The sequence below is a fragment of the Pseudomonas protegens genome (assembly GCF_003363755.1).
Lineage (GTDB): Bacteria > Pseudomonadota > Gammaproteobacteria > Pseudomonadales > Pseudomonadaceae > Aquipseudomonas > Aquipseudomonas danubii.
Genome location: NZ_CP031396.1, coordinates 6537554 through 6593991, shown reverse-complemented (window position 1 = coordinate 6593991; position 56438 = coordinate 6537554). Strand labels below are relative to the sequence as shown.

Genomic DNA, 56438 nt, shown 5'->3' with positions numbered 1-56438 from the left:
AGTTTGTACTCAGGACAAACCCGGATCAGGCGCCCCGCTGCCACTTCGGGCTCCGCCATCCAATCCGCCAAGCGGGCGATCCCGACGCCCGCCAGGGCTGCCTGGAATACCGCCAGACCGGAGCTGAAACGAAATTTGGGATGAACCCGAAAGCTGATGGCCTGCTCCTCACTGCGAAAATTCCACTCCTTGAGAATCCGTGGCGCCGTATGCAGGATCAGCGAATGCGCCTCCAGTGCCTCGATGGACTCGGGCATGCCGTTGCGCTCCAGGTAGCCGGGGCTGGCGTACAGATAACGTGAGTAACTCCAGAGCGCAAAGCCGATCAGGTCGCTGGATTGTGGAAACGCGCCGCGAATCGAGAAGTCCAGCTTGCTCTTGGCCGGATCGATGATCTCATCGGTGAAAATCACATCGATATTAACGTCTGGATAACGCTCGCAGTATTGCGCGATCAGCCGGGGCAATACCCCTTGTCCGAGAAACTCGGGGGCGGAAAAACGGATCCAGCCGGAGGCCAGGCCGCTGAGACCGGACAGGTCTTCATCCACCTCACGTTGCAGGTCGAGCATTTTGTACGCGTGGGGCAACAGGCATTCACCCGCTTCGGTCAAGCTCACGGCATTGGACGAGCGATTGAACAACTTGAGCCCCACACTTTCCTCCAGGGCTTGAACGGCACGGGTCAGCGCGCTGGGGGAGCGCCCCAGCGTCCGTGCCGCGGCGACGAAGCTGCGCTTGCGAGCCACGGTCGCGAAGGCTTCAAGTTCCCCCAACATATTCAATGCCACTGTCCACCTCATTGCATTTTTCACAACGCGGCATTGCAACACAAAAAAAGGCCCTTCCGTTAACCTTCCCGCTCAACCCACAAGGATGGGGCAAACAGGAGCGCAAGGACGTGTCAAAGCTGGATGAAGTAATCGGTAAAGCCGCAGCTTGTGTTGATGAAGTCACTCATGAATGGCTGGCAGAAAAATCAGTGACTTCGATCCGACGGGAGATACCGCAAATTCATCTGTCGCTCGAAGAACAACGCACACTTCAGGCCGGTCTGGCAGCGCTGGACGTGACCGATAGCGCCTCGGGTATCCGCCACATGCCGGCCCTGGGGCGGCTGCTGGAAAGTGCCCTGTGCCCGGAGAAAATCCAGCAGCTACGCAATTTTCCACAGGCCCGTGACGTGGCGATGATCGTGAGGGGGCTGCCGCTGGACCCGCAACTGCCGGCCACGCCCTATGACCTGGAGCCGGGTATCGAGAACCTATCGACGCTGGCCGGGGCTATCTTGTCCGTGCTGCAAACCCTGCAAACCCGCCCAGTGGCCTACGAGGGTGAAAGCGACGACACCGTGTTCCGTCACGTTTCGCCCAAGCACAAGCGAGAGACCGAAAAGAGTTCCTATGGCTCGCGCGCTGACCTGGGCATGCACGTTGACAACCCTCACCTGCCTTTGACCTGCGAACCCGTCTCGCAGTTGTCGGCCTGTCCGGAGTACCTGTCCCTGACCGGCCTGCGCTGCGAGCTTGATGTGCCGACGCGCATCGTCGCAATTGACGAGGTGCTGGCCATTCTGCCGGCCTGTGTCGAAGAGGAATTGTTACGACCGAACTTCACTGTTCGCCGACCGGCCTCCTTCGGCAAACAGGGGAATGTGCTGGAAAACGTCCCCTTGCTGTACAGAAGCGCAACCGATGGCCTGTATTGCCGCTACAACAAAGCGAGTGTCGAAGCGACCTGCGCCAATGCGCAGTTTGCCCTCCAACTGTTCGCTGCCGCCGCCAATCATCCCGATGTCGTGCACCACATACTGCTGCAACCAGGGGACATGCTGATCTTCAAGAACCAGCAAACCCTGCATGCCCGAGATGGTTTTACCCCCCGTTACGACGGCCGTGATCGCTGGATGTTGCGGGTCTTCGGGGTCAATGATCCGGCACGCGTAGTGCCGCTGGCCCCTCATCAACCCTACATAGGCAGAGCCTGATTTCATGGTCGATATTGTCATCCTTTGCGTGTTCGCCTTCGCCGCCGGCCTGATCGATGCGGCGGTGGGCGGTGGCGGACTGATCCAGATTCCCGCGCTATTCAACGTGCTTCCCACCGCTCAACCGGCGGCGCTGCTGGGCACCAACAAGGTCGCGGCCGCCTGCGGCACTGCCTTCGCGGCCCGATCCTTCGTGCGCAAGGTGGTGATCAACTGGGGGCTTGTGATCCCCGCCGCCTGCGCGGCCTTTGTCATGGCTTTCTTCGGAGCCGCCACGGTGTCGTTCGTACCTCAGTCGATGATCCGGCCGGCGGTGCTGGTGTTGATTGTACTGATGGCGATCTACACCTTCTGGAAGAAAGATTTCGGCGCCCTGCACAAACCCATGCGCATCGGTACCAAGGAAAAACTGCTGGCGATCGTCATCGGCGGCGCCATCGGTTTCTATGATGGCCTGTTCGGTCCCGGCACTGGCAGCTTCCTGATCTTCCTGTTTATCCGCTGCTTCGCCTTCGACTTTCTGCATGCCTCGGCATCGGCCAAGCTGGTGAACATCGCGACCAATGTAGCGGCACTCATGTTCTTCATCCCAACGGGTAACGTGCTCTACCTGATCGCCATCCCCATGGCGGCATTCAACATCCTGGGCGCGCTCACTGGCACCTGGCTGGCCGTTCATAAGGGCGTGCCCTTTGTCCGGGCGCTATTCCTGGTGTTGCTGGTGATTCTGATCAGCAAACTGTCCTACGACATGCTCCTGTAAACCAGAGGAAAACTACATGCATCCGATGTTCGATCGCCTCGTGGCACTACTCGATGCCCGCTCAGCCTCCTACCGGGTGTTGATGCACGATGCCGAGGGCCAGTCGGCGCGCGTCGCCGAAATCCGTGGCACCGAGCCCGGCCAAGGCGCGAAGGCCATGCTTTGCTCCCTCAAGGGGCAGCCCGGACCCTATGCCCTGGTGATACTGCCGGGCGACCAGAAGCTGGACATGAAGAAAGTCGGAGCGGCCCTGGGCGGGAAAAAAGCCGAGCTGGTGAAGGCCGAAACCGCCATGGAACTGACCGGGTGCCGGATCGGCGCCATCCCTCCTTTTGTTTTCGATGAGCGGATTCAATTGATCGTCGATCCGGCCTTGACCACAGGCTATGCAGAAATAGCCTTCAACGCGGGGCGGCTGGATGCATCGATGGTGCTTGATACGCAGGATTATCTGGCGATTGCCATGCCTCGATTGCTGGACATCAGCCAGGCCTGAGCAAACCTTCCCCTTGCGCCCTCCCCTATGACATGCAGCAGACCTTGTCGATCGCAAGGTCGGCAAGCCATGCCGGCTTGGGCGCAAATCGTGTGGGGAACTCAGTGGCTACGGGGCAACCTAGATATCGCGCTGGACATGCCAGGTGGCTAGCCAGCGCAGGCGTAACGCTAGCCGATCAGCCGTGGCTCTTGTGATCCAGGGCGGCGTAGAAGTTGGCGCTTTGTTGCAGGTACTTCTGGGTGTAGGTGTTGGTGGAGGATGTCTTGCGGCTGATTTCCACGTTGGCGCTGGCTGGCAGGGCCACGCTGGCGGAAATGGCGGAGGCTGCAATCACGGAGAAGAGATTGAAATTCATCGGTATAACCCTCGGATTCAGTTGGCTTGCTTGCCCGTGTGGGCTGTAGAGCAAACTTACTCCCGAGGGTTGGCGGGAAAAAATGCTTTGCGGCAGTAGCTATTATCAGCGTGATTGATAGAAGCAGTCAGGCCCCGCAACACGGGGCCTGCGGCTTATTGACGCACCAGGAACTTGATGTCGCTGGGGGCTTCGAAGGGCAGTTTCTGCACCGTCTTGCCGAGGAAACCGGTCTTGGCGTCACGTTCGATCACCACGATTTCATTGCTTTTCTGGTTGCCGATCAGCACGTAGCGATTGCTCGGATCGAGGCTGAACTCCCGCGGGTGATCGCCTTCCACGGAACGTCGCTGGATCTCCTTGAGCTGGCCATTGCTCGGGTCGATGGCGAACACCAGCAACTGGTTGGCCGTGCCACGGTTACTGACATACAGGTACTGGCCGTCCTTGGAGGCATGCAGGGCCGCCGCGGCCTTTTTCTCCTTGGAGCCATTGGCCGCCAGATCCAGCAACTGACGCTGGGTCAGCTTGCCGTCCTGATAGTCAAAGACCGCCACCTGGGCGCTCATCTCCAGGGTCAGGTAGGCACGCTTGCCATCGGCACTGAACAGCAAGTGGCGCGGGCCGCTGCCTGGGGGCAACTGGACAAAGGCCGGTTCGGCGGGCGTCAGCGGGTGCTCCGGATTGGCCTTGGGGTCGTAGCGGTAGACAAAGATCTTGTCTGCCCCCAGGTCGTTGGCGAACACGAACCGGCCGTCCGGGGACGACACCGACGAATGCACGTGGGCCGACTGCTGGCGCTCGGGATCGACCCGGCTGCCCGGATGGCTGGTGAGCTGCACCACCGGCGACAGATGACCGTCATCGCTGACCGGCACCACCGCCAGGCTGCCGCCCGGGTCCACGTCCACCGAATAGTTGCTGACGAACAGGTAGTTGCCGTCGGCGCTCAGGCTGGAGTGAGTGGGCTCGTTGCCCTGGCTCTGCACCTGGTTGATCAGGTTCAGTTGATGGGTCTTGGGCGCCAGACTGTAGCTGCTGACACGACCGATGGGGTCAACCTGCCCCGGGCTGTTTTCATTCACCACAAAGACGAATTTCTGGTCCTTGGACAGGGTCAGCCAGGACGGGTTGGAGCTCTTCACCACCTGCAACGGCTTGGCATCGATCCGCCCGGTCCCCTCGTTGAAACGCAGGCGATACAGGCCCTGGCTCTGCCCTTGGGTGTAGGAACCCACCAGCAGTTCCTGGGTCTGTGCCGGCGCGGCCTGGACCGCCATGGCACCAACGCTGCCGGCCATCAACAGCGGCCAGAAATTACGCATCTTCATGCTCACTCTCCTCTTCGTCGCGGGCACTGAACGCGCTCATGCACACCAGGCGGTGCTCGCCGGAATCAGCGACCAGGGTCCAGCTCTGCAGCGCCTGATCAAAAGTCGCGGCCTGCACCTGGGCCAGGGTAAAGCTCCAGCGCTTGGCGGCACGGCCATCCATGCACTCGATCAGCAGGCGCTGCTCGTCGAGGGTGAAGTCGAAGGCGTGCAGGCCGTCGATTTCCAGCATGTCGCAGGCTTCAAGGGCGGTGAGCAAGGTGTCGGTAGCAGCGGTCATAGCAATCAATCATCAATTGGAAAGGCGCAATCATAGCTGATCGGCGCCCAAGGATCGGGCCCGTATTGCGCCCCGTCATCACTCGCCGCCGGTGTGGCCTGCGGCCACTGTCGAAGGGGTCTGGCCATGCCCTGCGGCGCCAGCCTGTTCATGCCCTGGAAGCAGGCATGAAAAAGCCGCACCCGAGGGCGCGGCTTGGTGTTCAAAACGCCTGGATCAGTGAGCGAACAGCGAGTTGCCCTTCTGCCCCGCCAGCTTCTCCGGCTTGATCAGGAACCGCGCCAGGGCCGGCAGCAGCCACAGGGCACCGAACATGTTCCACAGCAGCATGAAGGTCAGCATCAGGCCCATGTCGGCCTGGAACTTGATCGCCGAGAAGATCCAGGTGCACACGCCGATGGCCAGGCACAGGCCGGTGAACAGCACCGCCTTGCCGGTGGAACGCAGGGTCTGGTAGTAGGCCTCCTGCAACGGCAGTCCGGCACGCAGGAAGCTTTCCAGACGGCTGTAGATATAGATGCCGTAGTCGACCCCGATGCCCACCCCCAGCGCCACCACCGGCAAGGTCGCGACCTTGACGCCGATGCCCATGAAGGCCATCAACGCGTTGCCCAGCACCGAGGTCAGCACCAGCGGCAGGACGATGCACAGGGTCGCCGCCCAGGAGCGGAAGGTGATCATGCACATGCCGGCCACACAGATGTACACCAGGATCAGGATGGTCAGCTCGGATTCCTTGATCACCTCGTTGGTGGCCGCCTCGATCCCGGCGTTGCCAGCGGCGAGGATGAACTCCAGGCCATCCTTGTTGTGCTGCGCGGCGAATTCCTGCACCGCATGCACCGCGCGGTCCAGGGTCGCGGCCTTGTGGTCATTGAGGAACACCAGCACCGGCGCCAGGGAGCAATTGTTGTTGTACAGGCCGTCGGCCCGGGCAATGGAGTTGTTGAGCACATCGGGGTTGCGCGACAGGGTTTCCCATTTCAGGTTGCCCTCGTTCATGCCCTTGATCATCTGCTTGGACACGGTCACCAGGGAGATCGCCGACTGCACGCCCTCGGTGTTCTGCATCTTCCACATCAACTCATCGATGGGGGCCATGGCTTCATAGCGCGAACAGCCTTCGGCCGCGGTCTTGACCATCACCACCAGCACGTCGGAGCTGGTGGAGTAGTTGCTGATGATGAAGTTGTTGTCCTTGTTGTAGCGCGAGTCGGGACGCAGCTCCGGCGCGCCCTGGTCGAGGTCGCCGATCTTCAGGTTCTGGCTGTACCAGAGGCCGCCGCCAAAGGCCACCAGGGCCAGGGCAATGGAGACCGGCGCCACTTTGGGGCTGGCAAAATTCGACAGCAGGCGCCAGAACGGATGCTCGCGGGAGGCATCCTTCTTGCTGCGTTCGATGGCGCGCTTGCTGATGCCGACGTAGGAAATCGCCACTGGCAGCAGGATCAGGTTGGTGAACACGATCACCGCCACACCGATGGAGGCACCGATGGCCAGCTCGCGGATCACCCCGATATCGATGATCAGCAAGGTGATGAAGCCCACGGCGTCGGCGAGAATGGCGATCATCCCCGGCAGGAACAGTTGGCGGAAGGTCCGCCGCGCCGCGGTCAGGGCGTTGTCGGCGTCACTGGACTGCAGGGCGATACCGTTGATCTTCTGCACCCCGTGGGAGATGCCGATGGCGAAGATCAGGAACGGCACCAGCATCGAGTACGGGTCCAGGCCAAAGCCGAAGGCATGCATCAGCCCCAACTGCCAGACCACCGCCACCAGAGTAGTGATCAGCACCGCGATGGTGCTGCGGATGCACCAGGTGAACCAGTACAGCAGCACCAAGGTGATGATGAAGGCCACGCCGAAGAACATCACCACCATGATCAGGCCATCGATCAGGTCGCCGACCTTCTTGGCGAAGCCGACAATGTGGATCTTCACATTGGGGTTCTGCGCTTCGAACTTGTCGCGGATCTTTTCTTCCAGCTGATGGGAGAACTTCTGGTAGTCCAGGGCCAGCAGCTTGCCCTGGTCCTGAGGGTCCGGGTAGGACTCCAGCAACGGGATGTCGACGATGCTGGATTTGAAATCGTTGGCCACCAGGCGCCCGACCTGGCCGGACTTGAGGACGTTGTTGCGCAACTGGTCGAGGCTTTCGGGCGAGCCGTTATAGCTCTGGGGAATCACCTCGCCACCGGCGAAACCCTCTTCGGTCACCTCGGTCCAGCGCACGCTGGGGCTCCACAGCGACTTGAGCCCGGAGCGGTCGACGCCAGAGATGTAGAACACCTCGTCGTTGATCTGCCGCAGGGTCTCCATGTACTCCTGGGTGAAGATGTCGCCGTCGCGGGCTGCCACCGAGATACGCACGGTGTTGCCCAGGTTGGCCAGGTCGTTGCGGTGCTCCATCATCCGCTCGATGAACGGGTGCTTGAGCGGGATCATCTTTTCGAAACTGGTGGAAGGCCGAATCAGGGTCGCCTGCCAGAACAGAAAAGCGCTGACCAAGAGGCAAATGAAGATCACTGCCGGGCGGTTGTTGAAAATCAGGCGTTCGAGAAAGTTCGCCTTGTCCTGGTGATGACTGCTCATGGAATTCCCCACCTTCTTATTATGTGCCCGGCTTATTTGCCGACGTCAGCGCCGGTTGCCGCAGAGATCCGCACCCCGCCCTGCCCGGCCAGGATCAGCTTGCCATTGCCGGCAGCGGTCACCGCCGACAGCGAGAGGCGGTCCGCACGGTTGAATACGCTGAAGGTCTGGCCGTGGTCGGTACTGCGGATCACGCTGCCGCCGTTGCCGACGATCACCAGCGAGCCGTCGTCCAGCAAGGTAGCACCCGACAGGCCGAACTCCAGGGCGCCACGGGCAGCGTTCAACTCCACCTGCTCCCAGGTGTTGCCGAAATCCGTGGAACGATAGAGATTGCCCCGCAGGCCGAACACCAGCAGGGTCGCCGGCTGGCCGGTAGCGATCACGCCGAACAGCGAGCCTTCATAGGGACCTTCGAGGCGTTCCCAGGTCTGCCCGTCATCGGCGGAGCGGAACAGGCTGCCCTGCTCGCCGACGATGAACAGTCCGGAATCCTTGACCTGGGCAATGGCGTTGAGGTGGAACTGGTCTTCGTTGTCCAAGCGATCGCTGACGTCTTCCCAGTGCTGGCCACCGTCGGTGGTTTCCAGCAAGGCGCCATAGGCACCGACGGCGTAGCCGTTGCGGGTGTCCTTGAACCAGACATCGAGCAAGGGCGCTTCACGCTTGAGGTCCTGGAACTGCCGACTCCAGGTGACACCGCCATCGGTGCTGGCCAGGACCTGGGCATCGTGGCCCACCGCCCAGCCGTGCTGGTCATCGACAAAATACACCGCGGTCAGCAGTTGCCGGGTGGGCACCTTGGCCTGCACCCAGGACGCTCCCTGATCGTCGGAATAGAGAATGTGCCCGCGGTCGCCCACGGCCACCAGGCGCTTGCCGGCGTGGACCACATCGAGCATCAGGCTTTTCGCCGCCTTGGGCGATTCGATGGAATAGACAGTATCCGCTGCGGTGGCAGCGGCCAGGACCGGTGTCGACAGCGTCACGACACCCAACAGCGAGAGCGCTGTAGCCAGCAATGCGAACGTGCGCAGCGCCGGCGGGCGGCCAACAACTACACCCATGACAGGCTCACTCATAGACCATTCCCCCATTATTATTGTCAGGTCATTTGACCTCTCAGGGCGCCTTCAGGGGTTTTCGATGCCTGGACCGACCGTGAAGATCGTCCTGAAACCTGCACTCTAGAGCCCCTTCAGCTGCGGGCTATCCTATCGGGCTTTGGAAAGGTCTGACAATCAACGCCACGTTATCTTTTGTTAATCACCGCGTCTGGCCAGGCCCCTGAATGCTCGGGCATTCGCTGGGCTGATCGATGCTCCTCTGCAGCAGGCGAGGAAGCGTTGATACCGGTACGAAAAGCTTGTCAATCTAGCTGAGGTTTGCGCGACCTGTCGGCGTGTAGCGCCGGTACACGACCAAAGGCTGATCCAGGGCATAAGCCGCTGCTACCCAGTGTTGACTATGATGAGCTGCGTGGGTGGCGAGCCCGATGACCTTCAGGAGTGACGCATGATTGCCATACGCGAGGCGTGGAAGGCTGGCTTGCTCGGTCCCCGGCACTGGGCCCGCAACCTGGTGGCCGGGGTGATTGTCGGCGTGGTGGCGCTGCCCCTGGCCATGGCGTTTGCCATCGCCTCCGGGGTCAAGCCGGAACAGGGCATCTACACCGCCATCGTCGGTGGCCTGCTGGTGTCGCTGTTCGGCGGCAGTCGCTTGCAGATCGCCGGCCCCACCGGGGCCTTTATCGTGATTCTCGCCGGGGTCACCGCCAAATACGGGGTCGACGGCCTGCAACTGGCGACCATGATGGCCGGGATCATCCTGTTCCTGCTGGGCATCAGCCGCCTGGGCGCCCTGATCAAATTCATCCCCGACCCGGTGATTCTCGGCTTCACCGCCGGGATCGGGGTGATCATCTGGGTCAGCCAGTGGAAAGACTTTTTCGGCCTGCCCGCCGTCCAGGGCGAACACTTCCACCAGAAGCTCTGGCACCTGCTGCAAGCCCTGCCCGAACTGCATCTGGCCACCACCCTGCTGGCCTTGCTCAGCCTGACGCTGCTGTTGTGGGTACCCAAGATCCCCGCGCTCAAGCGCCTGCCGGCGCCGCTGGTGGCCATGGTCCTGGCCACCGCCTTGCAGTCACTGTTCCAGTTCCAGGGCGTGGCCACCATCGGCAGTGCCTTTGGCGGCATTCCCCAGGGCTTGCCGACCCTGCAACTGCCCGAGATCAGCCTGCCACGGATACTCGACCTGATAGGACCGGCCTTCGCCATCGCCATGCTCGGAGCCATCGAATCGCTGTTGTCGGCGGTGGTGGCCGACGGCATGGCTGGCACCCGCCACAACTCCAACCAGGAGCTGATCGGCCAGGGCATCGCCAACCTGGCCACGCCGCTGTTTGGCGGGTTCGCCGCCACCGGTGCCATTGCTCGCACCGCCACCAACATCCGCAACGGCGGCAGCAGCCCGCTGGCCGGCATCACCCACGCCGTGGTGCTGGTGCTGATCATCCTGTTTCTCGCGCCGCTGGCGGCCAATATCCCGTTGTGCGCCCTGGCGGCGATCCTGTTCGTGGTGGCCTACAACATGAGTGAGCTGCACCACTTCAAGCGCATGGTGCAGCGCGCGCCCCGGGCGGATGTGGCAATCCTGCTGTGCACCTTTGTGTTGACGGTGTTCAGTGATCTGGTGATTGCGGTGAACATCGGGGTGATCCTGGCGATGCTGCATTTTCTGCGGCGCATGGCCTCCTCGGTGGAGGTGCAGCAGGTGGTGGGGGAGGATCTGGAGAACGAATTGCGCGGCAAAGGACGCGGGCACCTGCCTGCCGGGGTGCTGATCTATACCATCGAAGGCCCCCTGTTCTTTGGCGCTGCCGAAACCTTTGAACGGGCCCTGGCCCAGACCCATAGCGATCCCAGGCTGCTGATCATCCGCCTCAAGCATGTGCCGTTCATGGATATCACTGGGCTGCAGACCCTGGAGGAAGTGATAGGTCAGCTGCACAAGCGCGGGATCGTGGTGAAACTGTGCGAAGCCAACCTGAAGGTGCATGCCAAGCTTGAGCGCGTGGGCATCCTGCACGCCATTGGCGCGCAGAACTATCACCGCGACTTGAGCAGCGCACTGCCCCCCCTGTAGCCGCTGCCGCAGACTGCGAACGGTCTGGGCGGCACTGCGTCGCAGGGACGCATCGGTCTCAAGACCGACAGAGGTATGACAGCGATAGCCAAGCAAGGTCCTGCGGACCTTGGCGCAGCTTCGCAGGCTCAGCAGCGGCTACAGGTGTAGCCGCTGCCGCCGTCAGGCGAGGCTTTTGCTGACCACTTCGAACACGTCGCTGGACAGCTCGCCGGAGGCACGGATGCGCTCCAGTTCGCCCTTCATCAGCGCCTGGCGGGCGCTGTCGTATTTGCGCCAGCGAGTCAGTGGTGCCAGTTGCCGCGAGGCAATCTGCGGGTTGAAGCCGTTGAGCTGGATCACCAGATCCGCCAGGAAGCGATAACCCGAACCATCCGCCGCATGGAAGTTGATCAGGTTCTGCCCGGCAAACGCCCCCACCAACGCCCGCACCTTGTTCGGGTTCTTGAGGTTGAACGCCGGGTGCTGCATCAGCGCCTTGACCCGCTCCAGGCCACCCGACAACGGGCTGCCGGCCTGGACGCTGAACCACTGGTCCATGACCAGGGCGTTGTCCTTGAAGTTCTCGGCGAACACTGCCAGAGCCTGGGCCTTCTCGGCCTCGAACGGCGAGTTGACCAGCACCGCCAGGGCGGTGAGGCGCTCGGTCATGTTGTCGGCGCTGTCGAACTGCTCGATGGCCGCCGCCAGCACTTCGGGCTTGTGGGTGAGCATCAGGTATGACAGGGCAATGTTCTGCAGTGCGCGACGGGCGAAATGCTCGGACTCGGCCACGTAGGCCGTGGCCTTGGACACTGACCGGTTGGTCTGGTAACGCTTCCACAACGCATCGAACAGGCTGTCAGCCAGTTGCTGGCGAGCAAACTCGCGCGCTGCATGGATCGCCTCGACATCCGCCACTTCGCTGATCTCGGTCAGATAGGCCTCGCCCGGCAGGGACAGCATTTCCGCGACCATGGCCTGGTCCAGGCTGTCATCCGCCAGCACGGTGCCCAGGGCGGTCACCAGACGCTCGTCCATCACCAGCGCCTGCCCCTGCTGATGCTGGGCAATCAGTTCTTGCAGCACTTGCACGGCCAACTGCTGGCCGGCGTCCCAACGGTTGAAACCGTCGCTGTCGTGCTGCATGAGGAACATCAGCTGGTCGCGGTTGTAGGGGAAGCTCAGCTTCACCGGCGCCGAGAAGCCCCGCAGCAGCGAAGGCAGCGGCTGTTCGGTGATGTCGACGAAGGTGAAGGTCTGCTCGGCCTCGGTCACCGAGATCACCCGGGAAGTTCCCTGGGCGGCGTTTTCGCCGGACAGGCGCAGGGCCATGCCCGCCCCTTTCGAGTCCAGCAGGCCCAGCTCCACCGGGATCACGAACGGCAGTTTCTCCACCTTGTCCGGGGTCTGCGGGCAGCTCTGGCGGAAGGTCAGGCTGTAGGTCTTGGCGGCGGCGTCGTAGGACTCGCTGACCGCCAGCCGTGGCGTACCAGCCTGGCTGTACCAGCGTTTGAACTGGGTCAGATCGACGCCATTGGCATCTTCCATGGCCTTGACGAAGTCGTCACAGGTCACGGCCTGACCGTCATGGCGCTCGAAGTACAGGTCACTGCCCTTACGGAAACCTTCAGCCCCGAGCAAGGTGTGGATCATGCCCACCACTTCCGAACCCTTTTCGTACACGGTCAGGGTGTAGAAGTTGGAAATCTCGATAAAGCTTTCCGGGCGCACGGCATGGGCCATGGGGCCGGCGTCTTCGGCGAACTGGTGGGTGCGCAGGTAGGCCACGTCCTGAATGCGCTTGACGGTGCGCGAGTTCATGTCCGAGGAGAAACCGGCATCGCGGAACACCGTGAAGCCTTCCTTGAGCGAGAGCTGGAACCAGTCGCGGCAGGTCACGCGGTTGCCCGACCAGTTGTGGAAGTATTCGTGGGCAACGATGGCCTCGACCCGCTGGTGGGCGGCGTCGGTGGCGGTTTCGGCACGGGCCAGCACGGCGCTGGAGTTGAAGATGTTCAGGCCCTTGTTTTCCATGGCGCCCATGTTGAAGTCGTTGACCGCAACGATCATGAAGATGTCCAGGTCGTATTCACGGCCGTAGGTCTCTTCGTCCCAGCGCATGGACTTTTTCAGGCTGTTCATGGCGTGCTGGCACTTGTCGATGTTTTCCGGCTCGACATAGATGCGCAGCGCCACATCGCGGCCGCTCTGGGTGCGGAAGCTGTCTTCCACGCACCACAGGTCGCCGGCCACCAGGGCGAACAGGTAGGCGGGTTTCATGAACGGGTCTTCCCAGGTCGCCCAGTGCCGGCCGTCTTCACCGGGGCCGCTGGCAATCGGGTTACCGTTGGACAGCAGCACCGGGTAGCGGTGCTGCTCGGCCACCACGGTGGTGGTGAACTTGCTCATCACATCCGGGCGGTCGAGGTAATAGGTGATCTTGCGAAAGCCCTCGGCTTCGCACTGGGTGCAGAACATGCCACTGGACTTGTACAGGCCTTCCAGGGCGGTATTGCTTTCCGGGTGGATCTTCACGCTGGTGTCCAGGGTGAAGCTGGCGCTGGTGGGGTGCAGGGTCAGGTGGCTGTCGTCCAGCTGGTAGTCGTCAGCACTCAGCGGCTGATCGGCGAGGCTCACCGATAGCAGCTCCAGCTGCTGGCCATCCAGCACCAGCGGCGGCAGCCCGGCGCCTCGGGCCGGATTGCGACGCATCACCAGCTGCGCATGGACCAGGCTGTGGTCCTCGAACAACTCGAAGGTCAGGTGGGTCTCGTCGATCAGGTACTCGGGGGCCTGATAGTCCTTCAGGTAGATCATCTTCGGTTGATCGGTGCGCATGGCGAATTCCTTCTACTGATGCACGGCGAGCTGGTAGGCCGTGTACTTACGAATGTTGATCACGCCGGTGTCGAAGATCAGGTACTGGCCCTTGATCCCCAGCAGCGTGCCTTCGGCAATCGGGTTCTTGTCCAGGTTGAAGCTGACGATCTTGGCCGGGTACTGCTCGACCGGATAACGGATCTCCAGGGGCTCGATATCGGTCACCGTCTGAATCGCCTGCAGGCCGAAACGCTCCTGCAGGGCCAACAGGCCCTCGGCGCAGGATTCAAACAGTTGCTCGCGCACCGCCACCAGGTCCACCGCCTGGGCATCGCCCTTGAGCAAGGCACGCCAGTTGGTCTTGTCCGCCACCTGGGAGCGCAACAGATCCTCGACGAAGCCCGATTGCTGGCGGGTCGCCACGCGCATGATCGGCAGCGCCTGGCTGGCGCCCTGGTCGAGCCAGCGGGTCGGCAACTGGGTGGCGCGGGTGATGCCGACCTTGATCCCCGATGAGTTGGCCAAATAGACCACGTGATCGGTCATGCAGAACTGCTCGCCCCAGGACGGCTCGCGGCAGGTGCCGGCGTCGTAGTGGCAACGTTCCGGACTCATGATGCAGATATCGCACTGGGCCAACTTGGTCATGCACGGATAGCAGTAACCCTGGCTGAAACTGGTCTTGGTCTTGCGCCCGCAGTGGGTGCAGTGGATCGCCCCCAGGTATTCCAGGCGCACCCGGGTACCGATCAGGGGGTTGACTGGCACCTCGCTGTCACCCAGGCGAAAAGCGTACTGAACATTCGGCCCGTCCAGGCGTGCCGACATTTTGCTGATGGAACCGCGGCCAATCTCGATCAATGGATGGCATCCGACTTGAACAGGATGTTCGGCACCGGCGCCGACTTCGAGGCGCATTCCTGCGGGCCCATGTAGCCGGTGCGCTGGTCCTCGGGCAGGTTCTGCATTTCCCAGGCGATCATCGCCTGCAGCGACAGCTCGCGCTGCTCGGCGGTGAGCTTGCGGCCATCGGACCATTTACCGATCTCTACCGCCAGCTTCAGGCTCTGGTAGATCTCGGGGGTGATGTTTTCGATCATTTCGACAAAGGACGACATACAAGACTCCAGCGTTCAAAGGGCCAGTTTACGGCGACTGTACAAGCCGCCCAACAAACCAGTAAGGCAACCGACGAGCAGCCCGCCGACGTGGGCGGCGTTGGCGATTTCGCCGAAACCGATCATCGACACCAGCCCGGACAGGCACAGCAGCAACCACACCAGCATCATCACCAGCACGCCCCGGGGCAGGCGGTAGATGGGGTTGGGGGACAGCAATTGGTAGATCCAGCAATGCCCGAGCAGACCGTAGAGCACCCCGGACAGGCCGCCGAACAGGGTCGGGCCACTGAAATAGTATTGGGCGTAGTTGGACACCAGGCTGAACAGCAGGGTCAAGCCCAGCAGGTTGATGCTGCCCTGGCGCAACTCGATACGCCGCCCCAGCTCCCAGTACCACATGCCGTTCATGGCGATGTGCAGGATGCCGAAGTGGATCAGCATCGGCGTTACCAGGCGCCACCACTGCCCCGCCGCCAGGCTGTCGGCCAGGGAACTGAACTGGATGTAGTCGCCGACCACGCGGAACTCGAGGAAGGTAAACCAGCCGAGGGTTTGCAGGTTGTCCCCCAGCAGGGTGATGCCGCACACCGCCAGGCTCAGCAGCAGGATAAGCGCGGTCATCGGGCTGCGGCGCAACTGCTCCCCCAGGCCGACGCGGGCCGGGGTGGCCGCCTGCGGAATATCCAGTTGCTGCTCGGGATCGCCCTGGGGAAAACGCTGGTACAGGCCCCGCACATCCTCACTGATGGATTCCGGCACCCAGAGCACCTGCTCGCCGGCCTCCTCACTGACCCGGTGCGGCACCTGCATGCGCTGCAGCAGCTTGACAAAGCCACTCAGATCCGTCGCCAGGGGCAGACGCAAAACCGCTACCGCGCTCATCGCAACACCTCGGGCCGCTCGACGTCGACCCAGACAAATTTATTCGGGTCCAGGCGGGTTTCCTGGTCCAGCCGATACGCGGCGAGCTTGCCGTAGAGCACCGCGCTGTAATCCAGGCACGCCAGGTTGGGCCGGATCGGCGCCGGCTTGCCGCTGCGCCAGTAGTGGCCGACGAACAGCATCGGTTCGTCGGCGCCGTAGCGCAGCAGGCTGTTTTTTTCGGCCGGGGACAACGGCGTGCGCGCCACCGGATCGGGCAAGGCATCGGGCTGGAAGACGATGTCGCCGTAGGTCTGCGGGTCCTCTTCCCAGAACTTGGTGCGGAAGAACGCCCGGGTCAGGCCGTCGCCACTGGTCATGGTCAGGCCGTGGGGCAGGCGCATGTCGGTGCCGCGCAGCAGGCGATCGAAGGCGGTGCTGGCAAAACTGTCGGGCAGCGCCGAGGCCTGGAGGAACTCGCGGTCGATGCAGCCGTTGGGGTACTGCTGGCGCAGCGGGGCGATCAGGCCCGCATCCCAGCAGGCGTGCACCACGCGAAAGCGCCCGGCGTCGACGAACAGCGGCAGTTCATAGAACCACTCGAGGAAGTCGTGCCAGTCGCCCGGGTGGTGTTCGAACTGGGTCAGGGTCTCGTGGATCAGCCGGGCATGGCGCGGCGTGTGTTCACGCACGAACTGCTTGCCACTGCCGGCCGCCGCCGGAGTGCTCCAGCCCAGGGCGTTGAACTCATGGTTGCCCATGATGCACAGCGCCTGACCAGCTTCGACCATGTCGTGGACGATATGCAGGGATTCACGGATTCGCGGGCCGCGGTCGATGATGTCACCGAGGAACACCGCCATGCGCGACGGATGCCGCCAGACGCCGCCCTGCTTGTGGTACCCGAGCCGATCCAGCAAGTGCTCCAGGGTCAGGGCGCAACCGTGCACGTCACCGATCAGGTCGTAGCTACGCGCGGGATCGAGCATCAGTCGCCTCCACCGCCCAGTCGGCTGCCCCAGCCGAGTTTGGTCCGACAGACCTCGTAGTAGTTGTGGTCCAGCGGATGGATCAGGCGCAGCTTCTGCGCCTTCTTGCTGACCGTGATGGTGTCGCCCGGGGCACAGGTGAAGTGGTTCTGCCCGTCACAGGAGACTTGCGGATAGATCTGCATATCTTTGGACACGACGATTTTCAGCTCACTGTTGCCATCGACCACGATCGGCCTTCCAGACAAGGTATGGGGGTACATCGGCACAATCACAATGGCATCCAGCTTGGGGTGCATGATCGGACCGCCGGCGGACAGCGCGTAAGCCGTGGAACCGGTAGGAGTGGCGACGATCAGGCCGTCGGCCTTCTGGCTGCAGACGAACTGGCCGTCGATGTAGATCTCGAACTCGATCATCCGCGTCGACTTGCCCGGGTGCAGCACCACGTCGTTGAGCGCATCGCCCTGACCGATGGCCTCGGCATGGCGACGGACTTCAGCCTGCAGCAGGAAGCGGTTTTCCACCAGGTAGTGGCCGTCGAGCACCTCGGCGACCTTGACTTCCAGCTCATCGGGGCGGATGTCGGTGAGAAAGCCCAGGCTGCCGCGGTTGATCCCCAGCACCGGAATATTGTGCCGGGCCAGGGCCCGGGCGGCGCCCAGCAGGCTGCCGTCGCCGCCGACCACAATGACCATGTCGCAGACCTCGCCCAACAGCTTGCGCGAGGAGGTCTGCAGACCGTGGCCCGGCAGCACTTCGGCGATGGTGTCTTCAAGGATCACGTGCAGGTGGCGCGCCAGCAGAAACTTCTTCAGTCGGCGAACTGTGTCCAGCACCTGGGAACTGCCCAGGCGACCGATAATGCCGATATTGCGAAACTGCTCCATGGGGCTCCTGCGGAATTCGGGTACGGGCGAAACGGAGGATTATGGGCGAAACCCGGCGTTAGACAAAATCCTTTCAGCCACTGGCGCTTAGGAGCGGGCGATGCAACTGCGAGTGGCACGCATTTATCGCGAACGGCAGAGGTTTGCGTCTATGCTCGCAAGATGCTCCTGTTCCCGGATTTGCTCAGCCTCCCCCGCCAGTTGCGTCAACCTGAAGTCCGCGACCTCGCCTGGGTCATCCTCGCGCCGCCGATGCTCAGCCATACGCCCTGGCCACAGCGCCACCCCCTGGCCGGCAGCGACTGGGTGCTGGCGCCACAACTGCTGGCCCACTGGCTGCGATGCCAGGATCTGGACAGCCGCGCCTTGCGCCATTGGCTGAATCAGGGGCGGACCCGGCGCCTGGGCCTGTACTACGAACGCCTCTGGCAATTTGCCGTGCAGCATGCGCCGGGGGTGGAACTGCTGGCGGCCAACCTGCCGATCCGCCGTGAGGGGCACACCCTCGGTGAACTGGACATGCTGCTGCGCGACCGCGAAGGCGTGCATCACCTGGAGCTGGCGATCAAGCTGTACCTGGGCCCGCAGCACGGCAACGGCCGCGACAGCGCGCAATGGCTTGGCCCGGGCTGCCACGACCGCCTGGACCGCAAACTGGCGCACCTGGACGAGCACCAACTGCCGATTTCCGCCCGCGCCGAAAGCCGAGAAGCCTTGGCGGCGCTGGACATCCAGCAGTTCAGCGCCCACCTGTGGCTGGGGGGCTACCTGCTCTATCCCTGGCCGGGCCACGCCGAACCGCCTCAAGACGCTCACCCGCAGCACCTGCGAGGGCGCTGGCTGCACCAGCGGGACTGGCCCGCCTTCATCGCCCAGAGCGCACCCGGGCGTTGGCAGCCCCTGCCCCGCCACGCCTGGCTGGCTCCGGCTCACTATCCGGCCGAACAGGCCTGGACCGCCGGGCAACTGCAGCAATGGCTTGCAGAACTGGACGCCCAGGCCCCGGCGCAACTGCTGGTACGGCTGGTGGAAACAGCCGAAGGTGGCTGGGAAGAAGCCGAACGCCTGTTCCTGGTGGCCGACCTCTGGCCCAACGTCCCCGCAACCCAGCCCCTTGCGCCCAGAGCCCAACCTGCGTAGGCGCTGGCGTGCCAGCGAAAGTCCTCCCCCGCCGGGCACACATCTCCCGCCCCCTTCGCCGGCAAGCCGGCTCGGTGGGGTTTCGCTATGCCAGGGAAAGCCGCAACGCCAGGGCCGCCAGGGTCACCAGCAGCACCGGCAGTGTCAGCACGATGCCGACCCGGAAGTAATAACCCCAGCCAATATGGATGCCCTTGCGTTCAAGCACATGCAGCCAAAGCAATGTGGCCAGGCTGCCGATGGGGGTGATTTTCGGCCCCAGGTCGCTGCCAATGACATTGGCGTAGATCATCGCTTCCTTGACCACTCCGGTGGCCTGACTGGCATCGATGGACAAGGCAGCGATCAGCACCGTGGGCAAATTGTTCATCACCGATGACAGCCCCGCCGTCAGCAATCCGGTGCCCAGCGCCGCCCCCCAGACGCCACCAGCGGCAAAGCCGTCGAGCCAGCCCGCCAGGTACCCGGTCAGCCCGGCATTGCGCAAGCCATAAACCACCAGATACATGCCCAAGGAGAAAATCACGATCTGCCATGGCGCTTCCTTGAGCACTTTGCGGGTGGAAATCTTGTGCCCACGCGCCGCGATCACCAGCAGCAAGGTGGCGCAGACCGCGGAAATGGCGCTGATGGGAATCCCCAGCGGCTCCAGGGCAAAACAGCCCAGCAGCAGGATCAGCAGCACCCACCAGCCGGCGATGAAGGTCGCCCGGTCATGGATGGCGCTGCTGGGTTCGGCCAACTGGCGCGGATCGTATTCTTCGGGGATGTCCCGGCGGAAAAACCACAACAGCACCGCCAGGGTCGCCGCGACGCTCACCAGATTGACCGGCAGCATCACCGCCGCATAACGGTTGAAACCTATCTCGAAGAAGTCCGCCGAGACGATGTTCACCAGGTTCGACACCACCAGCGGCAAGCTTGCGGTGTCGGCGATGAAGCCGGCCCCCATGACGAAAGCCAGGGTCGTGGCGGCAGAAAAGCGCAAGGCCAGCAGCATGGAAATGACGATGGGCGTGAGGATCAGCGCCGCGCCGTCGTTGGCAAACAGTGCCGACACCAGGGCTCCCAACAGCACCATGAAGGCGAACAGCCGGCGCCCCCTGCCCCGCCCCCAGCGCGCCACATGCAGGGCCGCCCAGGCGAAGAACCCGGCCTCGTCCAGCAACAGGCTGATGATGATCAGCGCAACGAAGGTGCCGGTGGCGTTCCAGATGATCTGCCACACCACCGGGATGTCGGCCAGTTGCACCACGCCGCACAACAGGGCCAGGAGCGCGCCGAACACCGCGCTCCAACCGACGCCCAGGCCTTTGGGCTGCCAGATCACCAGGGTAATGGTCAGCAAGAAAATCGATACTGCAATCAACATGACTAAGACATCTTGAATAAAGAGGGGGCTAGCGCAGGAGCTGGCTTGCCAGCGACCGTGCACCTGAGGCTGATACAAGCCCCAGGAGCCCGCTCGCCGGCAAGCCGGCGCCTACCACAGCAGGAGAATGTGGGTGACAGACAGCACTCAAGCCTTCTTGTGCTGCTCGACCCATTGGCCGTAGGCGGTGATGAAGTTCTGCAGGAACGGCCGGGTCGCTTCCGACAGCTTGCCCGCTTCATCGAACGCCGAGCCGGCGCCGCCCAGGTAGGCTTCGGGCTGCTGCATGCACGGCACATTGAGGAATACCAGGGATTGGCGCAGGTGGTGGTTGGCACCGAAGCCGCCGATGGCCCCGGGGGAAACGCTGATCACCGCTCCGGGCTTGCCGCTCCAGGCACTTTTGCCATAGGGACGCGAACCGACGTCGATGGCGTTCTTCAGGGCTGCCGGTACCGAGCGGTTGTACTCCGGGGTGACGAACAGTACCGCATCGGCAGCGCCGATCTGTTCGCGAAAGCGGGTGTAGGCCGCGGGAGGCGTCACGTCGATGTCTTCGTTGTACAGCGCCAGATCGCCAATCTCGACGATGCTCAACTGCAGGTTCGCCGGCGCCAGCTCGGCCAGCGCCAGGGCTACCTTGCGATTCAGGGATTGTTTTCTCAGACTGCCGACCAGCACTGCGACTTTGTAGACATTGCTCATTGCATTCCAACCCTTGGCTTGAAGAAGGTGTTAGTTATAGATGAGCCTGGGGGTCGCCTGCTACCCCACACAAACCATTTCCCTGCATAAGTTCCAAGACCTGGGAGGCCGTGCGCTGCGACGGCGGATTATTTTTTCCGGCCGGCAAAACTTACCTTGCACACGTCGGGTCTACAGCACCGAATTTGCGTGTTTTATCTCCAGAGGCTCTAAAGATGGCAGCAGTACTTGTCGGACAATTCCATGCAAGAGATGCCGAGGGACGGGTGTATTCAGTGCACGAGTTCCAGGAATCCATGCCCGCAGAGGGCGACCAGGCCAGCTCGGAGCCCGTTACCACCTACCGCCTGGCCATTGGCGACCGGGTCAAGAAGCTCGATGACAATCAATTCCTGCTGGTGCAATCGGACGTCACCATCGTGCGGGAGCCGGAAACCTATGTCAGTGAGTGATCATGCCCGCCGGCCCGGACTTGGGGTAGGATTCAACGCCTGACTCCCTAACCGGCTGGACATGGACTTCAAGCATGCGTTTACGTCATATCGAAGTGATTCAGGCGCTCCTGCAAACCGCCCACCTGGGCACCGCCGCCGAGCTGCTGCAACTCTCGGTGGCTGAAGTCGAAGCCCTGCTACGCGATGCCGAAAGCCAATTGGGGTTCATGCTGTTCGCCAGCGTGCGCGGGCGCTTGCAGGCCACTCGCGAAGCCCGGGAATTGCAACCGGCAATCAACCGGGTGTACGACGCTTTCGAACCGGTACAACGCCTGGCTGACAGCCTGAGGTTTCATCAGGCACCGCCTTTGCGCATCGTCGGCACGCCCCCTCTGGTCCAGCAACTGCTGCCTCAATGCATCGCGGCCCTGCGCCGGCGCTTCGCCGATACGCCCTGCAGCCTCCTCAGCCAGAGCACCCGCGACATGGTCCACAGCCTGCTGCTGCACGACTGTGACCTGGGCCTGAGCCTGCATGACCCCGAACACCCGGACATCCACAGCCAGGCCCTGGCTCAGGGCAAGCTGTTTTTGCTGGCGCCCCATGGCTGGCTGCAACCCAAACAGAAATACGTGGCCCTGCAGGAGCTGGCGGGCCAGGCCATGGTGGGCCTGGAGGGCCAGGACCCGCTGAGCGTGATACTCACCAGCAAGCTGCAGAATCTGCGGCCAAGCCCGGTAATCCAGACCCGGGTACAGACCTACCAGATGATGCGCAGCCTGGTGGAGGCCGGTGAGGGCCTGGCCATCGTCGACCCGTTCACCGCCGTGGGTGCCCGTGGCGCCGGGCTCGATGCCTGCCCCTTGTCACCCCCCATCAGTGTCACGCTGTACGCCTTGCGCCGCAGTTCCGGCGAGGACTCGCCCCTGCTCGGCGCCCTGCTGGAACTGCTGACCGAGCAGGCCGAAACGCTGCTGGCCGGCTAGGACCGTTACGCCTGAGGCTCATCGGCAAACAGCCGGTACCAGAAAATCGCCACCTCGCTGGTATTCGGATCGATGCCGCGATAACGCAGGTGATCCACCCCGCCCACCACGTAGCCGCAACGCTCATACAGGCGACAGGCGCCGAGGTTGTTGTTCTGGGTTTCCAGCATCACCCCCGGCAACTGCTTCTTGCGACTCCAGAACTGCGCCACCTCCAGCAGCCCCTTGGCGACGCCGTGCCGTCGGGCCGGCGCATGCACCGCCAACTCGTCGATATGTCCGTAACCGTTCCAATTGGTGCTGACCACCACGTGCCCCACGGGCTGATCGTCCAGGTAGGCCATGAAGATCTCGCTGTCCGCGGCGTTGCGGTAACTGCTGAATTCCTCGGGATCGATGCCATAGCACTTGCGGTAAGGCACGATCCTGCGCAGCGGCCAGTCCGCCACCGGCATGCCCCGCTCAGCCTCGGCGTAGGCACTGACTTCGAAGCTGAAGTCGCTGCCCCAGACGTAGGCGGCGAAGCCCTCGTCGGCCACACGGATCGCCAGTCCCGGATACTTGGGATTCACCACAGGTTGCATAGCAGGAAAACTCCTCATGCTTTGACGCAATCGACGGTGTACTGCCGGCCATGGCCCTGGTCGTCATGCTGCAGGCCATGCACATCGGCGACGAACCCCGGGAAACTGCTGTCGAAAGCTCGGGCAAAGGCCAGGTAGTCGATGATCGAGCGGGTCGCTTCGGTAAATCGCTCACCGGGCATGATCAGCGGAATACCCGGCGGGTATGGCACCAGCATCACCGCGGCGATACGCCCCTGCAACTGATCGATGGACACCGCCTCGACTTCGCCGCGCACCAGTTGGTCGTAGGCATCGGCAGGCTTCATCGCCACCTCCGGCAGCACGGTGTACATGCGCTTGAGGTGCTTGGCCGTGGCGTTGCTGCGGTAGCAGGCATGCAACTGGTCGCACAGATCCTGCAAGCCCATGCCCTGATAGCGCTGCGGGTCCTGCCCGGCCACGCTGGGCAGGCAACTGGCCAGGCTGACATTGGCGTCGTAGTTGCGCTTGAACTCCAGCAGCTCGGTGAGCAGCGTGCTCCACTTGCCCTTGGTGATGCCCATGGAGAACAGCACCAGGAACGAATAGAGCCCGGTCTTTTCCACCACCAGCCCGCGCTCCCAAAGGAACTTGCTGACCACCGCCGCGGGAATTCCGTGCTCGCTCAAGGCCCCGCCAGCGGTAAGCCCAGGCATCACCAGGGTCACCTTGATCGGATCGAGCAGCACATAGTCGTCGGTGACGCCGGCAAAACCGTGCCACTCGCCTTCGGGCTCCAGCAACCAGTCGCCGGTGCGCACCTGATCGATGCCTTCGACCCGTTCCGGCTGCCAGATCGAGAACCACCAGTCATCGGCGGCGATATTCTGCCGCAGATTGGCCAGGGCCCGGCGGAAGCTCAGGGCTTCATCGAACATTTCCTGCAGCAGCGAGCGCCCCGCCGGCCCTTCCATCATCGCCGAGGCCACATCCAGCGAGGCAATGATGCTGTACTGCGGCGACGTCGAGATGTGCATCATGAAGGCTTCGTTGAAGCGGTCCCGATCCAGTTGTCGGGCGCCGCCATCCTGCACATGGATCATCGACGCCTGACTGAAAGCCGCCAGCAGCTTGTGGGTGGAATGGGTGGTGAACACCAGGGGACTGTCAGCGGAGCGCGAGGTGCCCATGCCGTAACGCCCGGCGAAGAATTCGTGGAAGGCCGCGTAGGCATACCAGGCCTCGTCGAAATGCAGCACCTCGACACTGTTGCCCAGGCTTTGCTTGATCAGCTCGGCGTTGTAGCACAGGCCGTCATAGGTGGAGTTGGTGACCACCGCCAGCTTGACCTTGGGCGACCGGCCACGGGTCAGCGGACTGGCGTCAATCTTGGCCTGGATCGACTCGGGGCTGAACTCGCTCAAGGGAATCGGCCCGATGATCCCCAACTCATTACGTTCAGGACACAGGTACAGGGGGATGGCCCCGGTCATGATGATCGAGTGCAACACCGATTTATGGCAGTTGCGATCCACCAGCACCAAATCATCGCGCCCCACCATGGAATGCCAGACGATCTTGTTGGCGGTGGAGGTGCCATTGATCACGAAGAAGGTGTGGTCGGCACCGAAATTGCGCGCTGCCCGCGCCTCGGCTTCCGCCAGGGGCCCGGTGTGGTCCAGCAGCGAGCCCAGCTCCGGCACTGACACCGACAGGTCCGAACGCAGGGTGTTCTCCCCGAAGAATTGGTGAAACGCCTGGCCCACCGGGCTCTTGCGATAGGCCACGCCACCGCCGTGCCCCGGGGTGTGCCAGGAATAGTTGGAATCGGCGGTGTGCTGCACCAGGGCCTTGAAGAACGGCGGCAGCAGGCCGTCGAGATAATTGCGCGCGGCCCGGGCCACTTGCCGGGCCAGGAACGGCACCGTGTCCTCGAACAAGTAGAGAATGCCCCGCAGTTGGTTGAGCTCGCTCATGGCATCGGCGGGGGCGTTTTCCAGGGTCATCTGCTCCCCGAGGGCGAAGATCGGCAACAAGGGTGCGCGTACCCGGGCCAGGCGGATCAGCTCCACCATGTTTTGCAGAAGATGGGTGTTTTCCCCGGCGCCCTCGGCAGCGATCAACATGCAGGCCAGGCCGTGATGGGTAGAAGCCACCAGTCGCCCTTCGGCGTAGTTGACCGCGGAAAAGATGCTGAACCCGTCCTTCTCCAGCTCCCGGGCGATGCCCCGCACCCGGTCTCCCGCCACCGTGTCGGACTTGATATCGCGGTGCACGATCAGGATCGGAAACTGCAGGTCTTTATACATGGGGCAGGCTGTCCTGAGGCGGCGGGTAGGTCCCGCCAATGGACTCAGGGTAGAAGCTCCTGGCGTCGCCTGTCACCCCGAGCACAGACTGGATGTAACAAAAGGTCGCACAGGCACAATTGCCGGCCCACGCCCCACACACCTGTAGCCGCTGCTGAGCCCTGGCGAAGCTGCGTGAAGGCCCACAGGGCCTTGCTTGGCGATCTCCCAACAAACCTCTGTCGCCTTCGGAGCCGTTCGCAGCCTGCGGCAGCGGCTACAGGGCCACGGACGACAAAGGCTTAGTGCTGGTTTTCGAGCAACTGGGTCCACAGGGCCGGGGCGCCGGCAGACTTGGCGATGATCTCCAGGCGCGTCTGGTGCTCGGCCAACTCGGCTTCGCTGGCGCGGATGATCCGCCCCCGCGGCCGCTCGGCCGGCAAGCGGCGGATCTCCGAGGCCCGGCCCGCACCTTCGCCAGAGCCGTTGCCATCCGAGGCATTGCCCGCCAGGGACAGGCTGGTCTGGCCACCGGTCATGGTCAGGTAGACGTCGGCCAGGATCTCCGAGTCGAGCAAGGCGCCGTGCAATTCACGGCCGGAGTTGTCGACACCGTAGCGCTTGCACAGGGCGTCGAGGCTGTTGCGCTGCCCCGGGTGCCGCTCACGGGCCATCATCAGGGTGTCGAGGATGGTGCAGTGCTGGGTGATGTCCGCCCGCTCGTGCTGCCCCATCAAGGCGAATTCGTTGTTGATGAAACCAACGTCGAACGCCGCGTTGTGGATGATCAGCTGCGCGCCCTTGATAAAGTCGAAGAACTCATCGGCGACTTCGGCGAAACGCGGCTTGCCCACCAGGAACTCGTTGGTGATGCCGTGAACGCCGATGGCGCCCTCATCACTCTCGCGATCCGGTTGCAGGTAAACGTGGAAATGCCGCCCGGTCAGGCGCCGACCGATCAACTCGACGCAACCGATTTCAATGATCCGGTGACCGTCGGTCACCGGCATACCGGTGGTTTCGGTATCGAGTACAACAGATCTGTTGGCCATCAGTGGTCCGTTCTCAATCTGGCAAAGGGCGGGATTTTAGCATGCCCAGCCCATGGACTGTGCGCGCCCCGGTCACGCCGCTGCCGCGCACTTTTTAACAGTTATTAGCAAAGCTGCTGAGGTGGGCCGAAGGCTCGCCTGCTAGGGTGCCGCCGATCTTCCCCACGGACTTCCCCAGCCATGACGACACTCCGGCGCTACCTGCCAATCCTGCTGCTGGCCGGTCTGTTCAACAACCCCGGCCAGGCCACCAGCCTGGTGATCAGCACCGACTTGAGCATGAGCGGGCTGCTGACCAGCAGCGAAGGCACCGCCGGGATCAGCAGCTCGTTCAAGGACGACAAGATCGTCCTGCAAGCCCGCAGCGATGCCGCGGCCTTTATCGCCAGCAACGGGGCGATTCGCGGCGTACAGCTGGAGTCGGCGCTGCAGAGGATTCGCCAGGTGCTGCACAACCCGCCCTACAGCGATACCCAACTGGCTGCGGCGATCCTCACCCTGTAACGCCATCAGCCCTTGTAGCCGCGAACCTCGTCTACACCCCGGTTGGCCAACTGGTCGGCACGCTCGTTACCGTGATGGCCAGTGTGGCCACGCACCCATTTCCAGGTGACGTTGTGGCGGTTGACCTGTTCATCCAATTGCTGCCACAGGTCGGCGTTCTTCACCGGCTCCTTGGCTGCGGTCTTCCAGCCGCGCTTCTTCCAGTTGGCCATCCATTCGTTGATGCCCTTCATCACGTACTGCGAGTCGGTGACCAGCAACACGTCGCACTGGCGCTTGAGCTCTTCCAGGCCGCGAATCGCCGCCATCAGTTCCATGCGGTTATTGGTGGTGTTGGCTTCGCCGCCCCAGAGTTCCTTCTCGACCCCCTTGCACACCAACAAAGCGCCCCAGCCACCAGGGCCGGGATTGCCCTTGCAGGCACCGTCGGTAAAGATTTCTACGCTATCGCTCATCCACGCCTTCCATCAGAAAATTGCCAGTGGCCTGCCGATTGCGGTCGACAGCGCCCAGGGCCGAGGTCACTCGGCCGGTCCATATAAAAAGAAGGTTGCTGCAGGTCGTCAGGGTTCGCTGTTACGGCGATTGACCTTGGCCATGGGCAGTGGCAACAGCTTGCCCATGGGTTCGCGTCGCACCTGGCGCACCGGGCGCAGGCCGACGGCGATCTTGCGCGCCACCAGCAGGTAAAAGCCGCCGCCGGCCAGTTGCCACTGCCCGGCCTTGCGCTCCCAGCCCGCCAATCGTGCCTGCCATGCCTGCGAGGCAAGCGGCGGACGATAGCACCCGAAGCGGCGTTTCTCCAGCGCGAACCCCAGCAGGTTGAGCCAATCGCCCACCCGCGACGACGAGATGCAGCGGGCCTGGCGCAAGGCGTCATGGGCGAAGACGTGGCGCAGGCCCCAGGTGCTCCAGGGGTTGATACCGATAATCAGCAAGTGGCCACCGGGCCTTACGCTGCTCGCCGCCTCGCGCAGCAGGCCGTGGGGCGACAGGCAGAAATCCAGACCGTGTTGCAGCACCACCACATCGGCGGCATGTTCGCTCAAGGGCCAGGCCTGCTCCTCACAGACGATCTCGACCCCGGGCAACGGCGCGCCCAGGCGTACGTTGCGTTGCACCTGGGGCGCCGCCGGCGGGGTCTGCGCCGAGGGCCCGTAATGCACCAGGTAACCGCCGAAGAAACGCCCCAGCTCTTCTTCAAGCATGCGTCGCTCTTCATCCAGCAGAAACTGCCCCAGAGGACCGGACAACCAGTCCCGGGCCGCACTGATCAGGGCCAGCCAGTCGGGATCTGCCTGAGCGAAGGCTTTATCGGTCATTGCATTCTCCAACACGCCAAGAAGTTCTAAGATGCGCCATTGTTTTCCGCTTGGCGAATCCAAAGATGATACAGATCAGTGCCCTGCCCGCCTTCACCGACAACTACATCTGGTTGTTACAAGATCATCGCAGCCAGCGCTGCGCCGTCGTCGATCCCGGGGATGCGGCGCCGGTACTGGCCTGGCTGGAACAGCACCCGGACTGGAGCCTGAGCGACATCCTGGTGACCCACCATCACCACGATCATGTCGGCGGTGTCGAGCACCTGAAACAGCACAGTGGCGCCACGGTCTACGGCCCGGCACAAGAAAAGATCCCCGGACGCGACGTGGCCCTGAACGACAACGACCACGCCAACATCCTCGGCTGGGACTTCGAGGTGTTTGCCGTACCGGGCCATACCCTGGGGCATATTGCCTACTACCATCACGGCCTGCTGTTCTGTGGCGACACCCTGTTCGCCGCCGGTTGCGGGCGCCTGTTCGAAGGCACCCCAGAGCAGATGCACCATTCCCTCAGCCGCCTCGCCGCGCTGCCGGACGACACCCTGATCTACTGCACCCACGAATACACCCTGAGCAACCTGCGCTTCGCCCAGGCAGTGGAACCCACTAACCCGGACATTGCCCAGCGCCTGGAAAAGGTCGCGCAGATGCGCGAGCAAGGGCGCATGACCCTGCCATCAACCCTGGCCCTGGAAAAACTGACCAACCCGTTTTTACGTACCGGTGAAACATCCGTTAAACAAAAAGCGGACGAACGGAATGGCCAGGATAACCCGTCCCAGAGTGCGGTCTTTGCGGCCCTGAGGGCCTGGAAAGATAAGTTCTAAGCCGGCCAACTGTTGGCACAAAAATTCTGAATGGTTGACCGCACCCCGGGTGCTTTCTAGAATCGCCCGACATTTTTGCCCGGAACTTACTTCCAGCCAATGTCGTCATCTATTCGTTATTCCATCAGTTCAGACGCATTGACGCGCTTGGCCCAGGCCATCGCGGTAGCTGTGTCAGCGACTCTTGCGGGCTGCCAAAGCACCGGTCATGCCCCGCAGAGCGACGCGACACACACTCAGAATTTCAACGCCCGCATCAAGCAGAAACCCATCTGGCTGAGCAACCAGCCAAGCCCGCAAGTCCCCCAGGATGTCTGGGAACGCATGCGCCAGGGGTTCCAACTGCAAGAAGGCCAGGGCGTCAACCCGCGTATTGAACAACAGCGCCTGTGGTTCGCCAGTAACCCTTCCTTCCTGGAAAACGCCGGCGAGCGCGGCAGCCTCTATATCCACTACATCGTCGAACGTCTCGAAGAGCGCAACATGCCGCTGGAACTGGCGCTGCTGCCAGTCATCGAAAGCGCCTACAACCCGCTGGCCTATTCCCGGGCCGATGCGGTGGGACTCTGGCAGTTCGTCCCGGCCACCGGTCGCTACTTCAACCTGCGCCAGACCCGCTTCTACGATGGCCGACGCGACATCACCGCGTCGACCACCGCGGCTCTGGACTACCTGACCCGCCTGCACGACATGTTCAACGGCGACTGGCTGCTGGCACTGGCCGCCTACAACGCCGGCGAAGGCACGGTCAGCCGGGCCATTGAGCGTAACGAGAAGCTCGGCCTGCCCACCGACTACTGGAACCTGCCGCTGCCGACGGAAACCCAGGCCTATGTACCCAAGCTGCTGGCCCTGTCCCAGGTGGTGCTGGCCCCGCAAGCCTACGGCGTCAATCTCAACCCGATCGCCAACGAACCTTATTTCCAGGTGGTGGAAATCAACCAGCGCATGGACCTGTCCAAGGTCGCGGCGGTGGCCAACATTGACGAGGACGAGCTGTTCCAGCTCAACCCGGCGTTCAAGCAGCGCACCACCGTCGATGGTCCCCAGCACCTGCTGGTGCCTACGTCCAAGGCACAGCTGCTGACCACCAGCCTGTCCACCATGAAACCCGAAGAGCTGATCAGCAAGCGCTCCCTCAAGCCGGTCTTCGACCGCGACGAAGGCCGCGACTCGCTGCGGCCCAAGCGCATCTATCGGGTCAAGAACGGCGACAACCTGACCCTGATCGCCAAGGCCAACAAGGTGGATGTGCAGGACCTGCAACGCTGGAACAAGCTCAGTGGCAAGAACCTCAAGGTCGGCCAGACCCTGGTGATGCAGGACACCCGCAAGAGCGCCGGCAAGAAAACCAGCGTGGCCAGCAGCAAGCAGAAATCGACCCGCTACAAGGTCAAGCAAGGCGACTCGCTGTACATCGTGGCCAAGCGTTTCAATGTTGAAATGCAGCACCTCAAGCGCTGGAACCCGCGCGCAGCCCAGGCTCTCAAGCCGGGCCAGATGCTCACGGTCTACCTGCCGCACTGACAGGGCAACCCGGCTCGTTGTAGCGAGGCAGTGGGCTTGCGCTCCAGTGCGCAGCACCGGCAAGCCCTGAAAGCTGGGGGTATCTGAAGTCACGCGGCGCCTGGATCAAGGGGCGCTGCGCGCCCCAACGGGAACCAGCCCCCTGGCTACACCAGCCGCAGAAAAAGCGCGCTTTTTCCTGCTGATACAAGCTGTTACTGTACGGAGCACAAAGCCCAAGCCGCCTGGATCGGATCTCTGACTCGATGCGTCCCCTCCTTCTGTTCTTCATCAGTCTGGCCTTGAGCTTTCCCGCAAGCGCAACGATCACTGAAAGTCATGGTTATGCGCAGTTTGGCACGCTCAAGTACCCGGCCAAGTTCACCCACTTCGACTGGGTCAATCCCGTGGCGCCCAAAGGCGGCACCTTGCGGGTCATGGCCTTTGGCACCTTCGACACCCTCAATCCCTATACCTTCAAGGGCATCAGCCCGGTCGCCACGCCGAACTTCCTGCAGTACGGCGTCAACGAGCTCAATGAGCCGTTGATGGTGGGCACTGGCCTCTATGCGCCCTCCGGCGACGAGCCCACTTCCAGCTACGGCCTGATCGCCCGCTCCGTGGAATACAGCGAGGATCGCAGTTGGGTGGTGTTCAACCTGCGCCCCGAGGCACGCTTTCACGACGGCCAGCCGATCACCGCCTATGACGTGGCGTTTTCCTACCGCCTGCTGCTCAAGGAAGGCCACCCGCAGTACCGCACCAACCTGCAGGAGGTGCAGCGGGTGGATATCCTCGGCCCGCAACGCATCCGCTTCGTCTTCAAGCGCGCCGGCAACCCGCTGCTGATCCTGCGCCTGGGGGAGTTGCCGGTCCTGCCCCAGCACTACTGGAAAGACCGCGACTTCAAGGCCACCACCTTCACCCCGCCCCTGGGCAGTGGCCCCTATCGCATCACCCAGGTCCAGCCCGGACGCCAACTGGTGTTCGAACGGGTCAAGGACTACTGGGGCAAGGACTTGCCGGTCAAGCGCGGCTTCAACAACTTCGACCGGGTCGAGGTGGAGTTCTACCGCGACAGCGACGTCGCCTTCGAAGCCTTCAAGGCCGGCGAGTTCGACATCTATATCGAGCACCAGGCCAAGAACTGGGCCAACGGCTACAACTTCCCCGCAGTCAATCGCGGCGAGGTGATCAAGGCCCAGGTGGCGCACCAGATCCCCACCCAGACCCAGGGCCTATTCATGAACACCCGCCGCGGGACTTTCGCCGATGTGCGGGTGCGTGAGGCCCTGGGCCTGATGTTAGACTTCCAATGGACCAACCGCACCCTGTTCAGCGGCGCCTACCAGCGCGCCCTGAGCTACTACCCCAACAGTGAATTCTCCGCCACGGGCCTGCCGGTGGGGCACGAATGGCTGCTGCTCTCGCCCTACCGCGAGCAACTGCCCCCCAATCTCTTCACCCAGGCCTTCAGCCTGCCCCGCACCGAGGGCCGCGGCATCCCCCGGGAGACCCTGCGCCGCGCCCTGGGGCTACTGGCCGACGCCGGCTGGAAGCTCAACGGCCAGCGCCTGCAGAACAGCGCCGGGCAGCCGCTGCGTTTCGAGCTGATGCTGGTCAATCCCAACCTGGAGCGCATTCTCCAGCCTTATGTGGAGAACCTGGCCAGCATCGGCATCGAGGCGCGCCTGCGCACCGTGGACCGGGCGCAATACAAGCAGCGCCTGGACCAGTTCGACTACGACATGATCCTCATGACCCTCAACCAGACCCTGAGCCCGGGCCTGGAGCAATGGCAGTACTTCCACTCCAGCCAGGTTTCGGTCAAGGGCAGCAAGAACTATGCAGGCATCAACAACCCGATCGTCGATCACCTGCTGGAGCAACTGCTGGCCGCCCAGAGCCGCGACGAGCAACTGGCCGCCGGCCGCGCCCTGGACCGGGTGCTGCTGTGGCAGCACTACATGATTCCCAACTGGTACCTCAACTATCACCGACTGGCCTACCGTAACCGGTTCGCCTTGGTCACCACGCCGCCCTACAACCTGGGCCTGAACGCCTGGTGGCTGAAGTCCCTGGAGAGTCCCCAATGATGCCTCTGCGTGCCCTGCTCCTGCGCACCAGCGGCCTGTTGTTCGGCGTCATCGCCTGCTGTGCCCAGGCTGCGCCGCAACATGCCCTGACCCTGTACAACGAAGCGCCGAAATACCCGGCAAACTTCCAGCACTTCGACTTCGTCAACCCCGATGCGCCCAAGGGTGGCACCTTCCGCATGGCCGGTTTCGGCAGCTTCGACAGCCTCAACCCCTTCATCAGCAAAGGCGTGCCCGAGCAGAACATCGGCCTGATCTACGACACCCTGATGGCCCAGAGCCTGGACGAGCCCTTCACCGAGTACGGGCTGGTGGCGGGCAAGATCGAGAAAGCCCCGGACAACAGCTGGGTGCGTTTCTACCTGCGCCCGGAAGCGCGTTTCAATGACGGCCAGCCGATTCGTGCCGAGGACGTGGTGTTCAGCTTCCAGACCCTGATGAGCGCCGGCTCGCCGCTGTACCGCGGCTACTACGCCGACGTCGACCAGGTGATCGCCGAAGACCCGCTGCGGGTGCTGTTCAAGTTCAAGCACAGCAACAACCGTGAACTGCCGCTGATCCTCGGCCAGCTGACGGTCCTGCCCAAGCACTGGTGGGAAAGCCGCGACTTTGCCAAGAGCAACCTGGAAGTGCCCCTGGGCAGCGGCCCCTACCGGGTGACCGCGGTCAAGGCCGGACGCTCGATTCGCTACGAGCGGGTCAAGGACTACTGGGGCCGCGACCTGCCGGTCAACCGCGGTTTCTACAACTTCGACGTGATCACCAGCGATTACTACCGCGACAACACCGTAGCCCTGGAAGCCCTCAAGGCCGGCCAGTTCGACTACTGGCTGGAGATGAGCGCGAAGAACTGGGCCAACGCCTACAACACCCCGGCCGTGGCCCAGGGCCGCTTGATCAAGGAACAGATCGCCAACGGCAACCCCACCGGCATGCAGGGCTTTGTCTTCAACACCCGCCGGCCGATGTTCCAGGACGTGCGGGTACGCCACGCCCTGAGCCTGCTGCTGGATTTTGAATGGAGCAACAAGCAGCTGTTCAACGGCGCCTACACCCGCACCCGCAGCTACTTCGAGAACTCGGAAATGGCCGCCACCGGCCTGCCGGGCCCTGACGAGTTGGCCATCCTCGAACCCTTGCGCGGCAAGATTCCCGAGCAGGTGTTCAACGAAGCCTTTGCGCCGTCACAGTGCGACGGCAGCGGCATGATCCGCGCCCAGCAGCGCCAGGCCTACCAACTGCTGCAGGAAGCCGGCTGGCGCATCGTCGACGACAAGATGGTGGACGCCCAGGGCAAACCGGTGGTGATCGAGTTCCTCCTGGCCCAGACCGAGTTTGAGCGGGTGCTGCTGCCGTTCAAGCGCAACCTGGCCGACCTGGGCATCGACCTGGTGATCCGCCGGGTCGACGTGTCCCAGTACATCACCCGGGTGCGCTCGCGGGACTTCGACATGATCGTCGGCAGCTTTCCCCAGTCCAACTCCCCGGGCAACGAGCAGCGCGAGTTCTGGATGTCCTCCAGCGCCGACAAGCCCGGCAGCCGCAACTACATCGGCCTCAAGGACCCGGCCATCGACAGCCTGGTGGAAAGCCTGATCAACGCCGATTCGCGCGCCAGCCTGGTGGCCCACGCCCGGGCCCTGGACCGGGTCCTGCAATGGGGCTACTACGTGATCCCCAACTGGCACATCAAGACCTGGCGCGTGGCCTACTGGGACCACATCGGCCACCCGCAAGTCGCGCCCAAGTACGACATCGGCATCAACACCTGGTGGATCAAGCCCGATGCCAAGCCCGCCGTAGAACCGGCCCCGGACCAGGCGGCCGCGGCCGACAGGGAGCAATGACATGCTGGCCTATATCGTTCGCCGACTGCTGCTGATCATCCCCACCCTGCTGGGCATCCTGCTGATCAACTTCGTGATCATCCAGGCCGCCCCCGGCGGCCCGGTGGAGCAGATGATCGCCAAGCTCGAAGGCTTCGACGGCGCCACCAGCCGCATCGCCGGCGGCGGCGCCGAAGTCTCGGTGGCCGGCTCCAGCTACCGCGGCGCCCAGGGCCTGGACCCGGCGCTGATCAAGGAAATCGAGCACATGTACGGCTTCGACAAGTCGGCGCCGGAACGCCTGTGGATCATGATCAAGAACTACGCCACCCTGGATTTCGGCAACAGCTTCTTCCGTGACGCCAAGGTGGTGGACCTGATCAAGGAGAAGATGCCGGTGTCCATCTCCCTCGGGTTGTGGAGCACCTTGATCATGTACCTGGTGTCGATCCCCCTGGGGATCGCCAAGGCCACCCGCCACGGCAGCCACTTCGATGTCTGGACCAGCTCGGCGATCATCGTCGGCTACGCGATCCCGGCCTTCCTGTTCGCCATCCTGCTGATCGTGGTGTTCGCCGGCGGCAGCTATTTCAACTGGTTCCCGTTGCGCGGCCTGACCTCCAACGACTTCGACCAGCTGAGCTGGGGGCGCAAGATCCTCGATTACTTCTGGCACCTGGCGCTGCCGGTCACCGCCCTGGTGATCGGCCACTTCGCCACCATGACCCTGCTGACCAAGAACAGCTTCCTCGACGAGATCAACAAGCAGTACGTGGTCACCGCCAAGGCCAAGGGCCTGACCCAGCGCCGGGTGCTCTACGGCCACGTGTTCCGCAACGCCATGCTGCTGGTGATCGCCGGCTTCCCCTCGGCCTTCATCGGCATCTTCTTCACCGGCTCCCTGCTGGTGGAGGTGATTTTCTCCCTCGACGGCCTGGGCCTGATGAGCTTCGAGGCGGCGATCAACCGCGACTACCCGGTGGTGTTCGGCACCCTGTTCATCTTCACCCTGCTGGGGCTGGTGGTGAAACTGATCGGCGACCTGACCTACACCCTGGTCGACCCACGCATCGACTTCGACAGCCGGGAGCATTGAGATGAACCTGTCCCCCCTCAATCGCCGGCGCTTCGAACGCTTCAAGGCCAACAAGCGCGGCTGGTGGTCGCTGTGGCTGTTTTTGGTGCTGTTCATCCTCAGCCTGGGCGCCGAGCTGATCGCCAACGACAAGCCGCTGGTGGTGCACTACGAAGGCGGCTGGTACTTCCCGGCCCTCAAGCGCTACCCGGAAACCACCTTCGGCGGCGAATTCCCCCTGGAAGCCAACTACAAGAGCCCGTACATCCGCGAGCTTTTGGCACAGAAGGACGCCTGGGTGCTCTGGGCACCGATCCCCTACAGCTACCAGAGCATCAACTACGACCTGCGGGTGCCGGCCCCGGCGCCGCCTTCGGCGGACAACCTGCTGGGCACCGACGACCAGGGCCGCGATGTGCTGGCCCGGGTCATCTACGGCTTTCGCATCTCGGTGCTGTTCGCCCTGACCCTGACCATCCTGAGTTCCATCATCGGGGTCATCGCCGGCGCCCTGCAGGGCTTCTACGGCGGCTGGGTGGACCTGGCCGGGCAGCGCTTCCTGGAAATCTGGTCCGGGCTGCCGGTGCTCTACCTGCTGATCATCCTCGCCAGTTTCGTGCAACCGAACTTCTGGTGGCTGCTGGGGATCATGCTGCTGTTTTCCTGGATGAGCCTGGTGGACGTGGTGCGCGCCGAGTTCCTGCGCGGGCGCAACCTGGAATACGTGCGCGCGGCCCGGGCCCTGGGCATGCAGAACGGCGCCATCATGTTCCGCCACATCCTGCCCAACGCCATGGTCTCCACCATGACCTTCATGCCCTTCATCCTCACCGGGGCCATCGGCACCCTCACCGCCCTGGACTTCCTCGGCTTCGGCCTGCCGCCGGGGGCGCCGTCCCTGGGCGAGCTGGTGGCCCAGGGCAAGTCCAACCTGCAGGCGCCGTGGCTGGGCATCAGTGCCTTTGCCGTGCTGGCGATCATGCTCAGCCTGCTGGTGTTTATCGGCGAATCCGCCCGCGATGCCTTCGACCCGAGGAAATGACATGACCCAGGACACTCTGATCGAAGTCCGCGACCTGGCGGTGGAATTCGTCGCCGGCGCCCAGTGCCAGCGCGTGGTGGAAGGCATCAGCTTCGACATCAAGCGCGGCGAAACCCTGGCCCTGGTAGGGGAAAGCGGCTCCGGCAAATCGGTGACCGCCCACTCGATCCTGCGCCTGTTGCCCTACCCCCTGGCCCAGCACCCGTCCGGCAGCATCCAGTACGCCGGGCACGACCTGCTGACCCTGAAGGAAAAGACCATTCGCCACATTCGCGGCAACCGCATCGCCATGATCTTCCAGGAGCCCATGACGTCGCTGAACCCGCTGCACAGCATCGAGAAGCAGATCAACGAGGTGCTGGGCATCCACAAAGGCCTGACCGGCAAGGTCGCCAGCAGGCGCACCCTGGAACTGCTGGAACTGGTGGGCATTCCCGAGCCGCACAAGCGCCTCAAGGCCCTGCCCCACGAACTGTCCGGCGGCCAGCGGCAACGGGTGATGATCGCCATGGCCCTGGCCAACGAGCCGGAGCTGCTGATCGCCGACGAGCCGACCACCGCCCTGGACGTCACCGTGCAGTTGAAGATCCTCGAACTGCTCAAGGAACTGCAGGCGCGCCTGGGCATGGCCTTGCTGCTGATCAGCCACGATCTGAACCTGGTGCGGCGCATTGCCCATCGGGTCTGTGTCATGCAGAAAGGCCGCATCGTCGAGCAGGCGTCCTGCGAGGAGCTGTTCCGCGCGCCGCAGCACCCCTACACCCGGGAACTGCTGGCCGCGGAGCCCAGCGGCTTGCCGGCAAGCAATGAAGTCGGCCCGCCGTTGCTGCAAGTGGACAACCTCAAGGTCTGGTTCCCGATCAAGAAGGGCCTGCTGCGCCGCACCGTGGATCACGTCAAGGCGGTGGACGGCATCCACTTCAGCCTGCCCCAGGGCCAGACCCTGGGCATCGTCGGCGAGAGCGGCTCGGGCAAGTCGACCCTGGGCCTGGCGATCCTGCGCCTGATCGCCAGCCAGGGCGGCATTCGTTTCGAAGGCCAGCAGCTCGACGCCCTGAGCCAGCAACAGGTACGGCCGCTGCGGCGGGAAATGCAGGTGGTGTTCCAGGACCCCTTCGGCAGCCTAAGCCCGCGCATGAGCGTGAGCCAGATCGTGGGCGAAGGCTTGCGCATCCACAAGATCGGCAGCGAACAGGAGCAGGAACAGGCGATCATCGAAGCGCTCAAGGAAGTGGGCCTGGACCCGGACACCCGGCACCGCTACCCCCACGAATTCTCCGGTGGCCAGCGTCAGCGCATCGCCATCGCCCGGGCCCTGGTGCTCAAGCCGCGGCTGATCCTGCTGGACGAGCCGACCTCGGCCCTGGACCGCACCGTGCAGCGCCAGGTAGTGGAGCTGCTGCGCAACCTGCAACGCAAGTACAACCTGACCTACCTGTTCATCAGCCACGACCTGGCAGTGGTCAAGGCCCTGAGCCACCAGTTGATGGTGATCAAGCACGGCCAGGTGGTGGAACAAGGGGACGCCCAGGCAATCTTCGGCGCCCCGCAACACCCTTACACACAGCAACTGCTGGAAGCCGCCTTCCTGGCTCCGGCACACACCCAATAACCTGCAACAGGAGTAGCCACTTATGGGTTTTCTCGCTGGGAAGCGTGTCCTGATCGTCGGTGTCGCCAGCAAGCTGTCGATCGCCTCCGGCATTGCCGCCGCCATGCACCGTGAAGGCGCCGAGCTGGCATTCACCTATCAGAACGAAAAACTCAAGGGCCGGGTCGAGGAGTTCGCCGCCGGCTGGGGCTCCAGCGCCGAGCTGTGTTTTCCCTGTGATGTGGCCAGCGACGAGCAGATCGCCCAGGTCTTCAGCGAGCTGGGCAAGCACTGGGACGGCCTGGACTGCATCGTCCATTCCGTGGGCTTCGCCCCCGGCGATCAGCTCGAAGGCGACTTCACCGACGCCACCACCCGCGAAGGCTTTCGCATCGCCCACGACATCAGCGCCTACAGCTTCGTGGCCCTGGCCAAGGCCGGTCGCGAGCTGATGAAGGGCCGCAACGGCAGCCTGTTGACCCTGTCCTACCTGGGCGCCGAGCGCACCATGCCCAACTACAACGTGATGGGCATGGCCAAGGCCTCGCTGGAAGCCGGCGTGCGCTACCTGGCCGGTTCCCTGGGCCCGGAAGGCACCCGGGTCAACGCGGTCTCCGCCGGGCCGATCCGCACCCTGGCCGCCTCGGGCATCAAGAACTTCCGCAAGATGCTGGCGGCCAACGAAGCCCAGACCCCGCTGCGGCGCAACGTCACCATCGAGGAAGTCGGCAACGCCGGGGCCTTCCTCTGCTCGGACCTGGCCTCGGGCATCAGCGGCGAGATCATGTACGTCGACGGCGGCTTCAACACCACCGCCATGGGCAACCTCGACGAATGACTCCCGGCTGTGGCGAGGGCCCTCAGGCCCTCGTCGCAGCGCCGCGACACCGGCTGAACACCGATCCAGGCTCACCGGCCGCAGTGCAGATAGCTGCCCCTCACGGATGCCCGATGCAAAGAACCCCATGGAAAACCCGGCCGTCTGCTCGCCCGCTGAAACCGCCCGGCATCAAGCTGCCGTGCCTGCTGCTGGTGATCTTTCTCGCCGGCTGCGACAAGCCTCAAGACACCCAGCCCAATCGCCTGACCGACACAGTCGCCAGCCTGCACATCCCGTTGGCCGCAACGGTTGACGAGGTCATTGCAAACAGCCCGGTACGCTTTGGCGCCGACTGCCTGGAGGCGGTCGACATGTGCTGGTATGAAGCCGATCGCCAAGGCGCGCTCCTTGACCTGAGCCTTTCCCAGCCCGAGGGCACGCTGGAGCTGGATCAGGTGTCCGGACTGAGCATGACCGTGGATGGCCAGGTCTCGAACCACATCCAGGCATTGAACATCGACCTGCGCGGCCTGCCGGACAACAGCACGCACAAGCAGAACAAGGACCTGATCTATCGCCTCATCGAGAACTTGAAGAGCGCCGGCTGGCAAACCTACTACTTCCCTTCAGACCCGCGGATACCCGGCGAGCAATGGCACAAGCTCGACGGGCAGGAGAGCCTCCTGGGCATGACCCCGCTCAGCCATCCCCTGTTCGATGCCAAGCGTGAAATGAGCCTGGAAGAATGGCTCGCCGTCGGCACCTTCTATGACTGGTATCTCTATCAGGGCAACTTCATCGCCCATGTCCGGGCCCTGCGCTACGACTCGAAAAGCGCGCCCCTGGAAACCGCTGTCTACCTGATCAGCGTCAACCTGATGTCCCTGGACAGGTTCTGGGCGAGTCATTTTGCCGAGCACCAGCGAGCACACTGGAAAACCCTGCTCCCGGCTCAATTGCAAGCCCTGCAGCAGCGGCGCTCGCAAGCGGAAACCCGCGCCAGGGCCGCCGGGGTGACCCTCGAGGAAGGCTATGCGCCACCGGCCATCGAGCGCGGGCCGTAGCGGCCGGCCAGCGCCTTGGGTTGCAGCCCCGCTCCACGCCGCGGGCCTTGCCGGCAGCAGATTCAGTGGCTGCGCTTGCCGGCCTGCTTGTGCAGGTACATGGCCTGGTCGGCATCGGCCAGCAGCGCTTCGATACCGGCGTGGCGCTCGGGGTCGTATTCGATCTGGCCGACGCTGAAGCGGATGTCGTAGCCGCGTTTCAGGGAAGCGTTGCGCTCATCGAGGATCTCCCGCAGGCGCGCCATGATCGCCGACGTTTCGACACTGCTGGCCCCCGTCAGCAGGGCCACGAACTCATCGCCACCCAGGCGGCCGATCACATCACTCTCGCGAAAGGCAATGCGCAGCACATCGGCAAAGGTCTTCAAGGCCCCGTCCCCTTCGGCATGACCGTAGCTGTCGTTGATCAGCTTGAACTCGTTGAGATCGAAAAACAGCAGGGTCGCCGACTTGTCCAGACGCGTGCACGCCGCCAGGGCATGCCGGGCCAGGGCTTCGAAGCCGCGCCGATTGGACAGCAGGGTCATCTCGTCCATGCTGGCCATCTGCACGGCCGCCAGCTCCTGCTCGGCCATGCGGGCCAGGTCTCGCAGCAGGGCTCGCTCTTCGTCGTCCAGGTCCCGGGGCCGGGTATCGATCAGGCACAGGGTGCCCAGCTTGCTGCCATTGGGCACGCTCAGGGGACAACCGGCGTAGAAGCGGATCCGCGGTTCGCCGGTGACCAGTGGGTTGTCCTGGAAACGTTCGTCGCACTCGGCGTCGCGGACCATGAAGATCTGGTCATCCAGGATCGCGTGGCCGCAAAACGAAATGTCCCGGGAGGTCTGGCTGGCCTCCAGCCCCGCGGCGGACTTGAACCACTGACGGTCGCCGTCCACCAGGCTGATCAGGGCAATGGGCACATTGAACAGGCGCTTGGCCAGCCGGGTCACCCGGTCGAAACGCTCCTCCGGCAAGGTGTCGAGCACATTCAGTTCGCGCAGGGTCTGGACTCGCCGGGCCTCATCACTGGGTTTGCGGGGATACAACATCGCGGACTCCATTCGCGGCTAAGACCGCAAGCGTAGTCCAGTTTCACCGCCAGCCCCTGGCGAGGCGGCTGGCGGTCCTCGATCGCGGCCTGTCACAGCCGCGCAGTCAACAGAATCCGCGCGTAGCCGCCGACGAACAGGGCAAAGGCCAAGGCGCCCAGCAGCGCCGAAATTCCCAGGCCCAGGGCACTGAATGGCACCAGCAGCACCCGGCATAGGGCCGCCAGGAACAGCAAGGCAAAGGCCCCGACCATGGCCCGGGTCACCTGCAGCGGCCGGCCGCTATGGCCCAGGCTGACCCGGGCGATCATGCCCAGCACCAGCCCGCCGAGGCCGCCTAGCGCCAGGGCGTGGGTCACCAGACTCTGCGACGACAGACCGCCCAGGTGCCACAGCGCCATGCCCAGGGTGGCCAGCGCTAGCCACAGGTAGCCCAGGTACAGCGACCACAGCAGCGGCAGCCGCCACAGCCCCGGCTGGTGCCAGTGCCACAGGCGCCACAGATGCAGGACTGCCAGCACTGCGAACAACGCTGCCAGCCAGGGCCGTGGCGCGTCACCACCGCCCAGGGCCATGGAGATTGCCGCCAGCAGGCTGCCCAGCAGCAACACCCGGGTGGGCCAGGGCGAAGCCGGTGGCGCCGGCGGCCGATTGAGCCCGCGCTGGATGAAGAACGGAATGACCCGACCGCCGATCACCGTCATCAGGGCCGCCACCAGCCACAGCGCCCCCAGCTCGCCGTGGCGCTGCCAGAGCTCCTGCGCCGCCAGCAGGCCCAGCAGGGTCTGCCCCTGAAACAGCGTCAACAGGCCCAGGATCAGCACCATGGGGTAGTTGTCGCGCTTGCCCGCACGCCACAGCTCATGCCCCACCACCGCAGCCAGCGCCGGCATGAAGGCCAGTTGCAGCACCAGGAACAACGGCAGCGGCAGCGCCAGCCACCAGGCCAGCCGCGCCAGCAGCCAGAGCAGCCACAACAGGATCAACGGCGTGCGACTCAGTGCCGGGCGCCCGGTCCAGTTGGCCACCGCCGTCAGCAGAAACCCGGCGATGATCGCCACGGCGAAGCCGAACAGCATCTCGTGCCGATGCCACGCCAGCATACCGCCCAGCGGCTGGCGGCCGCTCCAGCCGCCGTGCAGCCACAGGCCCCAGCCCAGCAGGGCGAGGCAGGCAAACGCCGCTCCGGCGAGGAAAAACGGCCGGAAGCCCAGGCTCCACAGCGGCTGCGCGGCCCATTGCCGCCAACGTTCAGGCAGCGACACAGGCATCCCTCCCCTGGCTCGGGACAGGCAACGGCGAATTGCAGCGACGAATCATGCGCGGAACTCCTTGGCCAATCAGCGATGCATCAGCCCATCAGGTTTCATGCCAAGACCGCCGCCCGGTAAAACCGCGGCCGCCAGCCGTACCGAGTCTTTATGACCCGAAAAAAATCAGGTCATAACGACCACGCAACAGGTCAATCCGACTCGGTTTTGCGGGCTGCGTTTTTCCGCCCAAGGGCGTAGATTGGCAGCCCTTGCCATCCCCCTACGCCACAAGGATGTCCCCGGTGCCCTCCCGTCCCAGCGCCCCGTCCGAAAAAAGCCTGTCGCGCCTGTTGCTGGAACTGCTCTGGCAGTTGAGCGCCCTGCTGATCCCTATCTTCCTGGTCACCGTGCTGCCGCCGCCCCTGGCCCTGGCCGTGGTGCTGGGCTGCGCCGCCGGCATGGTCCTGGCGGCTCGCCTGGGCTGGCCCCGCACCGGCCGCGCCATGGCCCGGCTGATGATCAGCGCGGTGTTCGGCCTGGGCTTCAGCCTGGGGCGGGCATTGCCGGCGTACTGGGACATCGCCGCGGCCTTCGCCAGCATCCTGGTTGGCATGGGCACCATCAGCCACCTGGAGCGCCGCCTGGGCCTGGTCCAGGCCCCCGCGGCCAGCACCAGCGCCTGGGGCGGCAGCGAACCGCAGAGCACCCCGGAAGGCCTGCCGATCCGGGTGTTCAACCAGGGCGAGATCGCCATGGGCGGCCCCACCTATTGCGACTACCTGTTTCCGGACGGCGTGTTGCTGCAAGGACTGGGGTCGTCGGCGCGCTTCTCCAGCGACGGACGCTACTTCGCGGCGCCCTTGCCATCGCGGCAACGCTGGGGCCTGGCGATCCTCGATCGCTCGCTGCGTCGGCTGTACCGCTGCGACCACAGCGAATTCTGGGAGCTGGACGCCTTCAGCGAAGAGCGCCTGAGCGGGCGGCACAGTCCCCTGGTGGACAACGGCTCGCGCCACGCCAGCCTGGCCACGCTGCTGGAGGGCGCCGAAGCGATCGACCTGCTGGCGGTGGCCGATCTGTGGCTGGAGCCCGGTGCCTGGGTCGACAGCCTGGCCCGGCAGAGCTTCGAGGAACAGTCCCCGGACGGGCGTCACCGGCTCCAGGCGCGGATGCTTCTGCCCAGTTGCTTGCGAGACTTGCCCCAACCCCTGGAACCCCTGCGGGCACCGCCTTACCAACTGAGCCTGGACGGCCAGCCCACTGGCCTGCTGATCGGCGCCGACAGCCCCCGCTGCTGGAGCCGCGACAGCCGCTCCCTGGCCTGCAGCGCCCGCGAGGAACAACAACCCGATCTGGCCGCGACCTGGCTGTGGCAGGCAGACCACGGCTGGCGCCCGCTGCCGGCGCCCTGGGTCGCCAGCCCGGCGGAACCCTCCTTTTACCCCGGCCCCCTGCTGGAGCTGGACAGCCACTACCTGCGTCACGCGGCCTACCTGGACTGCGCCGAAGCCGACCGGGGCCGCTACGGCTATCGCCTGCACAGCATCCACAGCGACACCGAGACCGGCGTCGGCCACGACCCCGAAGGTTGCCTGCAGGCCGCGCCGCTGCCCCTGGTGCGGACCCGAGTGCGCCAGCCCCTGGACCGCGGCGGCCAGCGCGGTGACAGCCAGATCGAGTCGGAGCCGCTGCTGGACGGCCAGCGGGCGCTGTTCAGCTGGCTGGCCGACGATGAACGCGGCCTGGGCGCCTACGCCTGCCGGATCGGCGACTGGCAACTGCCCGGGCACTGGCGGCTGGACCATCGGGTTTCCGACTGCCGGCGCTACCTGGCCCTGCTGCCTGTTGCCCGGCTTCCCCTGGTCAGCGACCGGGCAGTGGTGGCCGACCTGCAACAGCGACGCCTGCTGCACAGCCCGCCGCTGCTGGCGGCGCGCCTGCTGGACCTGCGCCATGGCCAGTTGGGCCTGGCGGTGATCGTCGGCCGCCTCGACCAGGACCTGCCAAGCAGCCCCCTGCAACGCTTCAATCAGCCCGCGCCGGCTCCCGACGACGCTGCCGCGTTCTGCGCCGAGCAAGACGGCTCCCAGCTGTGCTACCAACGCCAGCGCTTGCAGATCACCGAGCAGCAGCTGCTGCCGCTGGCCGACTGGCGCCTGGTGGACCGGCCCCAGGCCGCGGTGGCTGAAGGCGACTTCATCCAGCCGGCCCCCGACGGCCGGGATGCCGCGTGGCTGTTCGGCAGCGAAACCGAATACGCCGACAGCTGGCTGCGGGAAGGCAGCCCGCGCCTGGGCGGCCACTTGCTCACCGCCAGCGGCTGCGCCCTGACGGACCTGGCACCGTCGCTGATCTGGTCCGCCGATGGCCGTTACCTGGCCCTGACCCGACTGCGCCTCGACGTCGAGGACGGCCACCGCGCCTGGCAGCTGTTGCTGCTGGACGTGCACCAGCGCAGCCTGCGCATCGCACCGCAATGGCTGCGCCACCGGCCGCTGTTGCGGCACTTCGACCACCAGGACCTGGAGTTGCGCCTGTTCGAACGGGATTGGCAGGCCGCGGACGACGCCGATCCGGGCCGCAGCCTGCGCCTGCCCCTGGCCGAGCTGCTCGCCCTGCCCGCCCAGGCCCTGGAGCCCCATCAGGGCCTGTGGCTGCTCGCCGCCGACGCGCACCTGGCCGGCGCCTGGCAGGCCCTGGCGCGCCCGGAACATCCGGCGTTTGGTCCCGCAGCCTGAAGCGGCGTCTCAATCCTCGCGGGCGGCCAGGGCACTGCGCGCCCGCTGGCTGACAAAACCGGGGATCTGCTCCCCGGGCAGGGACTTGCTGTAGTACCAGCCCTGGATGATCAGCTCCGAGCTCGATTGCAGGAAGTCCAGTTGCTCCCGGGTTTCCACCCCTTCCACCACCACCTTGAGCTTGAGCGTCTCGCAAAAGCGCAGCAGACCGTTGAGCACCTGGGCACCCTTGGGCTCGCGCTGGGCCAGGACGAAGCTGCGGTCGATCTTGATCCCGTCCACCGGAAACTGGTGCAGGTAGCTCAAGGCCGAGAAGCCGGTGCCGAAGTCGTCGATATAGACCCGCGCGCCCAGGGCATGCAATTTGCCGATCCATTGCTGGGTCAGCAGCGCATCCCCCACCAGAGCGTCCTCGGTGATCTCCACCGACACCTGGCCATGGGCCCGGGCCAGAATCTCCAGCAGGCGACGGCCATGTTCCGCCGAGGCCAGGGTGGCGCTGGAGATATTGATGGTGATGGGCAACTCGAACCCGATCTTGCTCCAGGCCAGGTGCTGGCGCACCGCCTGGGACGCCACCCAGAAATCCACCTCGGGCATCAGCCCGGCCTGCCCCAGCCATTGCAGCAGCTCCCAGGGCGACTTGACCTGCCCCTGGGCATCCCGGGCACGGATCAGCGCCTCGCACCCCGTACACAGACCACTGCCCTTGGCCACCTGGGGCTGATACTCCAGGTGGAAGTCGTAGCCGCTCAACTGCTGGATCCGCGCCAATTGCAAGGACTGCTGGGCCGCCTGTTTGTAGGCCGCCACCATCGGGTCCAGCTCCAACAGCCGGCCCCGCTCCTCAAGGCTATGGAAGGTGGCGTCGAAGGCCTTCAGGTACACCTGCTCGCTGCCTTCGCCCTGGCGCTGGATGCTGCGCACATAAGGCGTGTAGATCAGCGTACCGACGCCCAGCAGCACCAGTTGCAGGAGCACCGCGCCCCAATCGCCCTGGGTACTCAGGTAGGCATTGAGCAGCACCGGTGAGGTAAAGGGCACGCTGACCAGCGCCGGGCTCACCCAGCCCTGCTGCACCACCAGCAGGGCCAGGCAGGCATTGACCATGGGCACCAGCATGAAGGGCACCAGCAGGCGCGGGTTGAGAATGATCGGCAGGCCGAACAGCAGCAGTTCGTTGACGTTGAACAGCGACAGCGCCAGGCTCGCCAGCGCCAGCAGGCGCATGGAACGGCTCTTGGAAAAACCGAGGATCGCCAGCACCAGGGCCAGGGAGCCGCCGGAACCGCCGATGAAGGCGAAACAGCCCAGCAAGCCACTGTTGAGGGCATAGCGCAGGGGCTGCCCGGCAGCGTGATCGGCGGCATTGAGGGCCACCGCCTGATCCATCACCTCCATCAACGGCTGCATGGCGTAGGTGCCGTGAATGCCGAAGAACCACAGCAGGGAGTTGGTCGTGGTCAAAAGGATCGCGTTGAAGTAGGGATAGTCCAGGCTGTCGATGTCGATCGGGCCTTGCACGTAGGCAAAGTCGTGGACCTGCAACAGCGACTGCAGCACCGCCACCAGCACCAGGGACGTCAGCACCCCCGGCAGCACCATATTGATGGTGCCCTTGAGGTTGTGCCCCACCAGCCCCTCGTCCACCAGCCGTGTCCAGCGTCGGCGATGCAGCCAGGCCATGACCGGGACATTGACCAGAGGCGAGGCAATGGCAATGAACAGCACGAAGGTCGCCGACGCCAGCGGATAGTCCCGCAGCAGATAGATGGCGATCACCACATGGGACAGACAGAGAAAGGCCACCGGCAGTTGGGGCAAGCGGTACTGGATCGCCAGCATGTAGCCGATGGACGCCGCCACCAGCAAGGGGATGATCGAACTGATGCGCTTGTGCAGCCCGGCCAGCAAGTCCACCAGGGTACTGGGAGCCCCCAGGGCCTGGGCGCATTGGGCCAGTATCAGGAATACCGCCGAAACCAGCAGACAGGGCAACAGCCAGAGCAGCCCCTCACGTATCGAACGCAAGGACTCGGCGCCCGCCAGGAGCGCCAGGCGGTGGGTGAAAAACAGCTTGAACCTCGGTTGCCGCATCAACCTCTCCCCTCTGCCACTGCATGCCCGCCCCCCCGCAGACGGCCCCCGCCACGACCGCCCGGCGTCTGGCGGCGCCGTGGGGCAAACAGGGGGTGCAGGCGAAGATACCACTGTAGAAACCCTGGTCGGCAAGCACTCGCTGGCACTGCCTTGAGTGTTTTATCGCCCCGGCGGCGCCAGACTTGACCCCGACGCCGCGCCTCAGGCCGGGCTGCCCCCCGGCACAACGGCGAATCAATATCATTTGCAGCGTATCAGGGGTTTTGCTTTAATCGCGAGCAATTCCCATTTGCAACGCCACCCGCCACCGGACCACGCCCTTGCCTTCCATGCCGCCCGCCAGCCCCGCACTGGTCCACAACCTCTATGACGCCCATCACCCCTGGCTCTATGAACTGTTGCGGCGCCGCCTGAACCACGCCTGGGATGCCGCCGATCTGGCCCACGAAATCTTCGTCCGGGTACTCAAGCGCCCGCCGCAGCTGGACGGCGAGGTGCAGCAGCGCTCCTACCTGGCCACCATCGCCCGGGGCCTGTGCATCGATCACTGGCGCCGCCGCCAGCTGGAACAGGCCTGGCTGCAGGCCCTGGCGGCGCGGCCCCAGGCGCTGCAACCGTCCCCGGAGCAACGGGCGATCATCGTCGAGACCCTCTATGAAGTGGACGCCATGCTCGGCCGCCTGCCGCAACGGGTGCGCGAGGCCTTTCTCCTGGCGCAGTTGCATGGCCGTCCCTACAAGGCCATTGCCGAAGAACTGGGGGTCTCGGAGCGCATGGTGAAGAAATACCTGGCCCAGGCCCTGGTGCATTGCGCGCTGCTGGAGGCCGAACTCGACGGCCTGCTGATCGAGTAGAGCCCCATGAGCGAACACGGCGCCCAGCGCTTGAGCCATGCCAGCCTGCAACAGGCCGCCCATTGGTACGTGCAACTCCAGGACGAAGCCGTCAGCGACGAACAACGCCGCCATTGGCAGGCCTGGCTCGAACAGCACCCGGAACACCGTCGGGCCTGGGGCTACGTCGAGCGGGTCAGCCAGTGCCTGCTGCCGCTGCAGGAGGCCGGCGCCCAGCAAGCCGCCGGCCAGGCCCTGCGCGGTGGCCGGCGGGCGCCACTGGGGCGGCGCCAGGTGCTCGGCGCCTTGCTGTTGCTCGGCCTGGGCTGGGGCACCTGGCGCGGTACGCCGCTGCCCCAGGCTCTGGGTCGCTGGCGAGCCGACTACGCCACCGGCACCGGGGAGATCCGCGAGGTCCGGCTCAGCGACGGCACCCACCTCTGGCTCAGTGCCCTGAGCGCGCTGGATGTGCGCTACAGCGCCCGGGAGCGACTGTTGCACCTGCACCAGGGCGAAATCCTCATCGACACCGCCAGGGATCCGCAGCGACCGCTGCGGGTGGACACCGAACACGGACGGCTGCAGGCCTTGGGCACGCGCTTCAGCGTGCGCCGGGAGGGCGCCCGCACCCTGCTCAACGTCTACGCCGGCGCGGTGCAAGTGCACAGCGCCAAGAGCGGCCGGCAGCAGCGGGTCGATGCCGGCCAGCAGCTGGCCTTCGACGCCGTCGCGCTGGGTCCGCTGCAAGGCGCCAGCGCCGCTCGCGAAGCCTGGAGTCGCGGGCTGCTGCTGGCCGACAACCTGCCCCTGGCGCAACTGCTCGAAGAGTTGGGGCGCTATCGCCCGGGGCATCTGGGCTGCGACCCGGCCCTGGGTCGCTTGCCGGTCATGGGCGCCTTCCCCTTGCACGATTCCGACCAGGCCCTGGCCCTGCTGGAAGCCGCCCTGCCGGTGCGGGTCCAGCGCCTGACTGCCTGGTGGGTGACCCTTGAACCTCGGGCCTGAACCCCGCGCCTGAACATCCGGCGAACATTTTTTTAAGGTTGCGGTTCCCTTTTGCCTGTCTGGTTCGGTTAACCGGGTAACAGCACTCACATTGCCGATCCACAAGGGAACTCCATGCCAACCCCCAACCGTCCCCGCTTGCGCCCATCCCTGCGTCCCCTGACCCTGTGCAGCGCCCTGCTGTGCCTGCCCGCCCCCTGGGCCCAGGCCACCGAAAACCCCGCCAGCCAGCAGGCGGACAGCCAGCGCCAGAGCTACGACATCGGCCCCGGCCCACTGGTCAGCGTGCTCAATCGCTTCGCCGAACAGAGCGCGGTCTTTGTCGCCGGGCACAACGACCTCGCCGCCGGCAAGCAGAGCCCGGGGCTGCGGGGCCGCTACAGCGTCGAACAAGCCCTGCAGCAGCTGCTCAAGGACAGCGGCCTGCAAGCCCAGGCCGTCAGCGGCGGGTATGTGCTGCAAGCGCTGCCGACCGCCAGCGGCCCGTTGCAGCTGGGCACCACCCAGGTGTCCGCCCAGGGCCTGGGCAGCGTCACCGAGGACAGCCGCAGCTACACCACCGGGGCCAGCGCCTCGGCCACCGGCCTCAACCTGTCACTGCGGGAAACCCCGCAATCGGTGACGGTGATCACCCGCCAGCAACTGGACGACCAGGGCAGCAACAGCATCGCCGATGCCCTGCGCCGGGCCCCGGGGGTCAGCGTGCAGAACTACGACAGCGAACGCTGGGAGTTTTCCAGCCGCGGCCTGCCGATCACCAACTTCCAGTACGACGGGGTCAACGTCACCTACGACGGGGTCTACGACTACGGCACCACAAGCACCGACATGGCGACCTTCGACCGGGTGGAAATCATCAAGGGCGCCACCGGCCTGATGACCGGCTCCGGCGACCCCTCGGCCACCGTCAACCTGATCCGCAAGCGGCCGACCAAGGACTTCAAGGCCTCGGTCACCGGCACCCTCGGCTCCTGGGACAACTACCGCAGCGAAGGCGATATCTCCGGACCACTGACCGAGACCGGCAACCTGCGCGGGCGCTTCGTCGGCGTCTACCAGGACCGCAGCTCGTACCTGGACCACTACCAGAACAGCAAGGACATCGCCTACGGCGTGCTGGAGGCCGACCTGACCCCCGACACCCTGCTGACGGTGGGCCTGGACCAGCAGAACACCCGTTCCCGAGGCGCCACCTGGACCGGCTTCCCGATGTACTTCAGCAACGGCTCGCGCACACACTTTTCCCGCTCGTTCAACCCGGCCACCGACTGGAGCCGTCGCGACTTCAAGAACCAGACCCTGTTCACCTCCCTGGAACAGCAACTGGCCCATGACTGGACCCTCAAGGTCAGCTACGACCACCTGCGCCGCGAGCACGACACCCTGCTGGGCTCGGCCAGCGGCGGCAACCCGGACCAGGCCAGCGGCGACGGCATGTTCATGTACATGGGCAAGTTCAAGGGCGAGCAGACCCAGGACAACCTCGACATCAACCTGCACGGCCCCTTCGCCCTGCTGGGCCGCGAACACGAGCTGATCGCCGGCTTCATGCTGATGAACGCCAAGCAGGACATCCCGGTCCACGGTTCGGTGTACCCGCCGGTGGGCGGCAGCATCTATCAGTGGCGCGGCGAATTCGCCAAGCCGGACATCCAGCAGATCGGCGACAACGACATCCTCCAGCGCCAGACCGGTGCCTACCTGGCCACCCGGCTCAAGCCCAGCGACGACCTGGCGGTGATCCTCGGCACCCGGGTCAGCGACTTCAAGGGCATCGACAACACCCGCTACTTCGAGCCCGGCCGCGCCGACGCGCGCCAGCGCTACCAGCAGACCGGAGTGGTCACGCCCTATGCCGGGCTGGTCTATGACCTCAACGACCGCTACTCGCTGTACACCAGCTACACCAGCATCTATCAGCCGCAAATGAGCAAGGACGCCGACGGCAGGATCCTCGACCCTGTGCAGGGCGACAGCTACGAAGCCGGGATCAAGGCCGAATACCTGGACGGCCGGGTCAATGCCAGCTTCGCGGTGTTTCATGTGCAGCAGGACAATGTCGCGCAACTGGTGGACGGCTGGGGCACCGACGCCGTCTACCGCCCGACCAAGGGCGCGACCACCAAGGGCTTCGAGGTCGAGGTGGCCGGCGAGCTGCTGGACGGCTGGAACCTGTCCGCCGGCTACAGCTACAACCACACCCGCGACGCCAATCACGACTACGTCTACGGCTCGGTCCTGCAAACCACCGAGCCGCAGCAGGTGGCGCGGCTGTTCAGCAGCTACCGCCTGCCCGGCGCCTGGGACCGCCTGACCCTGGGCGGCGGGGTCAACTGGCAGAGCCAATTCTTCGGCAAGGTCTACCAGCCCGACCCGAGCGACGCGGTCAACGGCGGGCATGACTCGCGCATCACCCAGGACGGCTACTTCCTGGTGGACGCCATGGCCCGCTACCAGTTCAGCCAGCACCTGAGCTCGACCCTGAACGTGAAGAACCTCTTCGACAAGCAGTACTACACCGGCATCGGCAACTTCGGCACCGGTTTCTACGGCGAGCCACGCAGCCTGCAACTGGCGACCCGCTGGGACTTCTGAGCGCGCCGATTCACGGTCGCACTGCGCGGCAGCGGGTTGACTACGCTTGAGCCAGCGTGATCAACCCGCAGAGGACCGACACCATGCCACGCATCCAGACCATCACTCCGTGCCTGTGGTTCGACCACCAGGCACACGAGGCGGCACAGTTCTACTGCTCGGTCTTCGAACAGTCACACATCACCCACATCAGCCACTACGGCAAGGCCGGCTTCGACATTCACGGACGCCCCGAGGGCTCGGTGATGAGCGTGGCGTTCGAACTCGACGGCCAGGGTTTCACCGCCCTCAACGGTGGCCCGCTGTTCTGCTTCAACGAAGCCATCTCCCTGCAAGTGCATTGCCGCAGCCAGGCCGAGCTGGATCACTACTGGAACGCCCTGGGTTTTGGCGGCCCGCCACAGGCGCAGCGCTGCGGCTGGCTCAAGGACCGCTTCGGGTTGTCCTGGCAGATCGTGCCGCAGTGCCTCACGCCGATGATCTGCGACCCCGACCCGGCCCGTTCGCAACGGGTGATGCAGGCCCTGCTGGGGATGAAAAAACTCGATATCGCGACGCTGCAACGCGCCTTCGACGGCCAGAGCTAGGCTCTGTACGAAAAGTTTTGAGACGAAGGTCAGGCAAGGCGAAAACGGTCGAGGAAGCGGAGTTTACGGGGTGTAAATGAGCATTCCGAGACCGTTTTCAACGCAGCATCACCGAGTATCAAGGCTTTTCGTACAAAGCCTTATACAATCGCGCCAGCTTTCGCAGACGGACAACCTCAATGAAGCCTGCCCTCACCGCCGACCAGGAACCGCAGTTCTGGCGCGACCCTGCCCTGCCGTTCATCGAAGCCCGCTCCATCGCCGATGGCCGCAAGGTCTGCTACAGCCGCCATGCCCACCAACAGTTCTCCATCGGCAGCATCACCGCGGGTGTCAGCACTTACCTCAGCGGCCACTCGCAGTGGCGGGTCAGCCGCGGCACCGTGGTGCTGATGAACCCGGGGGTGGTGCACGCCTGCAACCCGATCGACGATCAGCCCTGGTCCTATCGCATGCTGTATGTCGACACGCCCTGGCTGACCGCCCTGCAGCACGACCTGGGCTTTTGCGCCGAGCTGGGCTTTCGGCCGTTTCGCGAGACTCACAGCCGCGACCCGCAGCTGTTCGCCGAGCTGGAGCAGCTGTACCGGACCCTGGTGGCCGCCGAGGCCGAGCCCCTGCTCAAGCACAGCGCCGTGGTGAGCTTTTTCAGCGACCTGCAGCAGCGCCTGAACCCCGCCGAGGCGCCGCCCCGGGGCGACAACCGCAAACTGCAGGAAGCCGCCGACTACATCCGCCGGCATTGCACCCAGGCCCTGAGCCTGGACGACCTGTGCCAGGCGGCGCAGCTGTCACCGTCCTACCTGATCCGCGCTTTCAAGCAGCAGTTCGGCATGCCGCCCCACGCCTACCTGGTGAACCAGCGGGTGCAGTTCGCCCAGGCCCGCCTGCGCAGCGGCGCGCCGATCGCCGAGGTGGCGCTGGAGGCCGGCTTTGCCGATCAGGCGCATTTCCAGCGCGCCTTCAAACAGCACCTGGCGGCCACTCCCGGCCAGTACCGCGGCCAGCGCTAGAACAGCAGATAAGCCGCGCTGGCAGCCAGCAACGCCGCCATGCTGCGGTTGAACAGACGCACCCCCGGCGGATGACTCAGGTAGTGGCGCAGGCAGCTGCCGACATAGGCCCAGCAGGCAATCGACAGGTAGCAGATCACCAGGTACACCGCGGTAAACAGCCACACCTGGCGCAGCTCGCCGTCGGCGGCAAAGGCCCCCATGCCGGCCACACAGGCCAGCCAGGCCTTGGGGTTGAGCCACTGCATCAGCGCGCCATACCAGGCCGAAGGCGCCCGCGCCTGGTCCTGGGTGTCGAGCCGGCCATCGTCGCTGGCCAGTTTCCAGGCCATGAACAGCAGGAAGGCCACGCCAAACAGGCGAATGCCCTGGGTCAGGATCGGCCACTGGCGCAGCAGTTCGTGCAGCCCCAGGCCGATCAGCACCAGCAGCCCGACGAAGCCCAAGGTGGCTCCGGTCACATGGCGCATGCTGCTGCGCAAGCCAAAACGCGCGCCGCTGCTGAGGGCGACGATGTTTACCGGCCCCGGGGTGATGGAAGCGGCCAGGGCAAAGGCCGCCATGGAAAACACCAGGCTCATGTCTTGTTTCTCCAATCTGGGTCGGATTGACCGCCGCCCAGATTAGGGAGCCAGGATCGCAGCGTATTGAAGAAAACTGCCCTCGTCGGCCTCTAGCAGTGCAAGTGATTGAGCTGGCAATACTGGTCCCACTCCATGTCCACCATCTCGGCGATTTCCCGATGTGCCTCGAGGGTCATCCGCTTCAGTTCCTGGGGCGTGCGGGCAATGAACGACAGCGCCAGCTCCCAGTTGCCCATGCCGCGCAAGCGGGCTTCTTCGTCAAACAGCCGACTGGCGTGCTGGATCTGCAACTCGCTCAAGTCCCCGGGTTGCCAGGGGCGCCCCGAGGATGGCCCAAGCCCCAGCTGGGCCGCGAGTTCCGGACGTTCGGCGAGGTAACGCAGCAAGGCTTGCTGATAGTCGAGTTCAGACATTTGCATGGCGCTCACTCCCATCATGAAATCAATCCCGGGCACTGCCTCACTGCCCCGGGGGGCCGGCTCACGCCGGCGTCAGGCTGGCGATCCGGTCCACCACCCGCCCGGCCAGATCGTCGGGGCGGAACTTGGCGAGAAAATCATCGGCACCGACCTTCTTCACCATGGCCTGGTTGAAGGCCCCGGACAGCGAGGTATGGAGCACGATATAGAGTTGCCTCATGCGCGGGTCGTTGCGCACCTCGGCGGTGAGGGTGTAGCCGTCCATTTCCGGCATTTCGATATCGGAGATCATCATCAGGAACTCCTCGTCCGGGCGCTTGCCCGCGTCGAGCAGGGCCTGCAGGTACTCCAGCGCCTCGCGGCCGTCCTTCAACGACACCACTTGCACCCCGACGCTCTCCAGGCAGCGGGTCACCTGCTTGCGTGCCACCGCCGAGTCGTCCACCGTCAGCACCCGCCAATGGGCCGCAGCGACCTGGGTCTGCGCCGTGATCACCCCCTGGGAGATGTCCTCGCAGACCGGCGACACCTCGGCCAGGACCTTCTCCACGTCGATGATCTCCACCATGCGCTCGCCAACCCGGGTCACCGCCGTCAGGTAGTTGTCCAGGCCGCTGCCTTTGGGTGGCGGGTGAATTTCCTCCCAGTTCAGGTTGACGATGTGCTCCACCGCACTGACCAGGAAACCCTGGGTCTTGTTGTTGTACTCGGTAATGATCACGTAAGCGTTGTCGATATCCTCGACTCCGGGCAAACCGGTGGCCAGTGCCAGGTCAAGTATCGGAATGGATACACCGCGAACATTGGCCACGCCACACACCACCGAATGTGACATGGGCAGTACATTCAACTTGGGGCACTTGAGAACTTCTCTGACTTTAAAGACGTTGATGCCGTACAACTGTGACTCATTAAATCGAAACAACAATAGTTCCAGACGATTCTGCCCGGCCAACTGAGTACGGCTATTCACCGTTTCCATCACACTGGACATACGAGCCCCCTGCCCTGATCTAGTTGATCAATCGGCGATTAAATGAAAGTTGCTGACGGCCATTGCCGTTCAACTATTGAAACGGGTCACCAAGGCGTTCAGTTCGTGAGCGGTGGACTCCAGATCGCCGCCCACGGTGGACGAATGCACGGCAATCTCGGCGTTCTGATCCGAAACCCGGGCAATCTTGGTGATCTGCTCGGAGATTTCCTCAGCGACATGGGCCTGCTGCTCCGAGGCGGCGGCCATTTGCTGACTCATCTGGTGAATGCGTTCCACCGCCGAGTTGATGCCATTCAGGGCTTCCTGGGTGCTGATCACCTGGGCTACGCCGGAACGCGCTTCGACACTGCCCTGGCGCGCCACTTCCACCGCCTGGGTGGCCACTTCCTGCAGGGTGACGATGATGCGCTGGATGCTCTGGGTCGACTCCTGGGTCTTGGAGGCCAGGGCCCGGACCTCGTCGGCCACCACCGCGAAACCGCGGCCCTGCTCACCGGCCCGGGCGGCCTCGATCGCCGCGTTGAGGGCCAGCAGATTGGTCTGCTCGGCAATGGAGCGGATCATGTTGGCCGCCTGCTGGATCGACTGGGTTTCCGCGGCCAGGCCCTCCACGGACTGGCTGACCGCGTCCACGGTGTCCGCCAGCTTCTCGATCACCACCCGGGTTTTCTGGGCTTCCTCGGAGCCCACCTGGGTCAGGTTGTTGACCTGATCGGCGGCCGAGGCGGTGTCGTGGATATGCACCGACACCTCGGAAATCGACGAGGCCATCTGGTTCATCGCGGTGGCCGCCATGTCCGCTTCGTCGCGCTGCTTGCCCAGGGCGGTTTCCGCCTGCTTGGACAGACTCTGGCTGGTGGACGCCAGGGACGCCGCCTGGTTGGCGTAGTCGCCAAGCCGGCTGAGGGCGGTGCGGATTTTCGCCGATTCGCTGATCAGGATCATCTGCAACTGGGCCACCGGGCCGTGTTCGTCGGTGTAGGTACGGGCGATCAGCTCGCTGTCGAAACTGCCCAGGGACACCGAGCTGATGCGTTGCAACATCTGCCGCGCGCGATAGAAGGCATACCCCTGTACCGCGAAATAACCGGGAACTGCCGCCCCCAGTGCCGCCCAGGGGCCACCCAGCCAATAGGCCCCGGCCGTAGCCGCGAGGGCCAGCAGCGGCGGCAAGGCAAAGCCGCAAACCCTGGCCACCCGGTAGCTCCAGGGCAAGGCCAGGTTGTCGCTACGCATGCGTTGATACAGTGCGCCGGCGCGTTCCACCTGTTCGCGCTCGGGCTTGACCCGCACCGACTCGTAGCCGGCGATCACGCCCTTGCTGAAGATCGGCGTGACGTAGGCGTTGACCCAGTAGTGGTCACCGTTGCTGCTGCGGTTCTTGACGATGCCCATCCAGCTCTTGCCGTCCTTGAGGTAGGACCACATGTGCGCGAACACCGCTTCGGGCATGTCCGGATGGCGC

The 56438-nt window shown here is 64.2% G+C and carries 49 protein-coding genes and 1 pseudogene (2 of these 50 running past the window's edge); 23 read left to right on the top strand and 27 right to left on the bottom strand.

The window, feature by feature from the left end:
- Window positions 1–791, bottom strand: partial view of a LysR family transcriptional regulator gene (locus DWF74_RS29995; protein WP_102865207.1) — the 5' portion only. Its footprint begins 160 nt before the window's first position; the window shows 791 of its 951 coding nt (coding positions 1–791); the start codon lies at window positions 789–791; its stop codon lies off the left edge, out of view.
- On the opposite strand from DWF74_RS29995, the gene DWF74_RS29990 reads away from it, so the two are divergent.
- From DWF74_RS29990 to DWF74_RS29980, 3 genes are read left to right on the top strand one after another with little or no spacing between them, the layout of a single operon-like run.
- The gene (locus DWF74_RS29990; RefSeq protein ID WP_240321987.1) at window positions 785–1987 is read left to right on the top strand and encodes a TauD/TfdA family dioxygenase; all 1203 of its coding nucleotides are present in this window, start codon (window positions 785–787) and stop codon (window positions 1985–1987) included. The genes DWF74_RS29995 and DWF74_RS29990 overlap by 7 nt on opposite strands.
- A gap of 4 nt (window positions 1988–1991) precedes the next feature.
- The gene (locus DWF74_RS29985; protein WP_102865209.1) at window positions 1992–2750 is read left to right on the top strand and encodes a sulfite exporter TauE/SafE family protein; all 759 of its coding nucleotides are present in this window, start codon (window positions 1992–1994) and stop codon (window positions 2748–2750) included.
- A 16-nt stretch (window positions 2751–2766) separates the two neighbouring features.
- A complete protein-coding gene (locus DWF74_RS29980) occupies window positions 2767–3246 on the top strand; it encodes a YbaK/prolyl-tRNA synthetase associated domain-containing protein (protein ID WP_080963096.1) in 480 nt (159 codons plus the stop codon).
- A gap of 178 nt (window positions 3247–3424) precedes the next feature.
- On the opposite strand, the gene DWF74_RS29975 is transcribed toward DWF74_RS29980, so the two are convergent.
- The 5 genes from DWF74_RS29975 to DWF74_RS29955 form a co-directional block, all read right to left on the bottom strand.
- On the bottom strand, window positions 3425–3604 hold the full coding sequence (locus DWF74_RS29975; RefSeq protein WP_102865210.1) for a hypothetical protein: 180 nt from the start codon (window positions 3602–3604) through the stop codon (window positions 3425–3427).
- A 155-nt stretch (window positions 3605–3759) separates the two neighbouring features.
- Window positions 3760–4935, bottom strand: a complete 1176-nt coding sequence (locus DWF74_RS29970) for a lactonase family protein (RefSeq protein ID WP_115582366.1) — start codon at window positions 4933–4935, stop codon at window positions 3760–3762.
- Window positions 4922–5215: a DUF5629 family protein gene (locus DWF74_RS29965; RefSeq protein ID WP_102865212.1), complete on the bottom strand. Its 294-nt coding sequence runs from the start codon at window positions 5213–5215 to the stop codon at window positions 4922–4924. The genes DWF74_RS29970 and DWF74_RS29965 overlap by 14 nt, the downstream gene beginning before the upstream one ends.
- A 216-nt stretch (window positions 5216–5431) precedes the next feature.
- Window positions 5432–7807: an efflux RND transporter permease subunit gene (locus DWF74_RS29960; RefSeq protein WP_115582365.1), complete on the bottom strand. Its 2376-nt coding sequence runs from the start codon at window positions 7805–7807 to the stop codon at window positions 5432–5434.
- 32 nt (window positions 7808–7839) lie between these two features.
- Window positions 7840–8889, bottom strand: a complete 1050-nt coding sequence (locus tag DWF74_RS29955; RefSeq protein WP_102865214.1) for a WD40/YVTN/BNR-like repeat-containing protein — start codon at window positions 8887–8889, stop codon at window positions 7840–7842.
- Window positions 8890–9322: 433 nt separating this feature from the next.
- Between DWF74_RS29955 and DWF74_RS29950 the strand changes: the two genes are divergently transcribed.
- Window positions 9323–10954, top strand: a complete 1632-nt coding sequence (locus tag DWF74_RS29950; RefSeq protein WP_115582364.1) for a SulP family inorganic anion transporter — start codon at window positions 9323–9325, stop codon at window positions 10952–10954.
- A 162-nt stretch (window positions 10955–11116) separates the two neighbouring features.
- Here DWF74_RS29950 and pepN read toward each other — a convergent pair whose 3' ends face one another.
- Genes pepN through DWF74_RS29920 form a run of 6 tightly spaced genes read right to left on the bottom strand, consistent with a single transcriptional unit; the run spans window position 11117 to window position 17617 of the window.
- Complete coding sequence (gene pepN / locus DWF74_RS29945; RefSeq protein ID WP_115582363.1) at window positions 11117–13774, bottom strand: aminopeptidase N; 2658 nt, start codon at window positions 13772–13774, stop codon at window positions 11117–11119.
- 12 nt (window positions 13775–13786) lie between these two features.
- On the bottom strand, window positions 13787–14617 hold the full coding sequence (locus DWF74_RS29940) for a DUF2797 domain-containing protein (RefSeq protein WP_115582362.1): 831 nt from the start codon (window positions 14615–14617) through the stop codon (window positions 13787–13789).
- On the bottom strand, window positions 14614–14874 hold the full coding sequence (locus DWF74_RS29935; RefSeq protein WP_011061566.1) for a YeaC family protein: 261 nt from the start codon (window positions 14872–14874) through the stop codon (window positions 14614–14616). Before DWF74_RS29935 ends, DWF74_RS29940 begins: the two co-directional genes overlap by 4 nt.
- Window positions 14875–14889: 15 nt before the next feature.
- On the bottom strand, window positions 14890–15759 hold the full coding sequence (locus tag DWF74_RS29930) for a rhomboid family intramembrane serine protease (protein WP_102865218.1): 870 nt from the start codon (window positions 15757–15759) through the stop codon (window positions 14890–14892).
- A complete protein-coding gene (locus DWF74_RS29925) occupies window positions 15756–16730 on the bottom strand; it encodes a metallophosphoesterase (protein WP_205413519.1) in 975 nt (324 codons plus the stop codon). The genes DWF74_RS29930 and DWF74_RS29925 overlap by 4 nt, the downstream gene beginning before the upstream one ends.
- Entirely contained in the window at window positions 16727–17617 is an 891-nt protein-coding gene (locus tag DWF74_RS29920) for an NAD(+) kinase (protein ID WP_007920913.1), read from the bottom strand. The genes DWF74_RS29925 and DWF74_RS29920 overlap by 4 nt, the downstream gene beginning before the upstream one ends.
- 162 nt (window positions 17618–17779) lie before the next feature.
- On the opposite strand from DWF74_RS29920, the gene DWF74_RS29915 reads away from it, so the two are divergent.
- The gene (locus DWF74_RS29915) at window positions 17780–18757 is read left to right on the top strand and encodes a DUF1853 family protein (protein WP_205413470.1); all 978 of its coding nucleotides are present in this window, start codon (window positions 17780–17782) and stop codon (window positions 18755–18757) included.
- 85 nt (window positions 18758–18842) lie between these two features.
- Here DWF74_RS29915 and DWF74_RS29910 read toward each other — a convergent pair whose 3' ends face one another.
- Both DWF74_RS29910 and DWF74_RS29905 read right to left on the bottom strand, forming a co-directional pair.
- Window positions 18843–20129: an arsenic transporter gene (locus DWF74_RS29910; RefSeq protein ID WP_115582360.1), complete on the bottom strand. Its 1287-nt coding sequence runs from the start codon at window positions 20127–20129 to the stop codon at window positions 18843–18845.
- Window positions 20130–20276: 147 nt separating this feature from the next.
- Window positions 20277–20834: an NADPH-dependent FMN reductase gene (locus tag DWF74_RS29905; RefSeq protein ID WP_102865221.1), complete on the bottom strand. Its 558-nt coding sequence runs from the start codon at window positions 20832–20834 to the stop codon at window positions 20277–20279.
- A gap of 215 nt (window positions 20835–21049) precedes the next feature.
- On the opposite strand from DWF74_RS29905, the gene DWF74_RS29900 reads away from it, so the two are divergent.
- Together DWF74_RS29900 and DWF74_RS29895 are read left to right on the top strand one after the other, a co-directional pair.
- Window positions 21050–21286, top strand: coding sequence for a hypothetical protein (locus DWF74_RS29900; protein WP_102865222.1), 237 nt, complete (start codon window positions 21050–21052; stop codon window positions 21284–21286).
- 74 nt (window positions 21287–21360) lie between these two features.
- Window positions 21361–22254, top strand: a complete 894-nt coding sequence (locus DWF74_RS29895) for a LysR family transcriptional regulator (RefSeq protein WP_102865223.1) — start codon at window positions 21361–21363, stop codon at window positions 22252–22254.
- Between the two features lie 5 nt (window positions 22255–22259).
- Here DWF74_RS29895 and DWF74_RS29890 read toward each other — a convergent pair whose 3' ends face one another.
- The 3 genes from DWF74_RS29890 to dnaQ all read right to left on the bottom strand — a co-directional run bounded on the left by DWF74_RS29890 (window position 22260) and on the right by dnaQ (window position 26139).
- Window positions 22260–22838: a GNAT family N-acetyltransferase gene (locus DWF74_RS29890; RefSeq protein ID WP_102865224.1), complete on the bottom strand. Its 579-nt coding sequence runs from the start codon at window positions 22836–22838 to the stop codon at window positions 22260–22262.
- Window positions 22839–22852: 14 nt separating this feature from the next.
- Window positions 22853–25108 (bottom strand): Orn/Lys/Arg decarboxylase N-terminal domain-containing protein, encoded by a 2256-nt coding sequence (locus DWF74_RS29885; protein ID WP_115582359.1) that lies wholly within the window; start codon window positions 25106–25108, stop codon window positions 22853–22855.
- A gap of 281 nt (window positions 25109–25389) precedes the next feature.
- Window positions 25390–26139: a DNA polymerase III subunit epsilon gene (dnaQ, locus tag DWF74_RS29880; RefSeq protein WP_102865226.1), complete on the bottom strand. Its 750-nt coding sequence runs from the start codon at window positions 26137–26139 to the stop codon at window positions 25390–25392.
- A gap of 180 nt (window positions 26140–26319) precedes the next feature.
- Between dnaQ and DWF74_RS29875 the strand changes: the two genes are divergently transcribed.
- A complete protein-coding gene (locus DWF74_RS29875) occupies window positions 26320–26643 on the top strand; it encodes a DUF2388 domain-containing protein (protein WP_115582358.1) in 324 nt (107 codons plus the stop codon).
- Window positions 26644–26648: 5 nt separating this feature from the next.
- On the opposite strand, the gene rnhA is transcribed toward DWF74_RS29875, so the two are convergent.
- Window positions 26649–27098: a ribonuclease HI gene (gene rnhA, locus DWF74_RS29870; RefSeq protein ID WP_102865228.1), complete on the bottom strand. Its 450-nt coding sequence runs from the start codon at window positions 27096–27098 to the stop codon at window positions 26649–26651.
- A 108-nt stretch (window positions 27099–27206) separates the two neighbouring features.
- Window positions 27207–27965 carry a methyltransferase domain-containing protein gene (locus DWF74_RS29865; RefSeq protein WP_102865229.1) on the bottom strand — a complete coding sequence of 253 codons (759 nt, stop codon included), beginning with the start codon at window positions 27963–27965 and terminating at the stop codon, window positions 27207–27209.
- A gap of 65 nt (window positions 27966–28030) precedes the next feature.
- Between DWF74_RS29865 and gloB the strand changes: the two genes are divergently transcribed.
- The 9 genes from gloB to DWF74_RS29820 all read left to right on the top strand — a co-directional run bounded on the left by gloB (window position 28031) and on the right by DWF74_RS29820 (window position 39818).
- Window positions 28031–28798: a hydroxyacylglutathione hydrolase gene (gene gloB, locus DWF74_RS29860; protein WP_102865230.1), complete on the top strand. Its 768-nt coding sequence runs from the start codon at window positions 28031–28033 to the stop codon at window positions 28796–28798.
- A gap of 99 nt (window positions 28799–28897) precedes the next feature.
- Window positions 28898–30325, top strand: a complete 1428-nt coding sequence (locus DWF74_RS29855) for a transglycosylase SLT domain-containing protein (RefSeq protein ID WP_102865231.1) — start codon at window positions 28898–28900, stop codon at window positions 30323–30325.
- 245 nt (window positions 30326–30570) lie between these two features.
- On the top strand, window positions 30571–32400 hold the full coding sequence (locus DWF74_RS29850) for an extracellular solute-binding protein (protein WP_115582357.1): 1830 nt from the start codon (window positions 30571–30573) through the stop codon (window positions 32398–32400).
- Window positions 32397–34247 (top strand): extracellular solute-binding protein, encoded by a 1851-nt coding sequence (locus DWF74_RS29845; RefSeq protein ID WP_102865233.1) that lies wholly within the window; start codon window positions 32397–32399, stop codon window positions 34245–34247. The genes DWF74_RS29850 and DWF74_RS29845 overlap by 4 nt, the downstream gene beginning before the upstream one ends.
- Before the next feature lies 1 nt (window position 34248).
- The gene (locus tag DWF74_RS29840) at window positions 34249–35322 is read left to right on the top strand and encodes a microcin C ABC transporter permease YejB (protein WP_016964272.1); all 1074 of its coding nucleotides are present in this window, start codon (window positions 34249–34251) and stop codon (window positions 35320–35322) included.
- Window position 35323: 1 nt separating this feature from the next.
- Window positions 35324–36343 carry an ABC transporter permease gene (locus DWF74_RS29835; RefSeq protein WP_060843442.1) on the top strand — a complete coding sequence of 340 codons (1020 nt, stop codon included), beginning with the start codon at window positions 35324–35326 and terminating at the stop codon, window positions 36341–36343.
- Window position 36344: 1 nt separating this feature from the next.
- Entirely contained in the window at window positions 36345–37955 is a 1611-nt protein-coding gene (locus DWF74_RS29830) for an ABC transporter ATP-binding protein (protein ID WP_102865234.1), read from the top strand.
- 22 nt (window positions 37956–37977) lie between these two features.
- Window positions 37978–38772 (top strand): enoyl-ACP reductase FabI, encoded by a 795-nt coding sequence (gene fabI, locus DWF74_RS29825; RefSeq protein ID WP_115582356.1) that lies wholly within the window; start codon window positions 37978–37980, stop codon window positions 38770–38772.
- Window positions 38773–38885: 113 nt separating this feature from the next.
- The gene (locus DWF74_RS29820; RefSeq protein WP_240321984.1) at window positions 38886–39818 is read left to right on the top strand and encodes a hypothetical protein; all 933 of its coding nucleotides are present in this window, start codon (window positions 38886–38888) and stop codon (window positions 39816–39818) included.
- Window positions 39819–39880: 62 nt separating this feature from the next.
- On the opposite strand, the gene DWF74_RS29815 is transcribed toward DWF74_RS29820, so the two are convergent.
- Together DWF74_RS29815 and DWF74_RS29810 are read right to left on the bottom strand one after the other, a co-directional pair.
- A complete protein-coding gene (locus DWF74_RS29815) occupies window positions 39881–40849 on the bottom strand; it encodes a GGDEF domain-containing protein (protein ID WP_115582355.1) in 969 nt (322 codons plus the stop codon).
- Between the two features lie 92 nt (window positions 40850–40941).
- A complete protein-coding gene (locus DWF74_RS29810; protein ID WP_180988628.1) occupies window positions 40942–42120 on the bottom strand; it encodes an NnrS family protein in 1179 nt (392 codons plus the stop codon).
- A gap of 275 nt (window positions 42121–42395) precedes the next feature.
- Here DWF74_RS29810 and DWF74_RS30840 point away from each other — a divergent pair, with 275 nt between their 5' ends.
- A complete protein-coding gene (locus tag DWF74_RS30840) occupies window positions 42396–44840 on the top strand; it encodes a hypothetical protein (RefSeq protein ID WP_115582354.1) in 2445 nt (814 codons plus the stop codon).
- A 9-nt stretch (window positions 44841–44849) separates the two neighbouring features.
- On the opposite strand, the gene DWF74_RS29800 is transcribed toward DWF74_RS30840, so the two are convergent.
- A complete protein-coding gene (locus tag DWF74_RS29800; protein ID WP_102865237.1) occupies window positions 44850–46937 on the bottom strand; it encodes an EAL domain-containing protein in 2088 nt (695 codons plus the stop codon).
- A 332-nt stretch (window positions 46938–47269) separates the two neighbouring features.
- Between DWF74_RS29800 and DWF74_RS29795 the strand changes: the two genes are divergently transcribed.
- The 5 genes from DWF74_RS29795 (at window position 47270) to DWF74_RS29770 (ending at window position 52973) form a co-directional block, all read left to right on the top strand.
- Window positions 47270–47794, top strand: coding sequence for a sigma-70 family RNA polymerase sigma factor (locus DWF74_RS29795; RefSeq protein ID WP_115582353.1), 525 nt, complete (start codon window positions 47270–47272; stop codon window positions 47792–47794).
- Window positions 47795–47800: 6 nt separating this feature from the next.
- Window positions 47801–48778, top strand: a complete 978-nt coding sequence (locus tag DWF74_RS29790; RefSeq protein WP_102864574.1) for a FecR domain-containing protein — start codon at window positions 47801–47803, stop codon at window positions 48776–48778.
- Window positions 48779–48892: 114 nt separating this feature from the next.
- A complete protein-coding gene (locus DWF74_RS29785) occupies window positions 48893–51373 on the top strand; it encodes a TonB-dependent siderophore receptor (protein ID WP_115582352.1) in 2481 nt (826 codons plus the stop codon).
- An 83-nt stretch (window positions 51374–51456) separates the two neighbouring features.
- Window positions 51457–51960: a VOC family protein gene (locus tag DWF74_RS29780; protein WP_060841934.1), complete on the top strand. Its 504-nt coding sequence runs from the start codon at window positions 51457–51459 to the stop codon at window positions 51958–51960.
- 179 nt (window positions 51961–52139) lie between these two features.
- Window positions 52140–52973, top strand: a complete 834-nt coding sequence (locus tag DWF74_RS29770; RefSeq protein WP_060839045.1) for an AraC family transcriptional regulator — start codon at window positions 52140–52142, stop codon at window positions 52971–52973.
- On the opposite strand, the gene DWF74_RS29765 is transcribed toward DWF74_RS29770, so the two are convergent.
- The 5 genes and pseudogenes from DWF74_RS29765 to DWF74_RS31140 all read right to left on the bottom strand — a co-directional run.
- Complete coding sequence (locus DWF74_RS29765) at window positions 52970–53554, bottom strand: LysE family translocator (RefSeq protein ID WP_060839044.1); 585 nt, start codon at window positions 53552–53554, stop codon at window positions 52970–52972. The genes DWF74_RS29770 and DWF74_RS29765 overlap by 4 nt on opposite strands.
- 92 nt (window positions 53555–53646) lie before the next feature.
- Window positions 53647–53976 carry a DUF6388 family protein gene (locus tag DWF74_RS29760; protein ID WP_060839043.1) on the bottom strand — a complete coding sequence of 110 codons (330 nt, stop codon included), beginning with the start codon at window positions 53974–53976 and terminating at the stop codon, window positions 53647–53649.
- A 61-nt stretch (window positions 53977–54037) separates the two neighbouring features.
- Window positions 54038–54970, bottom strand: coding sequence for a chemotaxis protein CheV (locus tag DWF74_RS29755; RefSeq protein ID WP_115582350.1), 933 nt, complete (start codon window positions 54968–54970; stop codon window positions 54038–54040).
- Window positions 54971–55039: 69 nt separating this feature from the next.
- Window positions 55040–56209: a methyl-accepting chemotaxis protein gene (locus tag DWF74_RS29750; protein ID WP_416760333.1), complete on the bottom strand. Its 1170-nt coding sequence runs from the start codon at window positions 56207–56209 to the stop codon at window positions 55040–55042.
- Window positions 56210–56338: 129 nt separating this feature from the next.
- Window positions 56339–56438 (bottom strand): annotated as a pseudogene (locus DWF74_RS31140) (PAS domain-containing protein); its annotated part runs 167 nt beyond the window's last position; the annotation flags it as partial.

Excerpts from the sequence above, each read along its gene's own strand:
- DWF74_RS29990 (WP_240321987.1), top strand. The coding sequence starts at position 785 with ATGCCACTGTCCACCTCATTGCATTTTTCACAACGCGGCATTGCAACA.
- DWF74_RS29985 (WP_102865209.1), top strand. The coding sequence starts at position 1,992 with ATGGTCGATATTGTCATCCTTTGCGTGTTCGCCTTCGCCGCCGGCCTG.
- DWF74_RS29980 (WP_080963096.1), top strand. The coding sequence starts at position 2,767 with ATGCATCCGATGTTCGATCGCCTCGTGGCACTACTCGATGCCCGCTCA.
- DWF74_RS29975 (WP_102865210.1), bottom strand. The coding sequence starts at position 3,604 with ATGAATTTCAATCTCTTCTCCGTGATTGCAGCCTCCGCCATTTCCGCC.
- DWF74_RS29970 (WP_115582366.1), bottom strand. The coding sequence starts at position 4,935 with ATGAAGATGCGTAATTTCTGGCCGCTGTTGATGGCCGGCAGCGTTGGT.
- DWF74_RS29965 (WP_102865212.1), bottom strand. The coding sequence starts at position 5,215 with ATGACCGCTGCTACCGACACCTTGCTCACCGCCCTTGAAGCCTGCGAC.
- DWF74_RS29960 (WP_115582365.1), bottom strand. The coding sequence starts at position 7,807 with ATGAGCAGTCATCACCAGGACAAGGCGAACTTTCTCGAACGCCTGATT.
- DWF74_RS29955 (WP_102865214.1), bottom strand. The coding sequence starts at position 8,889 with ATGAGTGAGCCTGTCATGGGTGTAGTTGTTGGCCGCCCGCCGGCGCTG.
- DWF74_RS29950 (WP_115582364.1), top strand. The coding sequence starts at position 9,323 with ATGATTGCCATACGCGAGGCGTGGAAGGCTGGCTTGCTCGGTCCCCGG.
- pepN (WP_115582363.1), bottom strand. The coding sequence starts at position 13,774 with ATGCGCACCGATCAACCGAAGATGATCTACCTGAAGGACTATCAGGCC.
- DWF74_RS29935 (WP_011061566.1), bottom strand. The coding sequence starts at position 14,874 with ATGTCGTCCTTTGTCGAAATGATCGAAAACATCACCCCCGAGATCTAC.
- DWF74_RS29930 (WP_102865218.1), bottom strand. The coding sequence starts at position 15,759 with ATGAGCGCGGTAGCGGTTTTGCGTCTGCCCCTGGCGACGGATCTGAGT.
- DWF74_RS29920 (WP_007920913.1), bottom strand. The coding sequence starts at position 17,617 with ATGGAGCAGTTTCGCAATATCGGCATTATCGGTCGCCTGGGCAGTTCC.
- DWF74_RS29915 (WP_205413470.1), top strand. The coding sequence starts at position 17,780 with ATGCTCCTGTTCCCGGATTTGCTCAGCCTCCCCCGCCAGTTGCGTCAA.
- DWF74_RS29910 (WP_115582360.1), bottom strand. The coding sequence starts at position 20,129 with ATGTTGATTGCAGTATCGATTTTCTTGCTGACCATTACCCTGGTGATC.
- DWF74_RS29905 (WP_102865221.1), bottom strand. The coding sequence starts at position 20,834 with ATGAGCAATGTCTACAAAGTCGCAGTGCTGGTCGGCAGTCTGAGAAAA.
- DWF74_RS29900 (WP_102865222.1), top strand. The coding sequence starts at position 21,050 with ATGGCAGCAGTACTTGTCGGACAATTCCATGCAAGAGATGCCGAGGGA.
- DWF74_RS29895 (WP_102865223.1), top strand. The coding sequence starts at position 21,361 with ATGCGTTTACGTCATATCGAAGTGATTCAGGCGCTCCTGCAAACCGCC.
- DWF74_RS29890 (WP_102865224.1), bottom strand. The coding sequence starts at position 22,838 with ATGCAACCTGTGGTGAATCCCAAGTATCCGGGACTGGCGATCCGTGTG.
- DWF74_RS29885 (WP_115582359.1), bottom strand. The coding sequence starts at position 25,108 with ATGTATAAAGACCTGCAGTTTCCGATCCTGATCGTGCACCGCGATATC.
- dnaQ (WP_102865226.1), bottom strand. The coding sequence starts at position 26,139 with ATGGCCAACAGATCTGTTGTACTCGATACCGAAACCACCGGTATGCCG.
- DWF74_RS29875 (WP_115582358.1), top strand. The coding sequence starts at position 26,320 with ATGACGACACTCCGGCGCTACCTGCCAATCCTGCTGCTGGCCGGTCTG.
- rnhA (WP_102865228.1), bottom strand. The coding sequence starts at position 27,098 with ATGAGCGATAGCGTAGAAATCTTTACCGACGGTGCCTGCAAGGGCAAT.
- DWF74_RS29865 (WP_102865229.1), bottom strand. The coding sequence starts at position 27,965 with ATGACCGATAAAGCCTTCGCTCAGGCAGATCCCGACTGGCTGGCCCTG.
- gloB (WP_102865230.1), top strand. The coding sequence starts at position 28,031 with ATGATACAGATCAGTGCCCTGCCCGCCTTCACCGACAACTACATCTGG.
- DWF74_RS29855 (WP_102865231.1), top strand. The coding sequence starts at position 28,898 with ATGTCGTCATCTATTCGTTATTCCATCAGTTCAGACGCATTGACGCGC.
- DWF74_RS29850 (WP_115582357.1), top strand. The coding sequence starts at position 30,571 with ATGCGTCCCCTCCTTCTGTTCTTCATCAGTCTGGCCTTGAGCTTTCCC.
- DWF74_RS29845 (WP_102865233.1), top strand. The coding sequence starts at position 32,397 with ATGATGCCTCTGCGTGCCCTGCTCCTGCGCACCAGCGGCCTGTTGTTC.
- DWF74_RS29840 (WP_016964272.1), top strand. The coding sequence starts at position 34,249 with ATGCTGGCCTATATCGTTCGCCGACTGCTGCTGATCATCCCCACCCTG.
- DWF74_RS29835 (WP_060843442.1), top strand. The coding sequence starts at position 35,324 with ATGAACCTGTCCCCCCTCAATCGCCGGCGCTTCGAACGCTTCAAGGCC.
- DWF74_RS29830 (WP_102865234.1), top strand. The coding sequence starts at position 36,345 with ATGACCCAGGACACTCTGATCGAAGTCCGCGACCTGGCGGTGGAATTC.
- fabI (WP_115582356.1), top strand. The coding sequence starts at position 37,978 with ATGGGTTTTCTCGCTGGGAAGCGTGTCCTGATCGTCGGTGTCGCCAGC.
- DWF74_RS29820 (WP_240321984.1), top strand. The coding sequence starts at position 38,886 with ATGCAAAGAACCCCATGGAAAACCCGGCCGTCTGCTCGCCCGCTGAAA.
- DWF74_RS29815 (WP_115582355.1), bottom strand. The coding sequence starts at position 40,849 with ATGTTGTATCCCCGCAAACCCAGTGATGAGGCCCGGCGAGTCCAGACC.
- DWF74_RS29810 (WP_180988628.1), bottom strand. The coding sequence starts at position 42,120 with ATGCCTGTGTCGCTGCCTGAACGTTGGCGGCAATGGGCCGCGCAGCCG.
- DWF74_RS30840 (WP_115582354.1), top strand. The coding sequence starts at position 42,396 with ATGTCCCCGGTGCCCTCCCGTCCCAGCGCCCCGTCCGAAAAAAGCCTG.
- DWF74_RS29800 (WP_102865237.1), bottom strand. The coding sequence starts at position 46,937 with ATGCGGCAACCGAGGTTCAAGCTGTTTTTCACCCACCGCCTGGCGCTC.
- DWF74_RS29795 (WP_115582353.1), top strand. The coding sequence starts at position 47,270 with ATGCCGCCCGCCAGCCCCGCACTGGTCCACAACCTCTATGACGCCCAT.
- DWF74_RS29790 (WP_102864574.1), top strand. The coding sequence starts at position 47,801 with ATGAGCGAACACGGCGCCCAGCGCTTGAGCCATGCCAGCCTGCAACAG.
- DWF74_RS29785 (WP_115582352.1), top strand. The coding sequence starts at position 48,893 with ATGCCAACCCCCAACCGTCCCCGCTTGCGCCCATCCCTGCGTCCCCTG.
- DWF74_RS29780 (WP_060841934.1), top strand. The coding sequence starts at position 51,457 with ATGCCACGCATCCAGACCATCACTCCGTGCCTGTGGTTCGACCACCAG.
- DWF74_RS29770 (WP_060839045.1), top strand. The coding sequence starts at position 52,140 with ATGAAGCCTGCCCTCACCGCCGACCAGGAACCGCAGTTCTGGCGCGAC.
- DWF74_RS29765 (WP_060839044.1), bottom strand. The coding sequence starts at position 53,554 with ATGAGCCTGGTGTTTTCCATGGCGGCCTTTGCCCTGGCCGCTTCCATC.
- DWF74_RS29760 (WP_060839043.1), bottom strand. The coding sequence starts at position 53,976 with ATGCAAATGTCTGAACTCGACTATCAGCAAGCCTTGCTGCGTTACCTC.
- DWF74_RS29755 (WP_115582350.1), bottom strand. The coding sequence starts at position 54,970 with ATGTCCAGTGTGATGGAAACGGTGAATAGCCGTACTCAGTTGGCCGGG.
- DWF74_RS29750 (WP_416760333.1), bottom strand. The coding sequence starts at position 56,209 with ATGCGTAGCGACAACCTGGCCTTGCCCTGGAGCTACCGGGTGGCCAGG.